At 68.6% G+C, this 55210-nt stretch carries 52 protein-coding genes (2 of these 52 running past the window's edge); 29 read left to right on the top strand and 23 right to left on the bottom strand.

Features of this window, described 5'->3' with window-relative positions:
• Positions 1-98, bottom strand: the beginning of a protein-coding gene (locus L3N39_RS00525; protein WP_237255264.1) for a TRAP transporter substrate-binding protein. It extends 1003 nt beyond the left edge of the window; 98 of the gene's 1101 nt are visible here — the first part of the coding sequence; it begins with the start codon at positions 96-98; the stop codon falls past the left edge of the window.
• Between the two features lie 58 nt (positions 99-156).
• Positions 157-2346, bottom strand: a complete 2190-nt coding sequence (gene uvrD, locus L3N39_RS00530; RefSeq protein WP_237255265.1) for a DNA helicase II — start codon at positions 2344-2346, stop codon at positions 157-159.
• Positions 2347-2537: 191 nt separating this feature from the next.
• Here uvrD and L3N39_RS00535 point away from each other — a divergent pair, with 191 nt between their 5' ends.
• Positions 2538-5384 carry an EAL domain-containing protein gene (locus L3N39_RS00535; RefSeq protein WP_237255266.1) on the top strand — a complete coding sequence of 949 codons (2847 nt, stop codon included), beginning with the start codon at positions 2538-2540 and terminating at the stop codon, positions 5382-5384.
• 1 nt (position 5385) lies between these two features.
• Here the strand turns inward: L3N39_RS00535 and L3N39_RS00540 are convergent, their stop codons facing one another.
• The 3 genes from L3N39_RS00540 to L3N39_RS00550 form a co-directional block, all read right to left on the bottom strand.
• Positions 5386-6783, bottom strand: coding sequence for an aminoacyl-tRNA deacylase and HDOD domain-containing protein (locus L3N39_RS00540; RefSeq protein ID WP_237255267.1), 1398 nt, complete (start codon positions 6781-6783; stop codon positions 5386-5388).
• A gap of 76 nt (positions 6784-6859) precedes the next feature.
• A complete protein-coding gene (recG, locus tag L3N39_RS00545; protein WP_237255268.1) occupies positions 6860-8932 on the bottom strand; it encodes an ATP-dependent DNA helicase RecG in 2073 nt (690 codons plus the stop codon).
• Positions 8933-8936: 4 nt separating this feature from the next.
• Positions 8937-9857 carry a hydrogen peroxide-inducible genes activator gene (locus tag L3N39_RS00550; protein WP_237255269.1) on the bottom strand — a complete coding sequence of 307 codons (921 nt, stop codon included), beginning with the start codon at positions 9855-9857 and terminating at the stop codon, positions 8937-8939.
• Positions 9858-10017: 160 nt separating this feature from the next.
• Here L3N39_RS00550 and L3N39_RS00555 point away from each other — a divergent pair, with 160 nt between their 5' ends.
• The 5 genes from L3N39_RS00555 to L3N39_RS00575 all read left to right on the top strand — a co-directional run bounded on the left by L3N39_RS00555 (position 10018) and on the right by L3N39_RS00575 (position 14274).
• Positions 10018-10878, top strand: a complete 861-nt coding sequence (locus L3N39_RS00555; RefSeq protein ID WP_237255270.1) for an NAD-dependent epimerase/dehydratase family protein — start codon at positions 10018-10020, stop codon at positions 10876-10878.
• Positions 10850-11674 (top strand): AraC family transcriptional regulator, encoded by an 825-nt coding sequence (locus tag L3N39_RS00560; RefSeq protein WP_237255271.1) that lies wholly within the window; start codon positions 10850-10852, stop codon positions 11672-11674. The genes L3N39_RS00555 and L3N39_RS00560 overlap by 29 nt, the downstream gene beginning before the upstream one ends.
• Positions 11675-11733: 59 nt before the next feature.
• Positions 11734-12357, top strand: coding sequence for a LysE family translocator (locus L3N39_RS00565; RefSeq protein WP_237255920.1), 624 nt, complete (start codon positions 11734-11736; stop codon positions 12355-12357).
• A gap of 165 nt (positions 12358-12522) precedes the next feature.
• Complete coding sequence (locus L3N39_RS00570; protein ID WP_237255272.1) at positions 12523-13695, top strand: zinc-dependent alcohol dehydrogenase; 1173 nt, start codon at positions 12523-12525, stop codon at positions 13693-13695.
• 60 nt (positions 13696-13755) lie between these two features.
• The gene (locus tag L3N39_RS00575; RefSeq protein ID WP_237255273.1) at positions 13756-14274 is read left to right on the top strand and encodes a transcriptional regulator; all 519 of its coding nucleotides are present in this window, start codon (positions 13756-13758) and stop codon (positions 14272-14274) included.
• A 152-nt stretch (positions 14275-14426) separates the two neighbouring features.
• Here the strand turns inward: L3N39_RS00575 and L3N39_RS00580 are convergent, their stop codons facing one another.
• From L3N39_RS00580 to L3N39_RS00590, 3 genes are all read right to left on the bottom strand, one after another.
• Positions 14427-15146, bottom strand: coding sequence for a DUF892 family protein (locus tag L3N39_RS00580; protein ID WP_237255274.1), 720 nt, complete (start codon positions 15144-15146; stop codon positions 14427-14429).
• A gap of 10 nt (positions 15147-15156) precedes the next feature.
• Entirely contained in the window at positions 15157-16326 is a 1170-nt protein-coding gene (locus tag L3N39_RS00585) for a hypothetical protein (RefSeq protein WP_237255275.1), read from the bottom strand.
• 187 nt (positions 16327-16513) lie between these two features.
• Positions 16514-17587 carry an aminopeptidase gene (locus L3N39_RS00590; RefSeq protein WP_237255276.1) on the bottom strand — a complete coding sequence of 358 codons (1074 nt, stop codon included), beginning with the start codon at positions 17585-17587 and terminating at the stop codon, positions 16514-16516.
• A gap of 140 nt (positions 17588-17727) precedes the next feature.
• Between L3N39_RS00590 and L3N39_RS00595 the strand changes: the two genes are divergently transcribed.
• The 3 genes from L3N39_RS00595 (at position 17728) to L3N39_RS00605 (ending at position 19684) form a co-directional block, all read left to right on the top strand.
• On the top strand, positions 17728-18144 hold the full coding sequence (locus L3N39_RS00595) for a PA0061/PA0062 family lipoprotein (RefSeq protein ID WP_237255277.1): 417 nt from the start codon (positions 17728-17730) through the stop codon (positions 18142-18144).
• A gap of 73 nt (positions 18145-18217) precedes the next feature.
• Positions 18218-18634, top strand: a complete 417-nt coding sequence (locus L3N39_RS00600; RefSeq protein WP_237255278.1) for a PA0061/PA0062 family lipoprotein — start codon at positions 18218-18220, stop codon at positions 18632-18634.
• A 54-nt stretch (positions 18635-18688) separates the two neighbouring features.
• The gene (locus L3N39_RS00605; RefSeq protein ID WP_237255279.1) at positions 18689-19684 is read left to right on the top strand and encodes an LLM class flavin-dependent oxidoreductase; all 996 of its coding nucleotides are present in this window, start codon (positions 18689-18691) and stop codon (positions 19682-19684) included.
• Positions 19685-19690: 6 nt separating this feature from the next.
• Here L3N39_RS00605 and L3N39_RS00610 read toward each other — a convergent pair whose 3' ends face one another.
• On the bottom strand, positions 19691-20227 hold the full coding sequence (locus tag L3N39_RS00610) for a gamma carbonic anhydrase family protein (RefSeq protein ID WP_237255280.1): 537 nt from the start codon (positions 20225-20227) through the stop codon (positions 19691-19693).
• Between the two features lie 54 nt (positions 20228-20281).
• Complete coding sequence (locus L3N39_RS00615; protein WP_237255281.1) at positions 20282-21100, bottom strand: AraC family transcriptional regulator; 819 nt, start codon at positions 21098-21100, stop codon at positions 20282-20284.
• A gap of 82 nt (positions 21101-21182) precedes the next feature.
• Here L3N39_RS00615 and L3N39_RS00620 point away from each other — a divergent pair, with 82 nt between their 5' ends.
• From L3N39_RS00620 to L3N39_RS00630, 3 genes are all read left to right on the top strand, one after another.
• Complete coding sequence (locus tag L3N39_RS00620; protein ID WP_237255282.1) at positions 21183-22172, top strand: bile acid:sodium symporter family protein; 990 nt, start codon at positions 21183-21185, stop codon at positions 22170-22172.
• Positions 22173-22236: 64 nt separating this feature from the next.
• The gene (gene prlC, locus L3N39_RS00625) at positions 22237-24288 is read left to right on the top strand and encodes an oligopeptidase A (RefSeq protein ID WP_237255283.1); all 2052 of its coding nucleotides are present in this window, start codon (positions 22237-22239) and stop codon (positions 24286-24288) included.
• Positions 24288-24563: a YheV family putative zinc ribbon protein gene (locus L3N39_RS00630; protein WP_102860113.1), complete on the top strand. Its 276-nt coding sequence runs from the start codon at positions 24288-24290 to the stop codon at positions 24561-24563. The genes prlC and L3N39_RS00630 overlap by 1 nt, the downstream gene beginning before the upstream one ends.
• Positions 24564-24957: 394 nt before the next feature.
• On the opposite strand, the gene L3N39_RS00635 is transcribed toward L3N39_RS00630, so the two are convergent.
• Positions 24958-26028 (bottom strand): acyltransferase family protein, encoded by a 1071-nt coding sequence (locus L3N39_RS00635; RefSeq protein WP_237255284.1) that lies wholly within the window; start codon positions 26026-26028, stop codon positions 24958-24960.
• Positions 26029-26344: 316 nt separating this feature from the next.
• Between L3N39_RS00635 and L3N39_RS00640 the strand changes: the two genes are divergently transcribed.
• The 6 genes from L3N39_RS00640 (at position 26345) to L3N39_RS00665 (ending at position 33033) form a co-directional block, all read left to right on the top strand.
• On the top strand, positions 26345-27409 hold the full coding sequence (locus L3N39_RS00640; RefSeq protein ID WP_237255285.1) for a PA0069 family radical SAM protein: 1065 nt from the start codon (positions 26345-26347) through the stop codon (positions 27407-27409).
• Positions 27410-28000: 591 nt separating this feature from the next.
• Positions 28001-28264: a hypothetical protein gene (locus L3N39_RS00645; RefSeq protein WP_237255286.1), complete on the top strand. Its 264-nt coding sequence runs from the start codon at positions 28001-28003 to the stop codon at positions 28262-28264.
• Between the two features lie 266 nt (positions 28265-28530).
• Complete coding sequence (gene coxB / locus L3N39_RS00650) at positions 28531-29664, top strand: cytochrome c oxidase subunit II (protein ID WP_237255287.1); 1134 nt, start codon at positions 28531-28533, stop codon at positions 29662-29664.
• 12 nt (positions 29665-29676) lie between these two features.
• The gene (ctaD, locus tag L3N39_RS00655; protein WP_237255288.1) at positions 29677-31314 is read left to right on the top strand and encodes a cytochrome c oxidase subunit I; all 1638 of its coding nucleotides are present in this window, start codon (positions 29677-29679) and stop codon (positions 31312-31314) included.
• Positions 31315-31567: 253 nt separating this feature from the next.
• Entirely contained in the window at positions 31568-32140 is a 573-nt protein-coding gene (locus L3N39_RS00660; RefSeq protein WP_237255289.1) for a cytochrome c oxidase assembly protein, read from the top strand.
• Complete coding sequence (locus L3N39_RS00665; RefSeq protein ID WP_237255290.1) at positions 32137-33033, top strand: cytochrome c oxidase subunit 3; 897 nt, start codon at positions 32137-32139, stop codon at positions 33031-33033. Before L3N39_RS00660 ends, L3N39_RS00665 begins: the two co-directional genes overlap by 4 nt.
• Here the strand turns inward: L3N39_RS00665 and L3N39_RS00670 are convergent, their stop codons facing one another.
• Positions 33034-33234, bottom strand: a complete 201-nt coding sequence (locus tag L3N39_RS00670) for a twin transmembrane helix small protein (protein ID WP_237255291.1) — start codon at positions 33232-33234, stop codon at positions 33034-33036. It lies immediately after the preceding gene.
• A gap of 70 nt (positions 33235-33304) precedes the next feature.
• On the opposite strand from L3N39_RS00670, the gene L3N39_RS00675 reads away from it, so the two are divergent.
• The 6 genes from L3N39_RS00675 (at position 33305) to L3N39_RS00700 (ending at position 38361) form a co-directional block, all read left to right on the top strand.
• Positions 33305-34012, top strand: a complete 708-nt coding sequence (locus L3N39_RS00675; protein WP_237255292.1) for an SURF1 family protein — start codon at positions 33305-33307, stop codon at positions 34010-34012.
• The gene (locus L3N39_RS00680; RefSeq protein WP_237255293.1) at positions 34009-34590 is read left to right on the top strand and encodes a hypothetical protein; all 582 of its coding nucleotides are present in this window, start codon (positions 34009-34011) and stop codon (positions 34588-34590) included. Before L3N39_RS00675 ends, L3N39_RS00680 begins: the two co-directional genes overlap by 4 nt.
• A 50-nt stretch (positions 34591-34640) precedes the next feature.
• Positions 34641-35708, top strand: a complete 1068-nt coding sequence (locus tag L3N39_RS00685; protein ID WP_237255294.1) for a COX15/CtaA family protein — start codon at positions 34641-34643, stop codon at positions 35706-35708.
• Between the two features lie 16 nt (positions 35709-35724).
• The gene (cyoE, locus tag L3N39_RS00690; protein WP_237255295.1) at positions 35725-36624 is read left to right on the top strand and encodes a heme o synthase; all 900 of its coding nucleotides are present in this window, start codon (positions 35725-35727) and stop codon (positions 36622-36624) included.
• 22 nt (positions 36625-36646) lie between these two features.
• Positions 36647-37282, top strand: coding sequence for an SCO family protein (locus L3N39_RS00695; protein WP_237255296.1), 636 nt, complete (start codon positions 36647-36649; stop codon positions 37280-37282).
• Between the two features lie 143 nt (positions 37283-37425).
• Positions 37426-38361 carry an AEC family transporter gene (locus L3N39_RS00700; protein ID WP_237255297.1) on the top strand — a complete coding sequence of 312 codons (936 nt, stop codon included), beginning with the start codon at positions 37426-37428 and terminating at the stop codon, positions 38359-38361.
• 209 nt (positions 38362-38570) lie between these two features.
• On the opposite strand, the gene L3N39_RS00705 is transcribed toward L3N39_RS00700, so the two are convergent.
• Both L3N39_RS00705 and L3N39_RS00710 read right to left on the bottom strand, forming a co-directional pair.
• Positions 38571-39566 carry a TRAP transporter substrate-binding protein gene (locus tag L3N39_RS00705; protein WP_237255298.1) on the bottom strand — a complete coding sequence of 332 codons (996 nt, stop codon included), beginning with the start codon at positions 39564-39566 and terminating at the stop codon, positions 38571-38573.
• Positions 39567-39713: 147 nt separating this feature from the next.
• Positions 39714-40613 (bottom strand): LysR family transcriptional regulator, encoded by a 900-nt coding sequence (locus tag L3N39_RS00710; protein WP_237255299.1) that lies wholly within the window; start codon positions 40611-40613, stop codon positions 39714-39716.
• A 176-nt stretch (positions 40614-40789) separates the two neighbouring features.
• On the opposite strand from L3N39_RS00710, the gene L3N39_RS00715 reads away from it, so the two are divergent.
• A complete protein-coding gene (locus tag L3N39_RS00715; protein WP_237255300.1) occupies positions 40790-41992 on the top strand; it encodes a CaiB/BaiF CoA transferase family protein in 1203 nt (400 codons plus the stop codon).
• A 175-nt stretch (positions 41993-42167) separates the two neighbouring features.
• Positions 42168-43103: a hydroxymethylglutaryl-CoA lyase gene (locus tag L3N39_RS00720; protein ID WP_237255301.1), complete on the top strand. Its 936-nt coding sequence runs from the start codon at positions 42168-42170 to the stop codon at positions 43101-43103.
• A gap of 108 nt (positions 43104-43211) precedes the next feature.
• On the opposite strand, the gene L3N39_RS00725 is transcribed toward L3N39_RS00720, so the two are convergent.
• Complete coding sequence (locus L3N39_RS00725) at positions 43212-44153, bottom strand: methyltransferase (protein ID WP_237255302.1); 942 nt, start codon at positions 44151-44153, stop codon at positions 43212-43214.
• Positions 44154-44170: 17 nt separating this feature from the next.
• Complete coding sequence (locus L3N39_RS00730) at positions 44171-45589, bottom strand: iron-containing redox enzyme family protein (RefSeq protein ID WP_237255303.1); 1419 nt, start codon at positions 45587-45589, stop codon at positions 44171-44173.
• 150 nt (positions 45590-45739) lie between these two features.
• On the opposite strand from L3N39_RS00730, the gene L3N39_RS00735 reads away from it, so the two are divergent.
• Together L3N39_RS00735 and L3N39_RS00740 are read left to right on the top strand one after the other, a co-directional pair.
• The gene (locus L3N39_RS00735; protein ID WP_237255304.1) at positions 45740-45982 is read left to right on the top strand and encodes a hypothetical protein; all 243 of its coding nucleotides are present in this window, start codon (positions 45740-45742) and stop codon (positions 45980-45982) included.
• 98 nt (positions 45983-46080) lie between these two features.
• Entirely contained in the window at positions 46081-46422 is a 342-nt protein-coding gene (locus L3N39_RS00740; RefSeq protein WP_237255305.1) for a PilZ domain-containing protein, read from the top strand.
• Between the two features lie 18 nt (positions 46423-46440).
• Here the strand turns inward: L3N39_RS00740 and L3N39_RS00745 are convergent, their stop codons facing one another.
• From L3N39_RS00745 to L3N39_RS00775, 7 genes are all read right to left on the bottom strand, one after another.
• Complete coding sequence (locus tag L3N39_RS00745) at positions 46441-48537, bottom strand: flagellar biosynthesis protein FlhA (RefSeq protein WP_237255306.1); 2097 nt, start codon at positions 48535-48537, stop codon at positions 46441-46443.
• Positions 48538-48539: 2 nt separating this feature from the next.
• Positions 48540-49673 carry a flagellar biosynthesis protein FlhB gene (gene flhB, locus L3N39_RS00750; RefSeq protein WP_237255307.1) on the bottom strand — a complete coding sequence of 378 codons (1134 nt, stop codon included), beginning with the start codon at positions 49671-49673 and terminating at the stop codon, positions 48540-48542.
• Positions 49666-50463, bottom strand: a complete 798-nt coding sequence (gene fliR / locus L3N39_RS00755) for a flagellar biosynthetic protein FliR (protein ID WP_237255308.1) — start codon at positions 50461-50463, stop codon at positions 49666-49668. Before fliR ends, flhB begins: the two co-directional genes overlap by 8 nt.
• Before the next feature lies 1 nt (position 50464).
• On the bottom strand, positions 50465-50737 hold the full coding sequence (locus L3N39_RS00760) for a flagellar biosynthetic protein FliQ (protein ID WP_061338269.1): 273 nt from the start codon (positions 50735-50737) through the stop codon (positions 50465-50467).
• 1084 nt (positions 50738-51821) lie between these two features.
• Entirely contained in the window at positions 51822-52571 is a 750-nt protein-coding gene (fliP, locus tag L3N39_RS00765) for a flagellar type III secretion system pore protein FliP (RefSeq protein ID WP_237255309.1), read from the bottom strand.
• A gap of 2 nt (positions 52572-52573) precedes the next feature.
• Complete coding sequence (fliN, locus tag L3N39_RS00770) at positions 52574-52939, bottom strand: flagellar motor switch protein FliN (protein ID WP_237255310.1); 366 nt, start codon at positions 52937-52939, stop codon at positions 52574-52576.
• Positions 52936-53775, bottom strand: a complete 840-nt coding sequence (locus L3N39_RS00775) for a FliM/FliN family flagellar motor switch protein (RefSeq protein ID WP_237255311.1) — start codon at positions 53773-53775, stop codon at positions 52936-52938. The genes fliN and L3N39_RS00775 overlap by 4 nt, the downstream gene beginning before the upstream one ends.
• A 446-nt stretch (positions 53776-54221) precedes the next feature.
• Between L3N39_RS00775 and L3N39_RS00780 the strand changes: the two genes are divergently transcribed.
• A protein-coding gene (locus L3N39_RS00780) for a sigma-54 interaction domain-containing protein (RefSeq protein WP_237255312.1) crosses the window boundary here: on the top strand, positions 54222-55210 show its 5' portion. It continues 400 nt past the right edge of the window; the window shows 989 of its 1389 coding nt (coding positions 1-989); the start codon lies at positions 54222-54224; its stop codon lies beyond the right edge, outside the window.

Here is a 55210-nt window from a genome sequence, read left to right on the forward strand (position 1 = left end):
TGACCGGCGGTTTCGGCTTTTTTGTCCTCGTTGCAGCCGGCAAGGCCGAGGGTGACGAGCAAGGCAGCGGCAGCACCGAACAGATGGCGGCGTTTCATGGGTCGGTTTCCTTGGTGACTTTCTTGTTGGTATGAGGCCTTGACGTTAGCGTCAACCTCAGAGCGCTTCAAGCTTGGCGTAGCTCAGCATCAGCCACTTGCTGCCCTCGCTCTCGAAGTTCACCTGCACCCGTGCCTGGGCACCGGAACCTTCGAAGTTGAGGATGGTGCCTTCGCCGAACAGTGCATGGCGCACGCGCTGGCCGAGGGCGAAAGGCGTTTCCGGCACGCCGGCGCCGGCAAACAGCGAGGTGCCGCTCATGCTGCGTCCGGAGAAGGAACGGCTGACGGTGTTGCTCAACCGCACTTCCTGGATCAGCCCCGGCGGGATCTCGCGGACGAAGCGCGAGACCTTGTTGTAGGTCTCGCTGCCATGCAGGCGGCGCGTCTCGGCGTAGGTGATCACCAGCTGCTGCATGGCGCGGGTGATGCCGACATAGGCCAGGCGGCGTTCCTCTTCCAGGCGGCCGGATTCCTCCAGGCTCATCTTGTGCGGGAACAGCCCCTCCTCCATGCCGACCAGGAACACCAGCGGGAACTCCAGGCCCTTGGCGCTGTGCAGCGTCATCAGCTGCACGCTGTCCTCGTGCTCGCCGGCCTGCTGCTCGCCGGCCTCCAGCGAGGCGTGGTCGAGGAAGGCAGCCAGCGGCGACTGCACGCTGTCGTCCTCCTCGTTGTAGCTGTCGAAGGCGCGCGCCGCGGAGACCAGTTCCTCGAGGTTCTCCACCCGCGCCTGGGCCTTGTCGCCCTTCTCCTCGCGGTGGTAGGCGAGCAGCCCGGAGTCCTCGATGACCCGTTGGGCCATGCTGTGCAGCGGCAGCTTCTCGACCTTCAGCGCCAGGCTGTCGACCAGCTCGACGAAGGCGTTCAGCGCGCTGGCGGCGCGCCCGGAAACCGCCTTGGTGCCGACCGCCTGGTGCAGCGCAGCCCACATCGACAGGCCCTGCTCGCGCGCCAGCTGACGCAGGCATTCGACGGTCTTCTCGCCGATGCCGCGCGCCGGCAGGTTGATCACCCGCTCCAGCGCCGCGTCGTTGTCCCGGGTCTGGATCAAGCGCAGGTAGGCCATGGCGTTCTTGATCTCGGCGCGCTCGAAGAAGCGCTGGCCGCCGTAGATACGGTACGGCACCTTTTCCCGGAGCAGGGCTTCCTCGAGCACCCGCGACTGCGCGTTGGAGCGGTAGAGGATGGCGATCTCGCTGCGGCTCATGCCGTCGCGGATGGCCTTCTCGATGTTCTCCACCACGTAGCGCGCTTCGTCGTGCTCGTTGAAGGCGGCGTACAGGCTGATCGGCTCGCCCTCGCAACCGGAGGTCCACAGCTCCTTGCCCATGCGCCCCTGGTTGTTGGCGATCAGCGCGTTGGCCGCCTTGAGGATGCAAGCGGTGGAGCGGTAGTTCTGCTCCAGGCGGATGATCTCGGCGTCCTGGAAGTCGTCGCCGAACTGCTGCAGGTTCTCGATCCGCGCACCGCGCCAGCCGTAGATCGACTGGTCGTCGTCGCCGACCACCATCAGGCTCTCGCCGCCCTTGGCCAGCAGGCGCAGCCAGGCGTACTGCACGGCGTTGGTGTCCTGGAACTCGTCGACGAGGATATGGCGGAAGCGCCGCTGGTAGTGCTCGAGCAGGCCGGGATGGTCGCGCCACAGGTCCAGCGCGCGCAGCAAGAGCTCGGAGAAGTCGATCACCCCGGCACGGGCGCAGGCCTCTTCGTAGGCTTCGTAGATCTTCAGCTGGGTGGCGAGGAACAGGTCGCCACCGGCCTGGATGTTCTGCGGGCGCAGGCCCTCGTCCTTCTGCGCGTTGATCCACCACTGCGCCTGGCGCGCCGGCCAGCGCTGCTCGTCGAGACCCAGTTCGCGGATCACCCGCTTGACCAGGCGTTGCTGGTCGTCGGAGTCGAGGATCTGGAAGTTCTGCGCCAGCTTGGCTTCCTGCCAGTGCGCACGCAGCAGGCGGTGGGCCAGGCCGTGGAAGGTGCCGACCCACATGCCCTGCGGGTTGACGTGCAGCAGCTGCTCGATGCGCTGGCGCATCTCGGCGGCGGCCTTGTTGGTGAAGGTCACCGCCAGGATCGAGTACAGCGAGGCGCGCTCGACCTGGTTCAGCCAGGCGATGCGGTGCACCAGTACGCGGGTCTTGCCCGAGCCGGCGCCGGCGAGGACCAGTTGACGGCCCAGCGGCGCGGCCACGGCCTGGCGCTGGGCATCGTTGAGGGAGTTGAGCAGGTGGGAGATATCGTCGTGCATCGCGGCATTCTATTGGAAATGCCTGCGCCGCGCTCGCCTGGCCGGCGCTCCGTCGCCGCGACCGTTGGTCGGTCTGGCTGCAGTGTCACCCCGCCGCGGCCGACCAATAGACCATGACGACAAGATGTCAACATGCCATTATCGGACCCATTGCTCATCCCGCTTCGGACTGCAGTACAAGAAGAACAACGATGACCGATTCCGCACGAGCCGCCTGCGAGACCGCCCCCTTGCACCTGCGCCCGGACCGCCCGCAGGCGTTGCCGGGCAACCCCCAGACCGAACGCACGCGCCTGCTCTACCGCGGCTCGCGCATTCCCAACCTGCTGCTGCTGGCCACCAGCCTGGCCTGCGTCGCCCTGCTCTGGACGCAGGCCGATGGCACGCGCCTGCTGACCTGGGCAGCCTGCATGGCGGCGCTCGCCCTGCTCGGCCTGCAGCAGTCGGTCGCCTTCGAGCGGGCCGGCGCCGAACGCCAGCGCGAGCGCGCCTGGCACCTGCGCTTCCTTGCCGGCAGCGCGGTCTCGGCGCTGGGCCTGGCCTACGCCATCGTCGCCCTGGTGCCGGCCGACGCCTTCCTGCAGCAGGCCACGCTGTACGGCCTGATCGGCTCGGTGGTGCTGTACAGCAGCGTCGCCTACGGGGTCAGCCTGCCGGCGTTCCTCAGCTTCGCCGTGCCCTGCCTGCTGCCGTCCGGGCTGGTGCTGCTGGCCGGCGACACGCCGCAGCAGCGTGGCTGGGGCGTGCTGGCGATGATCGTGCTGGCGACCCTCAGCCTGACCGCCTGGCAGATCAGCCGGTTGATCGGCAAGGGCCTGCAGCAGCGCCAGCACAAGCTCGCACTGATCGAGCGCCTGGGCAGCGCCGCCCAGCGCGCCGAGCAGCTCAACGCCGAGCTGGCGCGCGAGGTCGAGCAGCGCCGCAACGCCGAGCGCCAGCTGCGCCAGGCCTACGACGACCTCGAGCAGCGCGTCGAGGCACGTACCCGCGAGCTGGCCCGGGTCGCCGACGAGCTGCGCCAGAGCGAGGCGCGCCTGAACCTGGCGCTGGAGGCCAGCGAGCTCGGCCTGTGGGACTGGGACCTGGAACAGGGCCAGGTGCTGCATTCGCGCCTGGAGGTACGCTTCGGCCGCACCGACAACCGCGACGAGCCGCTGCCCGACGTGCACCCCGACGACCTGCCGCAGGTCCGCGCCACGCTGGTGGCGCACCTCAAGGGCGAGACTGAGCAGTACGTGGTCGATTACCGCGCGATCACCCACGACGGCCAGTGCCTGTGGATCGAGGACCGCGGCCGGGTCATCCAGCGCGGCGACAACGGCCGCGCCCTGCGCATGATCGGCACCCGCCGCGACATCAGCATCCTGCGCCGGCAGGCCGAGCAGCAGCGGCTGGCGGCGACGGTGTTCGACTCGGCGGCCGAGGGCGTGGTGGTCATGGACCCGGGCTATCGCATCCTCACCGTCAACGACGCCTGCTGCGAACTGTCCGGCTTTACCCGCGACGAGCTGCTCGGGCGCAGCGTCGCCCTGCTCGCCAGCTCGGTGGAGTCGCAACGCCAGTACAGCCTGATGCGCGAAGCCCTCGAGCGCGACGGCCACTGGCAGGGCGAGCTGACCGAGGCGCGCAAGAACGGCGAGACCTACCCGCTGTGGGTCCAGCTGCGCCGGGTAAACGGCGCCGGCGGCGAGGCCAGCCACGTGGTCGGTTTCCTCTCCGACCTGACCGTGCGCCGCCAGGCCGAGGAGCGCCTGCGCTACCTGACGCTCTACGACGACCTCACCGGCCTGGCCAACCGCCGCCTGCTCAAGGAACGGCTGCACGAGGCCTGCCAGCGCGCGCGCCAGACCGGCCGCCACCTGGCGGTGCTGTTCATCGACCTGGACCGCTTCAACATCCTCAACGACAGCCTTGGCCACGAGGCCGCCGACGCCCTGCTGCGCGAGATGTCGCGGCGCCTGGCGGCGAACTTCTCCAACGCCGACACCATCGCCCGGCTGTCCGGCGACGAGTTCGTCGTGCTGATCGAGAACTACGGCAGCCTGGCCAGCCTGGCGCACCTGGGCAGCCGCCTGCTGGCACGCATCCGCAAGCCGACCCAGCTCGGCGGGCAGGAGCTGGTGGTCAGCGCCTCGGTGGGCATCAGCCTGCTGCCGGAGAACGCCCGCGAGCCGGCCAGCCTGCTGCGCCAGGCGAACCTGGCGATGCAACAGGCCAAGCACCTGGGTGGCAACACCCTGCAGTTCTTCACCGAGCGCCAGCCGGACAGCAGCCTGGACCAGCTGCGCCTGGAGAACCAGCTGCGCAAGGCGCTGGTCGACGAGCAGCTGGAAGTCTTCTACCAGCCGCGGCTGAACCTGGGCAGCGACCGCATCGAGGCCGCCGAGGCCCTGGTGCGCTGGCGCCACCCCGAGCAGGGCCTGGTGCCGCCCGGGCAGTTCATCGCCCTGGCCGAGGAAACCGGGCTGATCATTCCGCTCGGCGAGTTCGTCCTGCGCGAGGCCTGCCGCCAGGCCAGCCGCTGGCGCCAGGACGGCGTGGCGGACATCCGCGTGTCGGTGAACCTGTCGGGCAAGCAGCTGCGCCAGGGCAACTTCATCAGCCTGGTACGCCAGGTGCTGGAGGAGACCGGCCTGCCGGCCGAGCGGCTGGAGCTGGAGCTGACCGAGAGCCAGCTGCTCGACGACGTCGACGGCACCATCGGCATCTGCCGCCAGCTGCGCGCGCTCGGCGTGAAGATGGCCATCGACGACTTCGGCACCGGCTATTCGTCGCTGAGCTACCTCAAGCGCTTCCCGGTGGACTACGTGAAGATCGACCGCTCGTTCGTCTCCGAGCTGGAGCACTCGGCCGAGGACGCGGCGATCGTCCGCGCGATCATCGCCATGGTCCACAGCCTGGAGCTCAAGGTGGTCGCCGAGGGCGTCGAGACCGCGGCGCAGCTGGCCTTCATCCGCGCCCAGCGCTGCGACGAACTGCAGGGCTACCTGCTCAGCCGGCCGCTGCCGGCAGCCGCGTTCGTCGACCTGCTCGACTAGCTCAGTGCGGGAACTGCTGCGCCAGCGCGCGCAGCGCGGCCTCGGCATTGAGCACTCGGGTCACCGCTTCCTCGGCCTTGTCGCGGTTCAGCTCCAGGCGATCGAACAGCCCCTGGGGGATCGCCTCCTGCGGGCCTTCGCCGATGCCGCGGTTGCGCAACAGCCGCACGGCCAGGCAGACCAGGTTGGCGTAGGCGTGGTCCTTGCCCTGGTAGTCCGCGTCGGCCTGGAAGCGCAGGCCGTTGGCCAACTCCACCGGCATGCCCCAGTGGCGCATCAGCCAGGCGCCGATCTGCTCGCGGGTGATGCCCAGCAGGTGGTGCTCGACCAGCGAGTGGTGCAGGTGCGGATTGACCTCCAGGTGCCGGCAGATCAGCGAGAAGTGCGGCGGGAAGACGTGCGCCAGCACCAGGTAGCCGAAGTTGTGCAGCAGCCCGGACAGGTAGCTCAAACCGGGCTCGGGGCGCCGCTCGCGGGGGATCAGCCGGGTCAGGCCCTCGATCACCGCGGCGGTGTAGATCGCCTGGTGCCAGTAGGGCGTGGCCTGCTGCGGCTGGTCCTTGGGCAGGCTCAGGGTCTTGCCCAGGGCCAGGCCGAGCGCCAGGTTGATCACCAGGTCGAAGCCGAGCACGCGGACGATGGCATCCTCCACCGAGCGGATCTTGCCGGGCGCCGCGTAGTAGGGCGACGCCGCCCAGCTGATCACCTGCGCCGCCAGCGCCGGGTCGGTCTCCACCACGCCGGTGATGTCGTCCACCGTGGCCTCGGGCATCACCCGCAGCTTGATGATCTTCTGCGCGGTGTGCGGCAGCGGCGGGATCTCGATGGTCTGCTCCAGGCGCTGCTGGATGCGCCGCGCGGTAAAGCTCTGCACCGCCTGGGTGATTTCGGCGCGGTCGTCGGCGGGACGGTCGAGGTTGGGGCGGATCTGCTGCAGCGCGATGCTGAAGCTGCCGGCGCTGCAACGCTCGGCCAGGCGCCTGAAGGCCTCGCCGTCGAGCTCCAGCCAGAGCCCCGGCTGGCCCGACTCGAGCAGCAGCCGCGGTTGCTCCAGCAGGCCGTGCTCGTACAGGCAGGGCGCGCTGACCAGCGGCGGCAGGCCCGGCAAGGTGCCGGCGGTGAGCCGCGCGAGCAGCCGCTCCAGATGTTCCGGACGGACCGCCACCAGATGCCGGCCGGTGAGTTCGGCCAGCCGCGCGAGGTCGAGCAGGTGGTCCTGGGGGAACAGCACCAGCATCAGGCCGACGGCGTCCTCCAGCAGCACCGTCTCGACCTGCTGCGCGGCCGGCACGCCGGCGCGCTCGGTACGCAGGCGGTAGGCCAGGCCCAGGTCATCGAGGAACTTGCGGATCGGCAGGGGGAGCTCGGCGGGGGACTCGTTGGAAACAGCGGTATTCATAAGGGCTTCCGGCGCGAAGATGCTGCGAGTATAGCCAAGCAGCCCCCCTGGAACGGCATCCCGACGGGTGGTTTTGTCATACCTGGCCGTATTCCTGGCCATGCCGCAGCCAGCGCTCGAGCAGCGGGCTGACGTGCTGCGGCCAGCGTGCCAGCAGCGTCTGTGCGGCGTCGCGTACCGCCGGCAGGAGGTCGGCGTCGCGCATCAGGTCGGCGACCTTGAACTGCAGCAGGCCGGTCTGCCGCGTGCCGAGCATCTCGCCGGGGCCGCGCAGCTCCAGGTCCTTTTCGGCAATGATGAAGCCATCGGTGGTCTCGCGCATGATCGCCAGGCGCTCGCGGCCCATCTGCGACAGCGGAGCGTGGTAGAGCAGCACGCAGTGGCTCGCCGCGCTGCCACGCCCGACCCGTCCGCGCAGCTGGTGCAGCTGGGCCAGGCCGAGGCGCTCGGGATTCTCGATGATCATCAGGCTGGCGTTGGGCACGTCGACGCCGACCTCGATCACCGTGGTAGCGACCAGTAGCTGCAGTTCGCCGGCCTTGAACCGCTCCATCACCGCGGCCTTCTCGGCCGGCTTCATGCGGCCGTGGATCAAGCCGACGGCAAGCTCGCCGAGCGCGGCCGAGAGTTCCTCGAAGGTGGTTTGCGCGGCCTGGCAGGTGAGCTCCTCGGACTCCTCGATCAACGTGCAGACCCAGTAGGCCTGACGGCCCTCGCGGCAGGCGGCGCGCACCCGCTCGATGACTTCCAGCCGGCGGCTGTCGGCGATCACCAGGGTATTGACCGGGGTCCGCCCGGGCGGCAGCTCGTCGAGGATCGAGGTGTCCAGATCGGCATAGGCGCTCATCGCCAGGGTGCGCGGAATAGGCGTGGCGGTCATGATCAGCTGATGCGGGCAGAGCCGGCCGTCGATGCCCTTCTGGCGCAGGGCCAGGCGCTGCTGCACGCCGAAGCGGTGCTGCTCGTCGATGATCACCAGGGCCAGGCGCTTGAACACCACCTCGTCCTGGAATAGCGCATGGGTGCCGACCACCATTGGGCAGCCGCCGGCGATCTGCTCGAGCGCCGTGGCGCGGGCCTTGCCCTTGAGCTTGCCGGCCAGCCAGGCGACCTCGATGCCGAGCGGTTCGAGCCAGCGGCTGAAGTTGAGAAAGTGCTGCTCGGCGAGGATTTCGGTCGGCGCCATCAACGCCACCTGATAGCCGGCTTCCAGCGCCTGCAATGCAGCCAGCGCGGCGACCACCGTCTTGCCCGCGCCGACGTCGCCCTGCACCAGGCGCAGCATCGGTTCGTGCTGGGCCAGGTCATAGGCGATCTCGGCGCCGACGCGCTGCTGCGCGCCGGTGGGGGCGAAACCAAGGTTGGCGAGAAAGCGCTGCGGCAAGGCTTTCGCCGGTGGCAGCGCCGGTGCCTGCTGGGCACGCACCCGTTCGCGCAGGCGTTGCAGCGACAGCTGGTGGGTCAGCAGTTCCTCGAAGGCCAGGCGGTGCTGCGCCCAGTGACGGCCCTCGGCGAGTTCCTCGAGGTCGGCATCCGGCGGCGGCCGGTGCAGGTAGCGAATCGCCTCGTCGAGCGCGCCGAGGCGGTATTCATGCGCCAGCTCGGCCGGCAGCCAGTCCGGCAGGCTGTGCGGGCCGAGGCGCGCCAGCGCCTGCCCGGTGAGCTGGCGCAGGCGCTGCTGGGTCAGGCCTTCGGTGGTCGGGTAGATCGGCGTCAGGGTCTGCTCGACCGGCGCCGGATCGCTCGTCAGCGCGCGGTACTCGGGGTGGTAGATCTCCAGCCCCGAGGCGCCGGGACGCGCCTCGCCGTAGCAGCGCAGCGGGGTGCCGCGCTTCATGGCGTCCTTCTGCGCGTTGCTGAAGTGATAGAAGCGCAGGCTCAGCGTGCCGCTGCCATCCTGCAGGCGCACCAGCAGGCTGCGCCGGCGGCCCATGACGATATCGGCGCCGGACACCACGCCTTCGATCACCGCGTCCTGCCCCGGGCGCAGCGCGCCGATCGGCACCACGCGGGTGCGGTCCTGGTAGCGCAGCGGCAGGTGGAACAGCAGGTCCTGCAGGGTTTCCAGGCCGACCCGCGCGAGTTTCTCGGCCAGCGCCGCGCCGACGCCCTTGAGCGCGGTGACCGGCACCGCTGCCAGTTCGCTCATCGGCTCAGGCGTTGATCACGGGCGGCTTGGCTACCGAACACAGGCGGATGGAGTCGGCCAGCACCTCGATCGCCTTGGGCCGCGGGAAGCTCGCGCGCCAGGCGATCGCCACGGTGCGGAACGGCACCGGCGGGGTCAGCGGACGGGTCTCCAGCACGCCCGGCGCGTAGTGATGGCTCTCCACCGCCGACAGCGGCAGGATCGACACCCCGAGACCGGAGGCGACCATGTGGCGGATGGTTTCCAGCGAGCTGGACTCGACCGTGGTGTGGCTGGCCGCCTCGCCCTTGCGCGTGGTCGGGCAGGCTTCGAGCACTTGGTCGCGGAAGCAGTGGCCCTCGCCGAGCAGCAGCAGGCTCTTGTCGTTGAGCATCTCGGCGTCGATGGTCTTCTTCGCCGTCCACGGGTGGTCGGCCGGCATCAGCACGTAGAACGGCTCGTCGTAGAGCGGCTTGGTCAGCACGTCGGCTTCCTGGAACGGCAGCGCGATGATGATCGCGTCGAGCTCGCCGGTACGCAGCTTGTCGCGCAGGATGTGGGTGAAGTTCTCTTCGATGTACAGCGGCATGTCCGGCGCCACGCGGTGCAGCTGCGGGATCAGGTGCGGGAACATGTAGGGGCCGACGGTGTAGATGGCGCCGACCTTGAGCGGCGCGGCCAGCTGGTTCTTGCCGACCTGGGCCAGCTCGCGAATGCTCTGCGCCTGCTCGAGCACCTTCTGCGCCTGGGTGACGATGCCCTCGCCCACCGGGGTCAGGCGCACGGCACTCTTGGTGCGCTCGAAGATCAGCACGCCGAGCTCGTCCTCGAGCTTCTTCACGCCCACCGAAAGGGTCGGCTGGCTGACGTGGCAACGCTCGGCGGCGCGGCCGAAGTGCTGTTCCTGGGCAAGGGTGACGATATAGCGCAGTTCGGTGAGGGTCATAGGCAGCGTCCATCAGGTTGCCAGCAAGCATAGCCTTTGCTTTGCATCGAACCAACTGGCACGCCCGCTGCAAGTTGGCGAGCACTACGTCGCACCGCCACGGGCGGCGTACACTGCAATGCCGGGCTCGCCGGCGCACACGACAGGGAGCGTAGAGATCATGGGTAAGCGTTGCTCCGTTTTGATCGCCGGCTGCGGCGACCTGGGATGCCGGCTGGGCATGCGCCTGAGCGCGGCGGGCTGGCGGGTCTACGGCCTGCGGCGCACGGCGGCGGACCTGCCGGTGCCGATCCTGCCGGTCAAGGGCGACCTGAACAGCCCGGACTGCCCGCGCACCTGGCCCAACGGTGAGCTGGACTACCTGGTCTACGCCGCCTCGGCCAACCAGCACGACGAGGCCGGCTACCGCCAGGCCTACATCGACGGCCTGCGCAACGTGCTGGCCTGGCTGGCCGAGCGCGGCCAGCGCCCGCGACGCCTGCTGTTCGTCTCCAGCACCGGGGTCTACGGGCAGAATGCCGGCGAGTGGGTCGACGAACAATCGCCCACCGAACCGGCCGGCTACACCGGCCAGGTGATGCTCGAGGCCGAGCACCTGGCGCTGGGCAGCGGCCTGCCGGCCACCGTGGTGCGCCTGGCCGGCCTCTACGATCCAGCGCGGCCCTGGCTGCAGAACCAGATCCGCGCGGGCCTCAAGGTCGACCGCGAACCGCCGCAGTACAGCAACCGCCTGCACCGCGACGATGCAGCCGGGTTGCTGGCGCACCTGCTGCTGGCCGATGCCGATGGCCAGGCACTGGAAGACTGCTACCTGGGCTGCGACGACGAGCCGGCGCCCCTGCACGAGGTGGTCGACTGGCTGCGCGAGCGCATGGGCGTCAGCCATTGGGCCGACCAGCGCATGACCCGTCGCGCCGGCAGCAAGCGCTGCAGCAACGCGCGGGCACGGGCGCTGGGCTGGCAGCCGAAGTACCCCAGCTACCGCCAGGGCTATGCCTCGGTCGGGCCGCGGCGTGACTGACGGCAACCGCCTGCTGGCCCGCGCCTGGCTGCCGGGCGTCGAGCTGTTCCATGCCGATTTCTCCGGCCAGGCGTTCGGCCGCCACAGCCACGACGCCTTCGCCATCGGCGCCATCGTGCGTGGCGTTGGTGGCTATCGCTGCCGCGGCGAACGGCATGCGTTGCCGGCCGGCACGCTGTCGCTGATGAACCCGCAGGAACCACACACCGGTCACGCCGAGTCGCCGCGGCTGGTCTATCGCATGCTCTACGTCGAGGAGGCGCGCCTGCCGGCACTGCTCGGGCGCAAACGGCTGCCGCCTGGCTTTCGCCAGCTCAACCCGGCCGACGACGGCCGCGTCGCCGCCGGGCTGGCCGCGCTGGCCGAGGACTTCGAGAACGATGACGCCCTGGGGCTGGAGTCGCGCCTGCTCGCCGTGCTGGAACTGGTGCTCACCCGCCACGGCGGCCTGCCCGAGCTGCCTGCCGCACGCCGGGACAACGGTGCGGTCGCCGCGCTGCGCGACTTCCTGGACGCCCACTACCGCGAGCCGGTCAGCCTGCAGGCCCTGGCCGCCGAGTTGCAGCGCCACCCGCGCCACCTGATCGAGGCGTTTCGCCGGCAGTACGGCGTGCCGCCGCACACCTGGCAGCTGCAGCGCCGGGTGCGCGAGGCCAAGCGTCGCCTGCTCGATGGCGAGGCGCTGGCCGAGGTGGCGCTGGCGCTCGGCTTCTACGACCAGGCCCACTTCAGCGGCACCTTCCGCCGCTTCACCGGCGTCTCGCCGGGGCGCTTCCGCCGGGCCGCGCGCGCCTGACTTTCCTCCAATACCCACGCGCCGGCACCGAACAGACTGATCGCTCCTGACCGGAGGTGATCATGTCCCTGTTCCTGCTGGTTGCCGGCACCCACTTCGCGGCCCTGCTCTCGCCGGGGCCGGATTTCTTCCTGCTGATCCGCACGGCGCTGCGCCACGGTCGCCGCCAGGCCGACGGCTGCGCCTGCGGCATCGCCCTGGCCAACCTCGCCTCGATGCTGCTGGTGCTGTTCGCCCTGGCCGCCCTGCCCGATGGCGGCGGCACCGTCAGCCGCCTGCTGCAGCTGGTCGGCGGCGGCTACTTCCTCTGGCTCGGCACCACGGCGCTGCTGGCACGCCGCGAACTGAGCCTGCCGGAGGCCGGCACCTCGGCGCAGGGTCGCTGGCGGGCCGGCCTCGTCCAGGGTCTGCTGGCCAGCAGTCTCAATCCCAAGCTGCCGCTGTTCTATGCCGGGCTGTTCGGCGTGCTGCGCGAAGCCGCCACGCCGGCCTGGGGCCTGCTGCTGGCGATGCTGTGGATGGCCGCGGTGGTCTTGCTCTGGGACCTGGCCCTGGTGCGCCTGCTGCACCGGCCACGCTGGCGTGCCTGGCTGCGCCAACGGGTGCGGGCGCTCGACCGGCTCTGCGGCGCGCTGCTGGGCCTGCTCGGCAGCGCCCTGCTGGCCGGCGCGCTGGGGGGCTGAGCCCCGTCGGTCAGGGCGCGGGCAACTTCTGCCCGCGGCCGGCGCACTAAAAATCTGACAGGCAAGCGCCGCACGGCACGCAGAGGAAGAACAGCGCCAGCAACGAACGCGGCGACAGGGAGCGACACCCGGCGGCAGTTCCACAACCCGACCAGGAGAACCCCCATGAGAGCGCTGCGCTGGCACGGCAAGCACGACATCCGCTGCGACGACCATCTCCCCGACCCGACCATCGAAGACGGCCGTGACGCCATCATCAAGGTCAGCTCCTGCGCCATCTGCGGCTCCGACCTGCACCTCTACGACGGCTTCATGCCCGGCATGCAGCACGGCGACATCATGGGCCACGAGTTCATGGGCGAGGTGATGGAGGTCGGCAAGGACAACAACAAGCTCAAGGTCGGCGACCGCGTGGTGGTGCCCTTCACCATCGTCTGCGGCGAGTGCGAGCAATGCCGGCGCGGCAACTTCTCGGTATGCGAGCGCAGCAACCGCAACAAGGACGTCGCCGACAAGGTGTTCGGCCACGCCACCGCCGGGCTGTTCGGCTACACCCACCTGACCGGCGGCTACCCGGGCGGGCAGGCCGAGTACGTGCGCGTGCCCTATGCCGACGTCGGCCCGGTGGTGATCCCCGACGGCCTGAGCGACGAGCAGGTGCTGTTTCTCGGCGACATCCTGCCCACCGGCTGGCAGGCCGCGGCGCAGTGCGATATCCAGCCCACCGACACGGTGGCGGTGTGGGGCGCCGGCCCGGTCGGCCAGTTCGCCATCCGCAGCGCGATCATGATGGGCGCCGAGCAGGTGGTGTGCATCGACAACGTCCCCGAGCGGCTGTCCATGGCCCGAGCCGGCGGCGCCATCACCATCAACTTCGACGAGGAGAGCGTCATCGAGCGGCTGGCCGAACTGACCCGCGGCAAGGGCCCGGAGAAGTGCATTGACTCGGTGGGCATGGAGGCGCACGCGGCGCGCTCGATCGACTCGATGTACGACCGCGCCAAGCAGGCTCTGATGCTCGAGACCGACCGCCCGCACGTGCTGCGCGAGATGATCTACGTCTGCCGCCCGGCCGGCATCCTCTCCATTCCGGGCGTCTACGGCGGGCTGATCGACAAGGTGCCGTTCGGCGCGGCGATGAACAAGGGGTTGACCTTCCGCATGGGCCAGACCCACGTCAACCGCTGGACCGACGACCTGCTCCGGCGCATCCAGGAAGGGCAGATCGATCCGAGCTTTGTCATCACCCACACGGTCAGCCTCGAGCAGGGCCCGGAGATGTACAAGACCTTCCGCGACAAGCACGACGGCTGCATCAAGGTCGTGCTCAAACCCTGACGGTCGCCAGTCCCTGCTGCGGGGATTGGCCGGGCCTTCCTATCGAGCGAGGAGTCCTTCATGAGCATTCCACGACAAGTCACCCGGCCCAACCACTCGGCACGCACGCTGGCGCGCGGCCTGGGCTGGCTCAGCCTCGGCCTGGGCGTCGTCCAGCTGCTGGCGCCGCGGCAGGTCACGCGCTTCATCGGCATGCCGGGCAGCGAGACGATGGTGCGCGCCTGCGGCCTGCGCGAGATCGCCACCGGGGTCGGCATCCTGCTGAGCGATGACCCGCGGCCGTGGATCTACGGCCGCATCGGCGGCGATGCGCTGGACCTGGCCGGGCTCGGCTGGAGCATCGAGCGCGGCGACCAGCCGGCCGGCGCGGCGCTGGCGGCCGGCGCCGTGGCCGGTCTCACGGCGCTCGACGTGAGCTGCGCCCGGGGCCTGGACGCCGAGCGGGTGCCGAGCATCGAGTGGGACTACAGCGATCGCAGCGGTTTTCCCGAGCCGCCGACGGCGATGCGCGGCAAGGCCGAAGCGGAGCTGACCTCGGCCCGCGCCGAGCCGAACGGTTTCCCGCCAGTGCTGCACTAGACGCGAGGGGATGCGTGCATTGGGCGCCTGCGGGCGCCCTTTTTTGCATGGGCGCTCGCACGATCCCGAGCCCGCTGGATGTAGCGCTCCGTGGCATGCCGGCTACCGCAAAAAAAGGCGCCCGCAGGCGCCTCGCAGACGGCTCACTGGGCTCACCTGGTCTGCATCACCAGATCGCGGCGCATCAGCGTCTTGATCTTCACCAGGTGGTCGTCTTCCTGCGTCTTGGCCTTGACGAAGCTGTCGGCGATGTTCGGATGACCGGCCGCCTGCGCCAGTTCGATCAGCAGCTCCCAGGCGGCGTTGTCGGCCAGTTCCGCGGTGAGCAGCGCGTTCATGCACTGCGCCAGGTTGGTCCGCGGGTCGGTCAGCACCTGCATGATGCCCATCGCCATGACCCCGGCCACGTCGGCGCAGGGGGTCTGTGCGGTGGGGTCGGCGCCGAGGCTTTCGATGGCCTGGCGCACCAGCAGCATGTGCTCGAACTCCTCGTCGCGCAGGTGCTGGAGCATGCCGACCAGCTCGCTGCCGGCATCCAGGCTGCGTGCCTTGGCGATCATCGCCTCGTAGAGGCGCACGCCGTTGCGTTCGAAGGCCAGGCGCTCGCCGAGCTTGTCGAGGAACACTTCCGGGCTCTTGCCCTTCATCATGTCGAAGCCGGTCTTGAGCATGCCCTTGGCCGAACCGGGCACCGGCACCGAGCCGATGCGCCCGGCCTCGGCGCTGCGTTCGGTGCGCTCGACCAGCATGCCGCGCTCGTCGCCCGGCACGTCCGGATGAATCTCGTTGACCGCCTCGAGCAGGCGCTTGGTGTCCTTCGGCGACATCTGCACGCCGGTGAAGTTGGAACCCACTTTAGCTGCCGTAGCCATGATCGTCTCCTCAGGAAGCCTTGCGCATCAGTTCGCCACCCGGCGCCCACTGGTAGCCCGCCGAGACGATGTCCGAGGCGAGCCCTTGCGAGGCGAGGTGGTTGCGGTAATCCAGCGAGGACTGCGGCTCCTTGGCCTTGTCCACGTAGGCGGGGCCGGCGGTACGCAAGTTGACCTCGGCGGCCAGCACCTGGCGCACGAAATCGCGCTGGCTCTTGAACTCGACCATCTTCGGCAGCGGGCCGGCGAGGACCTCGGCCGGGTCGCGGCCTTCGAGCTTCTTGAACCATTCGCAGGCGACATTGAGGTGGCCCAGCTCGTAGTCGAGGAAGCGCTCCCAGATCGCCTTGATCCGCGGGTTGGTCTCCTGCTCGGCGCAGCTGGCGTACAGGTAGACCTCCATCGCTTCGTGCACCAGCCACTTCTCCATATGGCTTTCGCTGGGGTCGGAGAGCGCGCCGTACTGGGTCACGTGCTGCTCCTCCACCGAGGCGATCTCGGCATACAGCTGGCGCGCCAGCGGGTCGGCGAACAGCGGGCCGATGTTCATGTAGTAGTCGTGGGTCTGGTATTCCGCGCCGGTGATCAGCGCCGCGTGGATCTTGGTGATGAGCGCGGCGGAGTTCTTCTCGTAGTTGTCGCGGATGTCGTTTTCCGGATGGCGATGGTGCTCCGATGTTTTCCGCCCGGGCACGATGTCGGTATAGCCCTGCAGGATGTTGTTGGCATCCTTGCCCTCGAGGCGATCGAGCATCGCCGAGTAGCGGTACAGGTGATCGAAGTCTTCCAGCAGGCCGAAGCGATAGGTCTGCCCCTGGTAGGGGTCGGGCTCGTTCTGCGCCACCGCGGCGGTCACCTCGATGGCCACCTGTTCGTAGGCGACGGTGGTTTCCAGCGGCGAGTGGTCGGCGCCGATCAGCCAGTTGACCATGGTCGCCTGGTGCTGCTCGACGCGGCGGATCTCGGCCAGCGGCAGGCGCAGCTCCCTGTTGAAGCGCGCGATGCCGTGCTTGAGGCGCAGGGCGTCGGTCTCCACGCCGTTCATGAGGATGATGCGCACGCGGGTGAAGGCGTCGTCATCGAGCTTGCTGATCGGCTGCCCGGCCATTTCCTTCCATGTGAACGTCTGCTTCTCCAGGGGCGTGCCTTTGTTGTCGAGAATTCCGGAAATGGTCTCCATGGAGCCTCCGTTGTCGGATTCGGTCGTCAGGCTTGGTGAGCGCGCCGCGCGAATCGGCGGCCTGCAGCAGGTGACTGGCCGGGCGCGCGGACAATTCCCCGGCGGCCGACGAACGTTCGTACCGTCCGGCAGGCCGTTTCTGCTTTTTTTCCCGGAAGATCGCCGCCAAGCGGCAGAAAATGGCGGCTCAGCGCTGCGCCTGGGAGGCGGCCAGGCGCGCCAGGCGCCGGTTGCGCGCGTCGGCCGGCAGCCGGGCCAGCTCGGCGGCCGCCTGGTGGAAGGCCGCCCAGTCGCCGCCGCTTTGCCGGTACAACGCGGCGAAGGCCGGCACCCAGCCGTCGTAGAGGCCGAACGGCACCAGGCTGGCGTTGTTCAGCGGCTGGGCGAAGAAGCGGTCGAAACGCCGGTCGCCGCCCCAGCGCCGGTCGCGCAAGGCGCGGTAGTCGCGACGCAGGCGGCTGAACTCGGCCTGTTTCAGGGCGGCGCGATCGGCCGCCGGCAGCTCGCGGGCATAACCTTCGCGCAGGCGCTCGCGGGCCGCCAGCAGCAGCTGCACCAGCTCGCGATGGCGCGCCTGGCGCTCGGCGTCATGCCCGGCCAGGCCGCGCTGGCGCTGCCACTGACGCAGCCCCTCGCGCTCGACGAAGCTCGCGTAGGACTCGCTGAACTGGCTGTCACCGGCCAGGTAGAGCCGCTGGTGGGCCAGTTCATGGAAGATCAGCCCGGCCAGTTGCTCGTCGTCGCGGCGGAGCATGGCGCTGAGCAGCGGATCGTCGAACCAGCCGAGGGTCGAGTAGGCGTCGACCCCGGCGACCTGCACATCCTTGCCTTCCAGGCGCAGCCGGGCCGCCGCGGCGCGCGCGTCGGCCTCGCGGTAGTAGCCGCGATAGGCCACGCAGCCGGCAATGGGGAAGCAGTGCTGCAGCGCTTCGACCGAATGGGGCTCGGTGGCGAACACATTCCACACCACGAACGGCCGGCCGATGTCGGCGTAGCTGCGGTAGCTGCCGTTGTCCGGCAGCTTCAGCGTGGCGCTGGCAAAGCCGCGGGCCTGCTGGGCCTGCGCCAGGCGCTGGCGCAGCTCGGGGCTGCGCGCCTCGTCGGCGAGCACCCGCGCCACCGGCTCGCGCTGGCGCAGCAGCTGGAGATGGCCCTGCGCCAGCTGCGTGTAGTAGCTGCAGCCGCCCAGACAGACGGCAAGCAGAACGGGAACCCAGGCCCGGCGGCAGGTGTCGATGAGGGCGGCGTTGGGTTTCTTCATCGGGCGATCCGTCGATGGCAGGAGCGCGCAGCGCCAGCGGGTGCGCCGAGGCACCCTACAAAGACGGCACCGGGAAATCCACCACGGCGCCGACCGATCCCTGCAATCCGGGCGGCTGCTCGTCCGGGCGGAGCCCTTCGATGCGTATCGTCCCTGCCTTCCTTGCCCTGTCGCTGCTCGGCGGCTGCTCGCTGATGCCCAGCCACGACCCCAGCCAGGCCTGGATCGAACTGGACCCGGCGGCCGACATGCAGGCGCTGGCGGTCGACGGCCGCGAACTGGAGGACGGCCGCTACTTCCAGGTCAGCCCCGGCAGCCACACGCTGGACGTGCGCTACCGCTTCGAGGTCAGCGGTGCCGACGTCGGCCGCGGCAGCCCCCCGCTGGAACGCGACTGCCGGGTGCGCGTGCAGTACGACCGCTTCGCCGCCGGCAGTCGCTATCGCCTGGCCGGCGGCGCCTACGGCTTTCGCCCGACGGTCAAGCTGCAGGATGTGCACCGCTACGAGCTGAGCCGCGCCGCGGAACAAGGCTGCGGCAACCTCGCCGAGCGTTGAAAAAGCGCCGTCGCTGGCCCAGGCTTGGATGACCCCGGCGCACCGCGCCGTGCCCGTCCCGAAGGTCATCGCCATGCGCCTGCCGCTCGCTGCTCTCGTCATCCCGCTCGCCCTCGCCGGCTGTGCCGGCCCGCTGCCTGCGCCCGACCCGGGCATGGCCTGGGTCGACCTTCAGGGCCAGGTCACCGACATCTTCATGTCCGACCGCCTGGATCGCAAACGCACCCCCGACGGTCGCTATTTCCAGGTGCCGCCGGGCAGCCATGAACTCGAGGCGCGCTACGAATTCGAAGTCTCAGGCGGTGGCGGCTGGGGCCTGGACAGCGACACCCAGACCATCCGCTGCACGCTGTGGGTGCGCTACGAGCACTTCGAGGCCGGCCAGCGCTACCTGCTGCAGGCCCGCTCGCTGGGCTTCACCCCGCAGGGCTGGCTGCGCGACGAGCAGCGCAACATCCTCGCCGAGGCCGAGTTCAGGCACTGCTACTGAGCATCCGCCACGCAATCCACCGGTGACGCCACGGCGCCGCCCCGAGAGGTAACGATGTCCCGCATCAAAGAGACTGCCTTTTCCGCCCTCGACCTGGCCCCGGTGCGCGACGACGGCACGCCGGCCCGGGCGCTGCACAACGCCCTGGCGCTGGCCCGCCACGTCGAGCAGCTGGGCTTTACCCGCTTCTGGGTCGCCGAGCACCACAACATGGACGGCATCGCCAGCTCGGCGACCGCCGTGCTGCTCGGCTACCTGGCCGCCAACACCACGCGCATCCGCCTCGGTGCCGGCGGCGTGATGCTGCCCAACCATGCGCCGCTGGTGATCGCCGAGCAGTTCGGCACGCTGGATGCGCTCTACCCCGGACGCATCGACCTGGGCCTCGGCCGCGCACCGGGGGCCGACCAGTTCACCGCCCGCGCGCTGCGTCGCGACCGCCTCGGCGGCCCGGACGACTTCCCCGCCGACGTCGAGGAGCTGCAGGCGCTGCTCGGCCCGCGCCAGCCGAACCAGCGGGTGATCGCCATGCCCGGCGTCGACAGCCGGCTGCCGATCTGGCTGCTCGGCTCGAGCCTGTTCAGCGCCCAGCTGGCCGCGGCCAAGGGCCTGCCCTATGCGTTCGCCTCGCATTTCGCGCCGCGCTTCATGCACCAGGCGATCCGCCTGTACCGCGACAACTTCCAGCCCTCGGCGGTGCTCGACAAGCCCTACGTGATGCTCGGCGTGCCGCTGATCGCCGCCGACAGCGACGAGCGCGCCGAGTACCTGGCCACCAGCGTCTACCAGCGCGTGCTCGCGCTGATCCGCGGGCAGAGCCTGGTGCTGCGCCCGCCGGTGGAAAGCATGCAGGGCCTGTGGCTGGCGCACGAGCAGCAGGCGGTGGGCGATTTCCTCGGCCTGGCACTGATCGGCGGGCCGGAGAAGGTCCGCGCGCGGCTGGAGGTGCTGCTCGAGCAGACCGGCGCCGACGAGCTGATCTTCACCTGCGACCTCTACGAGACCGCCGACCGCCATCGCGCCTTCGAGATTCTCGCCGGCCTGCGCTGAGCGGGCTCAGGCCTGCTCGGCCAGGTGCTGATCCTTGAGCCTGACGTAGTTGCCGGCGGTGTAGGCGAAGAAGCTGCGCTCCTTGTCGGTCAGCGGGCGCGCCTGCTTCGCCGGGCTGCCGACGTAGAGGTAGCCGCTCTCCAGGCGCTTGCCCGGCGGCACCAGGCTGCCGGCGCCGATGATCACCTCGTCCTCGACCACGGCGCCGTCCATCACGATCGCGCCCATGCCGACCAGGATCCGATTGCCCAGCGTGCAGCCGTGCAGGGTGACCTTGTGCCCGACGGTGACCTCGTCGCCGATGGTCAGCGGGAAGCCCGCCGGGTTGTACGGCCCGGCGTGGGTGATGTGCAGCACGCTGCCGTCCTGGATGCTCGAGCGCGCGCCGATGCGGATGCGGTGCATGTCGCCGCGGATCACCGTCAGCGGCCAGACCGAGCTGTCGTCGCCGATCTCGACATCGCCGAGCACCACCGCGCTGGCGTCGACGAACACCCGCGCGCCGAGCTGCGGGGTGTGCTGCTGGAAACTGCGAAGGGACATGGGCGGGCTCCGTGGAAAAGGGCCGCACAGCTTCGATGTTCGCCGCCCGGGGCGTCAACCGCGCGGCGCCTCGCCGTGCCGCGCGAGGCGGAAGAATTCCCCCGGGGTGGCGCCGAACTGCTCGCCGAACGCGGCGATGAAGGCCGACAGCGAATCGTAGCCGGCGGCCAGCGCCACATCGGTGACCCGCTCGCCGCGCTCCAGTGCCGGCAACGCGCCGAGCAGGCGCAGGCGCTGGCGCCAGGCGCGGAAGGTCAGCCCGGTCTCGCGCACGAACAGCCGGCTGAGCGTGCGCTCGGACAACCCCAGTCGCGCGCTCCAGTCGCCCAGCCCGCGGCGCGAATCGGGGTGGCGCTGCAGGTTCTGGCACAGCCGGCGCAGGCGCGCATCGGCCGGCAGCGGCAGCACCAGCGGCACCTCCGGCGCGGCACCGAGCTGGTCGAGCAGCACCTGCACCAGGCGGCCGTCGGCGCCGGCCTCGTCATAGCGCTCGGGCAGGCCGCCGAAGGCGCGGATCAGCTCGCGCAGCAGCGGGCTGACCTGCAGCACCCGGCAGCGCGCCGGCGCATCGCCCACCGCGCTGACGTCGATGTAGAGGCTGCGGATGCAGGTGTTCGGCGCGCAGAACACCTGGTGCTCGAGGCCGGCCGGCACCCAAACCGCGCGCAGCGGCGGGGCGATGAAACGACCCTGGGCAGTGCGCACTTCGAGCACCCCGGCGATGGCATGCGAGAGCTGGATCCACGGGTGGCTGTGGCGATAGCCGAGCGCGGTGTTGGGCGGCGCGTCGAGCTGGCCGTAGACCGGGCGCGGCAACTGCTCGAGCAGCTTGAGACGGGCCTCGGCGGCCCCTGTTTGTCCGATAGGCGACATTTGTTGGCGGTTTGACGTTAGCTGACCAATGCCCGGCACGCTAACGTCGCCGGCTCATGTTCCGCAAGCGCCAGGTTCCGCCATGTCCGCTCTTCGCCTGTTGTTCGACCGCTTCACCCTGACACTGCTGGCGGTGGTCGCCGCCGCCAGCCTGCTGCCGGCCCACGGCGAGGGCGCCCGCCTGTTCGGCATGCTCACCGACGTCGCCATCGGCCTGCTGTTCTTCATGCATGGTGCCAAGCTGTCGCGCGAGGCGATCTTCTCCGGTGCCGGCCACTGGCGCCTGCACCTGACGGTGTTCGCCTGCACCTTCGTGCTGTTCCCGCTGCTCGGCCTGGCGCTCAAGCCGCTGCTCACCCCGCTGATCGGCAACGAGCTGTACCTGGGCGTGCTCTACCTCTGCGCGCTGCCGGCCACGGTACAGTCGGCCATTGCCTTCACCTCGCTGGCGCGCGGCAACATCCCGGCGGCGATCTGCAGCGCCGCGGCCTCCAGCCTGCTCGGCATCTTCCTCACGCCGCTGCTGGTGATGCTGCTGATGGGCGTGGAAGGCGAGAGCGGCTCGACCCTCGATGCGATCGGCAAGATCGTCATGCAGTTGTTGGTGCCGTTCGTCGCCGGGCACCTGGCGCGGCCCTTGATCGGCGCCTGGGTGGCGCGCAACAAGGGCTGGCTGAAGAACGTCGACCAGGGCTCGATCCTGCTGGTGGTCTACACCGCGTTCAGCGATGCGGTGGTCAGCGGCCTGTGGAACGTCATCCCGCCACTGCGCTTGGTCAGCCTGGCGCTGGTCTGCTGCGCCCTGCTGGCGCTGGTGCTGTGGCTGACCCACTTCTTCGGCCGGCGCCTGGGCTTCAACCTCGAGGACCGCATCACCATCGTCTTCGCCGGCTCGAAGAAAAGCCTGGCCACCGGCGTGCCCATGGCCCAGGTGCTGTTCAGCGGCGCAGCGATCGGCCCGCTGATCCTGCCGCTGATGATCTTCCACCAGATCCAGCTGATGGTCTGCGCGGTGCTGGCCCAGCGCTGGGCCGCACGCGACGACGGCGCCGCGGCGGCACCGGCACCCTGATCCCGCGGCGCGGTCTGTTGTGCTGTTACCATGCACCGCGTGATTCATTGCAAGAGGCCCGCCCGTGAGCGCCAACAATCCCCTGCTTCAGGATTTCGACCTGCCGCCGTACTCCGAGATTCGCCCCGAGCACGTGGAGCCGGCCATCGACAGCATCCTCGGTGACAACCGGGTGGCCATCGAGGAGCTGCTCAGCCGCCCGGCCGAGCAACTCGACTGGCAGACCCTGGTGGTCAGCCTGGACGAGATGAACGCCCGCCTCGGCCGCGCCTGGAGCCCGGTCAGCCACCTCAATGCGGTGTGCAACAGCCCCGAACTGCGCAGCGCCTACGAGGCCTGCCTGCCGAAGCTGTCGGCCTACTACACCGAACTGGGCCAGAACCGCGCCCTCTTCGAAGCCTACAAGGCGCTGGCCGAAGGGCCCGCCGCGGCCGGCTTCGAGGTCGCGCAGAAGACCATCCTCGAGCATTCGCTGCGTGACTTCCGCCTGTCGGGCATCGACCTGCCGCCGGTCGAGCAGCAGCGCTTCGGCGCGATCCAGATGAAGCTCGCCGAGCTTGGCAGCCGCTTCTCCAACCAGCTGCTCGACGCCACCCAGGCCTGGACCAAGCACCTCACCGACGAGGCCGCGCTGGCCGGCCTGCCCGACTCGGCCAAGGGCCAGATGCAGCAGGCCGCCGAGGCCAAGGGCCTGGACGGCTGGCTGATCACCCTCGAATTCCCCAGCTACTACGCGGTGATGACCTACGCCGACGACCGCGCCCTGCGCCAGGAGGTCTACACCGCCTACTCGACGCGTGCCTCGGACCAGGGGCCGAACGCCGGCCAGTTCGACAACGGCCCGGTGATGGAAGAGCTCCTCGACCTGCGCCAGGAGCTGGCCAGGCTGCTCGGCTACGCCAGCTACGCCGAGCTGTCGCTGGCGACGAAGATGGCCGAATCGCCCGAGCAGGTGCTCGGTTTCCTGCGCGACCTGGCGGTACGCAGCAAGCCGTTCGCCGAGAAGGACCTGGCCGAGCTGCGCGCCTTCGCCGCCGAGCAGGGCCTGGACGACCTCAAGAGCTGGGACACCGGCTACTACGCCGAGAAGCTGCGCCAGAGCCGCTACAGCCTGAACCAGGAAGAGCTGCGCGCGTACTTCCCGATCGACAAGGTGCTCGCCGGCCTGTTCGCCGTGGTCCAGCGCCTGTACGGCATCGAGATCGTCGAGCTGGAAGACTTCGACGCCTGGCATCCGGAGGTGCGCCTGTTCGAGATCCGCGAGCACGGCGAGCACGTCGGCCGCTTCTTCTTCGACCTCTATGCCCGGGCCAACAAGCGTGGCGGCGCGTGGATGGACGGCGCGCGCGACAAGCGCCGCGATGCCGCCGGCCGGCTGGTCGCCCCGGTGGCCAACCTGGTATGCAACTTCACCCCGCCGGTGGGCGAACGCCCGGCGCTGCTGACCCACGACGAGGTCACCACGCTGTTCCACGAGTTCGGCCACGGCCTGCACCACCTGCTGACCCGCGTCGAGCACGCCGGCGCCTCGGGCATCAACGGCGTGGCCTGGGATGCGGTCGAGCTGCCCAGCCAGTTCATGGAGAACTGGTGCTGGGAGCCCGAGGGCCTGGCGCTGATCTCCGGGCACTACCAGACCGGTGAGCCGCTGCCGCAGGAAAAGCTCGAGCGCATGCTCGCGGCGAAGAACTTCCAGTCCGGGATGATGATGGTGCGCCAGCTGGAGTTCTCGCTGTTCGACTTCGAACTGCACGCCACCCACGGCGACGGCCGCAGCGTGCTCGAGGTGCTCGAGGCGATCCGCGACGAGGTCTCGGTGCTGCGCCCGCCCAGGGAAAACCGCTTCCCCAACAGCTTCGCGCACATCTTCGCCGGCGGTTACGCGGCCGGTTACTACAGCTACAAGTGGGCCGAGGTCCTTTCGTCGGACGCCTTCTCGCGCTTCGAGGAGGAGGGGGTGTTCAATGCCGAGACCGGACGGGCCTTCCGCGAGGCGATCCTCGCCCGTGGCGGCTCCCAGGAGCCGATGGTACTGTTCGTCGATTTCCGAGGCCGCGAGCCGTCCATCGACGCCCTGCTGCGCCACCTCGGCCTGAGCCAGGAGGAGGCCGCATGATGAACCAGGCAACCGAACAACCGACCAAGCGCTTCATCGCCGGGGCCGTGTGCCCGGCGTGCAGCGAACCGGACAGCGTGAAGATGTGGGACGTCGACGGCGTGCCGCACCGCGAATGCGTGGTCTGCGGCTACGCCGATACGCTCAATGCCCAGGGGCAGTCGGTGCCGATGGAGCTGGGTACGCGGGTCAACAAGGTCCAGCCCAAGCCGGCCAACCCGCAGGTGCAGTCGGTGCAGTTCTTTCCCAATCCGAAGTTGAAGAAGCCGGAGTGATACGCGACGGCCGAACCGAAAAGCCCGCCATTTGGCGGGCTTTTCGTTTTCTGCGGGATGAACGAACGGGGCGCCACCACTTCGTTCTGGCTGGCGGCCTTGAGATGAGGGCGATTGGCGCGTTGCCTGATGGCATGGTTTCGCCCCGTAAGAGGCAAGAAGAACCGTAGGGTGGAAAACCGCGCAGCGTTTTCCACCTTGAGGTTTCGGCATGTGTCTCGATATGACGCCGCGCTTTCACAGGCCCGGCCTGCAGATTCGGCCGCGGGAGCCGAAAGCCACGGCATCAGGCCGCTCGGTATGTGCCCCGATCCGTGGAAGCAGCCCTAAGCGGGCCAGCAACGCTCAGCCATCGACAGCAGAAGGCCCGGTGAGCCGTCCTCGCATCACCCAATCAACCCTCGACCTTCGGCGCAGCCCGCCCCGGCTGGGCCGGCGAGGCGAACAGGCGCTTCATCTTCATCGCCGGCGCCTCGATCAGGTGCCAGGACAGCGCCGCGAGGATCAGCGTCGGCACGAAGGCGATCAGCGTCAGCCCGAGAACGCCGATCTGCGGCCCGAACAGGTAGACCGTCAGCTGCTGGAACGGGAAGGCGTAGATATACAGCCCGTAGGACACGTCGCCGTACTTGCCGAAGCGCGAGACCCAGGGCAGCGGCGCGTAGGCCAGGTAGATCACCAGATACGGCAGCGCGACGAAGTACACCAGCGGGCCGATATCGGTGCGGAAGGTCGCCACCAGCGCGGCGAACAGCGCCGCCGCGATCCAGCCGCGCCAGGGGATGTCGTCGCGGTAGAGGAAGATCGCCGCGCCGCTGTAGTACAGCAGGCCGAGCTTGAAGATGTTCTTGATGAAGTACGAGTCCAGGCCGAGCCGGCCGACCAGCCAGAAATGCCCGACCGCGAGCACGGCGATCGGCAGGAAGATCAGCCGGCGCTTGAGGAAGCCGGTCAGCCCCAGGATCATCACCCCGATGTACATCAGCACTTCCAGCGGCAGCGTCCACAGCGAGCCGTTGACCACATCGGGATAGACGTTCTCGGTGAACACCCCGGGCAGTTCGTAGCGCGTCACCAGCAGGATGTTCTGCAGGTAGGTCCAGGTGCCGTCGGCGGCCAGGTACTGCGCCACGCTCGCCTGCGACACCAGCGGGCCGATGATGAACGCCGAGAACAGCACCGCGACGATCAGCGCCGGGAAGATGCGCAGCGCACGCTTGACCAGGAAGCTCTTCGGGCTGCTGCTGGCCAGCCACGACGAGGTGATCAGGTAGCCGCTCATGACGAAGAAGATGCCGACGGCGATGGAGCCGCCCTTCTCGTAGCCGGTCAGCAGCGTCAGCGGCTCGTCGCCGCGGCGCCCCACCAGCGGGTAGCTGTGGGCGAAGAGCACCAGCGCGGCAGCGAAGAAACGCAGGAAATCGAAGTTGTTTTCCCGCGTGTGGAAGGAACGGGTGGTTTGCATGGGGCGGCTCCTGATTCCGGGCGGCAGCGTTCGCAAGGGGGAAGCACAGGCAACGAGCGCTGGACGTTACTGCCGGGCCGGAGCGGCATCGGCTCCAGTCATCCCTGTTTTCGACCAGCACGGGCTTCACCGGGCCGGCGAACTGGCAAATGCACCCGCTCGACCGTCCCCGACAGCCCCTTTGTCCTATGCAACCGGCAAAAGGTTCGCCAGGCCGACGAACGGCAGTTGCCTGGACTGGCCGTCCGCCGGTTTGCGCTGGCCAGGGCCGGGGCAACTCATTACTGTATATCCAAACAGTATCGAGACACCCAGCATGACCCTTCCCATCACCCGCATCCGTGGTCGCGGTACCGCGATCAACCCGGACAACCGTTTCGCCCCGACCCGCAGCGAGGCGTTCGACGATGGCTGGGAGCAGGACGTGCCGCCAACCCGCGCCACCGAGGTGCGCCAGGAGATCGCCAAGTCGGTGCTGACGCGCAACCAGTCGCCGGACGTCGGCTTCGATCGCTCGGTCAACCCCTACCGCGGCTGCGAACATGGCTGCATCTACTGCTTCGCCCGGCCCAGCCACGCCTACTGGGACCTCTCGCCGGGCATCGACTTCGAGACCCGGCTGATCGCCAAGACCAACCTCGCCGAGCGCCTGGAGGCGGAGCTTTCCAAGCCCGGCTACGTGCCGCAGCCGATCGCCCTGGGGGTGAACACCGACGCCTACCAGCCGCTGGAGCGCGAGCAGCGGCTGACGCGCCAGGCGCTGGAGGTGCTGCTGCGCTTCAGGCATCCGGTGCACATCATCACCAAGGGCTCGCTGGTGCTGCGCGACCTCGACCTGCTGGTGCCGCTGGCCGAGCAGCGGCTGGTGAGCGTCTCGGTCAGCCTGACCACCCTGGACGATGAGCTCAAGCGCACCCTGGAGCCACGGGCGGCCTCGCCCTCGGCGCGCCTGCGGGTGCTGTGCACGCTGCACCAGGCCGGCGTGCCGGTCAGCGTGATGTGCGCGCCGATGATCCCGATGATCAACGACATGGAGCTCGAGCGCCTGCTCGAGGCCGCGCGCGAGGCCGGCGCGCGCTCGGCCGGCTACGTGCTGCTGCGCCTGCCGCACGAGGTCGCGCCGCTGTTCGAGCAGTGGCTCGGCGAGCACTTCCCGCAGCGCGCCGAGCACGTCCTGAGCCTGGTGCGCCAGTCGCGCGGCGGCAAGGCCTACGACAGCCGCTTCGGCAGCCGCATGCGCGGCGAAGGCCAGTTCGCCGAGCTGCTCGCCCAGCGCTTCCGCCTGGCCTGCAGGCGCCTGGGCTTCGAGCGCCGCGAACAGAACCAGGGCCTCGACTGCAGCCGCTTCGCCCCGCCGGGGCGGCAGATGAATCTATTGTGAGAGGGCCGGGGGCCGTGCGAGGGCCAACCGGACGCGTGGAAAACGCTGCGCGGTTTTCCACCCTACGCACGGTACCGTAGGGTGGATAACGCTCCGCTTATCCACCGAAGGCGCTGGCGGATCGAGCCTGTTACTTCGGCTTGCGCACGGAGGCTTCCCCTCGATGACGCCCGCCGAGACCACCGGCCGGCGTGCTGGCGCCGACAGACGCGTGGAAAACGCTGCGCGGTTTTCCACCCTACGCACGGTACCGTAGGGTGGATAACGCTCCGCTTATCCACCGAAGGCGCTGGCGGATCGAGCCTGTTACTTCGGCCTGCGCACGCAGGCTTCCCCTCGAAGGTGCCCGCCGAGAGCGCCGGTCCGCGAGCTGGCGCCGGCAGACGCGTGGAAAACGCTGCGCGGTTTTCCACCCTATGCGCGGGTAACCGCGGGGTGGGCGTTTCGCTTAACCCCCGACAGGGGCGCCGCTGCGCGCTTGTCCACCGGCGGATGCCCTGCGACAACTGTGCAACGGCCCGCTCGCGCCGACGAGGAACTATCTGCGGCTGCGACCGCACCAATCCCTGTATCCCCCGAACCGGAGGCGATGTGGACTGGATCGACCTGCTGCAGTGGCCGGCGATGGTGGTGACGGTGGCGGCTGCCTGGCTGATCGGCTCGTTGCGACCGGGGCGGCGCTTCGTCGGCTTCTGCTGCTTCCTGCTGAGCAACCTGCTCTGGGTGATCTGGGGCTGGCATGCCCAGGCCTGGGCGCTGATTGTCCTGCAGCTGTGCCTGGCGGCGATGAACATTCGCGGCGTGAAGAAGAACGATGACCCGCAGAAGGCCGAGGTAGAGCGGTCCGGCGTCTGAATTGCCTACACCGGATCGCTGTCTATACTCCGAGTCAGGCGTACCTGATTGAGCAAATCCGACCGTGCGTGCAAACGCCGACCGGGTTCGCAGGCGGATCGTGCAAGGGCTGTTTCCTCGCCGGTCTCGAAGTGCAGCGACCTGGTTGGTGACGGTTCCGGCGCAACACCCACCGGCTTCGCGGGCAAGACGCCCCGAGACATGCCGGCAGGCGAGCGCAGGCACCGAGCGGTTGGCCCAGAACAAGAATCATAAGGGGACCCGCAATGTCTCGACATCCACGCGCTTGGATGGGGCTTGGGCTGCTGGCGTTTTTCGGCCAGGCCCAGGCGGCCTGGGACGTGAACATGCGCTCCGGCGTCACCGAGGTGAGCCGCTCGGTGTTCGACCTGCACATGACCATCTTCTGGATCTGCGTGATCATCGGCGTGCTGGTGTTCGGCGTGATGATCTGGTCGATGATCGCCCACCGCCGCTCGCGCCGACGCGAGTCGGCCAATTTCCACGAGAACACCCGCGTCGAAGTGCTGTGGACGCTGATCCCGCTGCTGATCCTGATCGGCATGGCGGTACCGGCCACGCGCACGCTGCTGCACATCTACGACGCCAGCGAGTCGGACGTCGACGTGCAGATCACCGGCTACCAGTGGAAGTGGCACTACAAGTACCTGGGTGAGGACGTGGAGTTCTTCAGCAACCTCACCACCCCGCGCGAGCAGATCAACAACCAGTCGCCCAAGGGCGAGCACTACCTGCTGGAAGTCGACCAGCCGCTGGTGATCCCGGCCGGCGCCAAGGTGCGCTTCCTGATCACCGCCGCCGACGTGATCCACTCCTGGTGGGTACCGGACCTGGCGGTGAAGAAGGACGCCATCCCCGGCTTCATCAACGAATCCTGGACCCGCGTCGAGGAGCCCGGCCTCTACCGCGGCCAGTGCACCGAGCTGTGCGGCAAGGACCACGGCTTCATGCCGGTGGTGGTCGAGGTCAAGTCGCAGGAAGACTTCGCCGCCTGGCTCGGCGAGAAGAAGGCCGAGGCCGCCAAGCTGGCCGAGCTGACTGGCAAGGACTGGACCCTCGAAGAGCTGGTCGAGCGCGGCGAGAAGGTCTACCAGGCCAACTGCGCCAGCTGCCACCAGCCCACCGGCGAAGGCCTGCCGCCGATGTTCCCGGCGCTCAAGGGCTCGGCCATCGCCACCGGCGAGGTCGACGGGCACATCGGCATCGTCGTCAACGGCAAGCCGGGCACCGCCATGGCCGCCTTCGGCAAGCAGCTGTCGGAGGTCGACCTGGCCGCCGTCATCACCTACGAGCGCAACGCCTGGGGCAACGACAAGGGCGACATGGTCACGCCGAAAGACGTGCTCGACTTCAAACAGGCCGAAGAAGCCACCCAGTAAGAGGACAGGCTGATGAGTGCAGTGATCGACGATCATGGCCATGCCGGCCACGACCACCACCACGGGCCGGCCAAGGGGCTCTCGCGCTGGCTGCTGACCACCAACCACAAGGACATCGGCTCGATGTACCTGTGGTTCAGCTTCTGCGCCTTCCTGCTCGGCGGCTCGATGGCCATGGTCATCCGCGCCGAGCTGTTCCAGCCGGGCCTGCAGATCGTGCAGCCGGAATTCTTCAACCAGATGACCACCATGCACGGCCTGATCATGGTCTTCGGCGCGGTGATGCCGGCCTTCGTCGGCCTGGCCAACTGGATGATCCCGCTGATGATCGGCGCGCCGGACATGGCCCTGCCGCGGATGAACAACTTCAGCTTCTGGCTCTTGCCGGCGGCGTTCGGCCTCTTGGTGAGCACGCTGTTCATGGAGGGCGGCGGGCCGAACTTCGGCTGGACCTTCTACGCGCCGCTGTCGACCACCTATGCGCCCGAATCGGTGACCTTCTTCATCTTCGCCATCCACCTGATGGGCATCAGCTCGATCATGGGCGCGATCAACGTGATCGCCACCATCCTCAACCTGCGCGCGCCGGGCATGACGCTGATGAAGATGCCGCTGTTCGTCTGGACCTGGCTGATCACCGCCTTCCTCCTGATCGCGGTGATGCCGGTGCTGGCCGGCGTGGTGACCATGATGCTGATGGACATCCACTTCGGCACCAGCTTCTTCAGCGCCGCCGGCGGTGGCGACCCGGTGCTGTTCCAGCACGTGTTCTGGTTCTTCGGCCACCCCGAGGTGTACATCATGATCCTGCCGGCCTTCGGCGCGGTCAGCTCGATCATCCCGGCGTTCAGCCGCAAGCCGCTGTTCGGCTACACCTCGATGGTCTACGCCACCGGGGCGATCGCCTTCCTCTCGTTCATCGTCTGGTCGCACCACATGTTCACCGTCGGCATCCCGGTGACCGGCGAGCTGTTCTTCATGTACGCGACCATGCTGATCGCCGTGCCCACCGGGGTGAAGGTGTTCAACTGGGTGAGCACCATGTGGCGCGGCTCGCTGACCTTCGAGGCGCCGATGCTGTTCGCCGTGGCCTTCGTCATCCTCTTCACCATCGGCGGCTTCTCCGGGCTGATGCTGGCCATCGCCCCGGCCGACTTCCAGTACCACGACACCTACTTCGTGGTGGCGCACTTCCACTACGTGCTGGTGCCGGGGGCGATCTTCGGCATCTTCGCCTCGGCCTACTTCTGGCTGCCGAAGTGGACCGGGCACATGTACGACGAGACCCTGGCCCGGCTGCATTTCTGGCTGAGCTTCGTCGGCATGAACCTGGCGTTCTTCCCCATGCACTTCGTCGGCCTGGCCGGCATGCCGCGGCGCATCCCCGACTACAACATGATGTTCGCCAACTTCAACATGGTCTCGAGCATCGGCGCCTTCCTGTTCGGCGCGACGCAGCTGTTGTTCCTGTTCATCGTCATCAAGTGCATCCGCGGCGGCGCACCGGCGCCGGCCAAGCCCTGGGACGGCGCCGAGGGCCTGGAATGGAGCGTGCCCTCGCCGGCGCCCTACCACACCTTCCAGGTGCCGCCGGACATGAGCGAGGTGCACGAGCACCGCAAGGGCACCGGCGGGGAGCTGACGCCGTGAACAGGCAGCAGGGTCTCGCCTGCGGGCGCGGCCGGGCTCGCCAGGCCGACCATGGGCGGTTCGCGGTCAAGACCGCTCCCACGGCCGGCGCCCTGCACGGACCCTGTGGCAGCCGCCTCGGCCGTGAACGAAGCCGGCCCGGTGCAAGCCCCTTCGCGGCCAAGGCCGCTCCTACGGCCGGCGCCCTGCACGGACTGTGTGGGAGCGGTCTTGACCGCGAAAAGCCTCGCCACCGTCAACCGGGGAGGCGCGCATGAATGAGTCCCTGCCCACCCGGCGCCTGGTCCGCCGCCTCCTGTTCGTCGTGGTCGCCATGTTCGGCTTCGGCTTCGCCCTGGTGCCGATCTACGACGTGATGTGCCAGGCGTTCGGCATCAACGGCAAGACCGCCGGCGCCTACAGCGGCGCGCAGACCGCCGACGAGGCGCGCCAGGTGCGCGTGCAGTTCCTCGCCACCAACGCCGCCGGGATGATCTGGGAATTCCAGCCGCTGGCCGACCAGCTCGAGGTCAACCCCGGAGCCAGCCGCGAGATGCGCTTCGTCGCCTACAACCCGACCGACAAGCCGATGATCGCCCAGGCGATCCCCAGCGTGTCACCGGCGCGGGCGGCCGCGTACTTCCACAAGACCGAATGCTTCTGCTTCACCCAGCAGGTACTGCAGCCCGGCGAGCGCATCGAGATGCCGGTGCGCTTCATCGTCGACCGCGACCTGCCGGCCGACGTCCGCCACCTGACCCTGGCCTACACGCTGTTCGACATCACCTCCCGCCAGCCTCCGGTCGCCGTCCATGACGCGGCCCTTGCCAAGGAGCGTCTGCAATGAGCCACCAGACCACGCACCAGCCGTACTACGTCCCGGCCCAGAGCAAGTGGCCGATCATCGCCACCCTGGCCCTGCTGGTGACCTTCTTCGGGCTCGGCACCTGGTTCAACGACCTCAAGGCCGAGCGCGCCGAATCCAGCGGGCCGCTGATCTTCTTCGTCGGCGCCCTGCTGATCGCCTACATGATGTTCGGCTGGTTCGGCGCGGTGGTGAAGGAAAGCCGCGCCGGGCTCTACAGCGCCCAGATGGACCGCTCGTTCCGCTGGGGCATGAGCTGGTTCATCTTCTCGGAGGTGATGTTCTTCCTCGCCTTCTTCGGCGCGCTGTTCTACATCCGCTACTGGACCGGCCCGTGGCTGGCCGGCGAAGGCGACAAGGGCATCAGCAACATGCTCTGGCCGGGCTTCGAGTTCAGCTGGCCGCTGCTGAACAACCCCGACCCGAAGCTCTACCCGGCGCCGGAGGGCACCATCAGCCCCTGGGGGCTGCCGCTGGTCAACACCATCCTGCTGGTCAGCTCCAGCTTCACCCTGACCTGGGCCCACCATGCGCTGCGCAAGGGCGAGCGCGGCAAGCTGCGGCTCGGCCTGGGCGTCACCATCCTGCTCGGCGCCGCCTTCCTCGTCCTGCAGGCCGAGGAATACGTGCACGCCTACAACGAGCTGGGCCTGACCCTCGGCTCGGGCATCTACGGCGCGACCTTCTTCATGCTGACCGGCTTCCATGGCGCCCACGTGACCATGGGTGCGCTGATCCTGACGGTGATGTTCGTGCGCATCCTGCGCGGGCATTTCAGCCCCGAGCAGCACTTCGGTTTCGAGGCGGCGGCCTGGTACTGGCACTTCGTCGATGTGGTGTGGATCGGGCTCTTCGTCTTCGTCTACGTGCTCTGACTAGCCGAAGCCCGGGTGCAACTGGCCGGACCAGAAGCCCCAGGCGATCAGCACCACGGTCAGCGCGCTGAGCGCGACCCGCACGGCGAGCGAGGCGAGCACCCGCGAGGAGCGCCCCTCGTCGCGCACCAGGAAGAACAGGCCACTGAACAGACTGACCAGCGTGGCCACTAACGACAGAACGATGGCCGTCTTGAGCATGAGCCGATCCACGACAGGGGTAATGGGGGTGGAGTATAGCCAGCCGAATCGACACCCGGCGTCGCCGGCCATGAGCCGCTTCCGCCCCGGGTGGCTGCCGAGCCTGCTGGTGCTCGTGCTGCTGCCGACCCTGGCCTGGCTGGGGGTCTGGCAGCTCGAGCGCGGCGAGCACAAGCGCGAGCTGCTCGAGCGCCAGGCCGCGCGCCAGGCGGCCGCGCCAATCACGGTCGAGCAGCTCGAGGGCCTCGCCGATGCCGGCTACCGGCGCGTCTGGCTGCAGGGCCGCTTCGACGCCGCGCACAGCTTCCTGCTCGACAACCGCACCCGCGACGGCCAGGTCGGCGTGGAGCTGCTGCAGCCCTTCTTCGACGAGCCGAGCGGCCGCTGGGTGCTGCTCAACCGCGGCTGGCTCCCCTGGCCGGACCGCCGCGTGCCGCCGCAATTCGATACCCCGACGCAGAGCCTGAAGCTGGCCGCCTGGGTGTACGCACCGCCGGGCCGGCCGTTCGTGCTCAACCGCTGGATGTCCGACGGCTGGCCACGGCTGATCAACCAGGCCGACCCGGACGAGCTGTGGGCACTGCTCGGGCGCCGCGGCATCACCCGCGAGCTGCGCCTGGAACCCGGCCCCACCGCCTACCGCGCCGACTGGCCGGTCACCACCCTGAGCCCGCAGCAGCACCTGGGCTACGCCGTGCAATGGTTCGCCCTGGCCGCCGCGCTGCTGGTCCTGTTCGTCTATTTCGGCCTGCACCAGGCCAGGAGGAACGCCCAATGAACCGCCTCGCCACCCTGCATCCGCCGACGCCGCAGCGCTTTCGCGGGCGCCTGCAGCTGCTGCTTATCCTCGCCGTCGTGCTGCTGCCGATGCTGCTCGCCTCGGCGATGTACCGCTTCGGCTTCTGGGTCCCGGACAGCCGCAGCTATGACGGCACCCTGGTAGCCGACGGCCGCGACCGCGTGACCCTCGGCATCAGCGCCGCGCCGAGCCAGCGCTGGGAGCTGCTGGTCACCGCGCCGGGCGGCTGCCTGACCGATTGCCGGCGGCTGGTCTACCTGGCGCGGCAGATCAACATCGGCCTGAACCGCGACGCCGCGCGCGCCGGCCATGCGCTGGCCAGCGCCGCGCCGCTCGAGGCGGCCTACGAGCAGCGCCTGCACAGCGAGTATCCGCAGCTGGGCCGCTACTCGCTGGACCCGGCGACCTACCGTAGCCAGCGCGACCTGCCGGCCGGCGCCCAGCTGTGGATCATCGACCCGCACGGCAACCTGGTGCTGCGCTATGACGCCGATGCCGACGGCAAGGCGATTCTCGAAGACCTGCGCCACCTGCTGAAGGTGTCGCAGATTGGCTAGGGGCGACCGACAGGCCGCCGCCCCGCAAACCGAGTGAAACGAGGACGCCCATGCCCCCGACGCCGCGCCCCGGATACCGCCTCGCGCTGATCGCCACCGCCCTGGCCGTGGCGGTGGTGCTGCTCGGCGCCTACACCCGGCTGACCCACGCCGGCCTCGGCTGCCCCGACTGGCCCGGCTGCTACGGTTTTCTCGCCGTGCCGATGAGCGAGTCGCAGCAGGCGCTGGCCGCCGCGCGCTTCCCCGAGGCGCCGCTGGAGGTGCACAAGGGCTGGAACGAGATGGTCCACCGCTACTTCGCCGGCAGCCTGGGCCTGCTGATCCTCGCCCTGGCGCTGCAGGCGCTGCGCCACCGCGGGCAGCCGGGCCAGCCGTTGAAGCTGCCGCTCGTGCTGCTCGCCGTGGTCATCGCCCAGGCGCTGTTCGGCATGTGGACGGTGACCCTGCAACTCTGGCCGCAGGTGGTCACCGCGCACCTGCTGGGCGGCTTCACCACCCTCGCCCTGTTGCTGCTGCTCAGCCTGCGCATGGCCGGACGCTGGCCGGCGCTGCCCGGCGTGCCCGCACGGCTGCGGCTGTTCGCCGGCGCCGCGCTGGCGCTGGTGGTGCTGCAGATCGCCCTCGGCGGCTGGGTCAGCAGCAACTACGCGGCGGTGGCCTGCACCGACTTTCCCACCTGCCACGGCCAGTGGTGGCCGCCGATGGACTTTGCCCGCGCCTTCGACCTGACCCACCACGAGATCGGCCCCAACTACCTCGGCGGGCTGTTCTACGGCGAGGCGCGCACCGCGATCCACGTCGGCCACCGGCTCGGCGCGCTGACCGTCGCCCTGCTGCTGCCGGCGCTGGCCTGGCAACTGCGCCGGCACGGCTTCGGCCGCCTCGCCGCGCTGCTGCTCGGCGCGCTGGCGCTGCAGCTCGGCCTGGGCATCGGCAACGTGCTGCTGCACCTGCCGCTGGCGGTCGCGGTCGCCCACAACGGCGGCGGCGCGCTGCTGCTGCTGGTGCTGGTGACGATCAACTACCGCCTGCGCGCACTGCCGGCAAGCGTGGCGGCCAATGCCGCCCGCCCCCCGCTCCCACCCCGCCAGGGCGGCATCGAACTGCCCGGCGTCTGACCAGAAGGAGAACACCATGGCCATCCTGACCGGTACAAGGCGCAGCCAGGCCGGCTGGCGCGACTACCTGGAACTGACCAAGCCACGCGTGGTGCTGCTGATGCTGATCACCTCGCTGGTCGGCATGTTCCTCGCGACCCGCGCCGGCGTGCCCTGGACGGTGCTGCTGTTCGGCAACCTCGGCATCGGCCTGTGCGCCGGTGCGGCGGCGGCGGTCAACCACGTGGTCGACCGGCGGATCGACTCGGTCATGGCCCGCACCCACAAGCGGCCGCTGGCCGAAGGCCGCGTCTCGCCGGTCGCGGCGCTGGGCTTTGCGCTGCTGCTGGGAGTCGCCGGGCTGGCGCTGCTGCTGGCCTTCACCAACGCCCTGGCCGCCTGGCTGACGCTGGCCTCGCTGGTCGGCTATGCGGTGATCTACACCGGCTTTCTCAAGCGCGCCACGCCGCAGAACATCGTCATCGGCGGGCTGGCCGGCGCCGCGCCGCCGCTGCTCGGCTGGGTCGCGGTGACCGGTCAGGTCAGCGCCGAGCCGCTGCTGCTGGTGCTGATCATCTTCGCCTGGACGCCGCCGCACTTCTGGGCGCTGGCCATCCACCGCAAGGCCGAGTACGCCAAGGTCAACATCCCCATGCTGCCGGTGACCCACGGCGAGCACTACACCAAGGTGCACATCCTGCTCTACACCCTGGTGCTGCTGGCGGTCAGCTGCATGCCCTACGCCATCCACATGAGCGGCCCGCTGTACCTGGCGGCCGCCGCCGTGCTCGGCGCGCGCTTCCTCTACTGGGCGATCGCGCTGTACCGCGACAGCCGGCCCCATGCGGCGATCCGCACCTTCAAGTTCAGCATCTGGTACCTGTTCGCCCTGTTCATCGCGCTGCTGGTGGACCACTATCTGCTGCTCAACGTCTAGCCGCCCCTGCTAAGGAAACCCGATGACCCGCATCCAGAGAACCGTCTTCATCCTCGTCGCGCTGATCGCGCTGGTCGTCGGGCTGACGGTCTCCAAGGTGCTCAACACCCCGCGCCAGGCCGATCCGGCGGCGCTGCTCGATGCCGGCATCGTGCTGCTGCCGCGCCCGCGCGAGCTGCCGGCGCTGAGCCTGATCGACCAGGACGGCCAGGCCATGGCCACCGACCGCCTCGACGGGCGCTGGAGCCTGCTGTTCTTCGGCTACACCTTCTGCCCGGACATCTGCCCGGCGACCCTCGCCGAGCTGCGCCAGCTGCGCGGCAAGCTGCCCGAGGCGACCCGCGATGCGCTGCGCGTGGTGCTGGTCAGCGTCGACCCGGCGCGCGATACCCCGGCGCAGCTCAAGCAGTACCTGGACTACTTCAACGCCGGCTTCGTCGGCCTGACCGGCGAGCTGGACGACATCCAGACCCTGGCCAATGGCGTCGGCATCCCCTTCATCCCCGGCGACACCAGCCGCGACAACTACACCGTCGACCACAGCGGCAACCTGGTCCTGCTTGGCCCGGACGGCCGCCAGCGCGGCTTCATCCGCGCGCCGCTGAAGGTCGAGCGCCTCGCCGAGCGCCTGCCCGAGCTGATCGGCCGCGACGGCTGAGGGCAGCCCGCGCTGGCCTGCCGGCCGGACTTTGCTAAGGTAGCGGGCCCGCCGGCCGGCCCTCTCGCCAGCATCGGCGCCATCCTGTCGAACCCTTCCCCGCCTGGCTGGCCGCGTGCCGGCGGGCCAGCTGATGAGTGCCCATGTCCTCGGTCGTCAACGTCGTCCTGCCCGTCTTCGCCATGATCCTGCTCGGCTATGTCTGCCAGCGCACCGGGCGCCTGGGACCGACCGCCGCCTCGGAGCTGAACCGCTTCGTGGTCTGGCTCGGCCTGCCGGCGCTGCTGTTCAGGATCACCGCCACCTCGCACTGGGCCGAGGTCTGGCAGCCGGGCTTCGTCGCCGCCTTCGGCATCGGCTGCCTCGGCGTGTTCGCCGTCACCCTGCTCTACCGCCGCCTGCAGCGCCAGCCTCTGGTGGACGCCAGTCTCGACGCCCTCGGCGCGTCCTACGCCAACACCGGCTATATCGGCTTCCCGCTGTGCCTGCTGGTGCTCGGCGACGCGGCGCTGCAGCCGGCGCTGGTGGCGACCCTGATCGTCGTCTGCGTGCTCTTCGCCATCGCCCTGGCCTGCGTGGAGACCGGCCTGCACGCCGGCCAGGGGTTGGGCGCGACGCTGCGCAAGGTCAGCTGGGCGCTGGCGCGCAATCCGCTGGTGGTGGCGCCGCTGCTGGGCATCGCCTGGGCCGCCGGCGGGCTTGAACTGCCGACCGGCCTGCGCACCCTGCTGGATCTGCTCGGCGCCGCGGCGGCGCCCTGCGCGCTGGTCTCGCTGGGGCTGTTCCTGGCCAATACCCAGCCGACGGCGACGAAGGTTTCCGGCGTCTGGCCACTGGTGGCGCTCAAGCTGGCGGTGCAGCCGCTGCTGACCTGGTACCTGGCCGCCGAGGTGTTCGAACTGGAGCCGGTATGGGTGCAGTCGGCGCTGCTGCTCAGCGCACTGCCCACCGGCACCGGCCCCTACATGCTCGCCGAGCTGTATGGCCGCGAGGGCGGGCGGGTCTCGCGGGTGGTGCTGTATTCGACGCTGGGTTCGCTGGTCACCCTGTCGCTCTGCCTGGTGCTGCTGTCGGCCTGAGCCATCGGCCGCGTGGAAGCGCCTCGGGCCTTGCCTGTCCGCGCCGCAGGCACGGATCGTAGGGTGGATGGCCAGAGCCATCCCCCCGGCGCGGCGGCAGCCCCTAGGAGGTGGCCGGCCGGCCCGCGTAGGGCCATGAAGGTCACCAGACGGCAAAAGCCCGGCACGGGGCCGGGCTGAAGGGCAGGCGGGTCGAGCCCAGCTGCGGCCTACTGCCGGTTGGCTGCCTGGGCCGCCTCGATGAGGTCGGCGCCGATCTCGCCCTCGAATTTCTTCCAGGCCGGCTGCACCGCCTCGCGCCAGCGGGCACGCTGCTCGTCGGTCAGCACCAGGATCTCGCTCTTGCCCGAGTCGATGACGCCCTGCTTGGCCTTCTCGTTCAGCGCTTCGGCCTGGCGATTCACCTCTGCGGTGACCTCATCGATGATCGCTTCCAGCTCGCCGCGCACATCCGCGGGCAGGCTGTTCCAGAACCTGGTGTTGGTGATCAGCAGGTAGTTGCCGATGCCGTGGCCGGACTCGGTGATGTACTTCTGCACCTCGTGGTACTTCTGGCTGTAGATGTTCGACCAGGGGTTGTCCTGGGCATTGACCACGCCGGTCTGCAGGCCCTGGTAGATCTCGGCGAAGGCCATCTTGCGCGGCACCGCGCGCAGCGCGGTGTACTGGGCGGCCTGCAGGTCCGACGGCTGCACGCGGAACTTCAGCCCGCGGGCGTCGGCCGGTTCGCGCAGCGGCTTGTTGGCAGTGAAGTGGCGCATGCCGTTGAGCCAGTAGGCCAGGCCGGTGATGCCCTTGTCCTCCATGGACTTGAGCATGGCGCGGCCCTTGTCCGACTGCTGGAAGCGCTGCGCCGCGGCCATGTCGTCGAACAGGAACATCAGGTCGAACAGCTGCAGCTGCTTGGTGTACTGCTCGAGCTTCGACGGTGCCGGCGCCAGCAGCTGCACCTCGTTCATCAGCAGCGCCTCCATCTCCTTGCCGTCGCCGTACAGCGAGGAGTTGGCGAACACCTGCACCTCCACCTGGCCGGCCAGGCGCTCTTCGACGAGCTTCTTGAACATCAATGCGCCCTGGCCCTTCGGCGTGCTGTCGGCGGTGATGTGGGAGAACTTGATCAGGATCGGCTCGGCCTGGGCGCCGAGCACGGTGAACAGCGCCGAAGCGGCGAGCAGGCGGGTGATGCCACGGGTGAGTCGTGCCATGGAGAGCTCCGTTTTGTAGTTGTGTGAGCCATATCGCTGGCCCGACTCTACCCCGCGGCCGGTGAAGTGCTGAATTGCTATTTGGCCAAGCGCGGCTTCGTGCCTCACGAAGGCATCAGCGCAAAACACCCGTCCCGATGCGCCTCTTCAGGCATTGCCTTCGCGAGCGGTGAGGTGCTCGAGCATTTGCCGGGCGGTCACCGACAGGCTCTCCAGATTGCGCACGCCCAGCTTCAGCTCGCGCCGCGCCCAGGCATCGCTCAGCGGCACGATGGCCACGTCCAGCGCCGGCAGGTAGTTGCGTACCACCTGTTCGGGCAGCACGCCGATGCCCATGCCGGTATGGATCATCCGGCAGATCGCCTCGAAGCTGCGCACCTGGATGCGCAGGCGCAACGGCGTGCCCATCTGCTGTGCCGATTGCTGCAGCAGCGCGTGCAGCGAGGCGTCCTGCTGCAGGCCGATGAAGTCGAATCCGGCGGCGTCGCGCAGGGCGATTGCTGCACGCTCGGCCAGCACATGCTCGCGTGGCGTAACCAGCACCAGCCGATCCTCGCGGTAGGGAAACACCTGCAGATCCTCGGCCGGCAGGTGCCCGGCGAAGATGCCGATATCGGTCAGCCCTTCGCGCAGCGCGCGCAGGGTATCGCTGCTGACGCGCTCCTCCAGGTCGATCTTCACTTCCGGATGTTGCCGGGCGAAGGCGCTCAGGTCCTCGGGGAGAAACTCGATCACCGCCGAGGTGTTGGCGTGGATGCGCACATGGCCTTTCACGCCCTGGCTGAATTCGCTGAGGTCGGCGTCCAGCTGTTGCAGGTTGTCCAGCAGGTTGCGCGCATGGTGCAGCAGCGCGTGGCCGGCCGGCGTCAGCTCGACGCCCTTGGGCTGGCGATAGAGCAGGCTGACGCCGAGCTGCCCTTCCAGATCGCTGACGCGCTTGCTCACTGCGGCCAGCGCCAGGTGCTCGCGCTCGGCCGCGCGGGTCAGGCTGCGAGTCTCGGCGATGGCGACGAACAGCCGAAGGGTGACGAAATCGATGCGGCGCATGGGCAAGCTTCCGTATTCGCGGGTGACGAAGCATGCACCTATTCCCGCCGCTATTCCACGGCCCCACCTCTCCCGGCTTCGTGGAGCGCGAAGCCATGCTTGGCCAATGACCAATTGTCCGCTGCCGATGGGTCGGTCATGCTCGGCACCATGAATCAACCGGCACGGGTGTCGTGATGAGCGAACAGACAGACAAGAACCTGCCGCTGCAGGGCCTCAAGGTGATCGAGATGGGCCAGCTGATCGCCGGCCCTTTCGCCAGCAAGCTGCTCGGCGAATTCGGCGCCGACGTGATCAAGATCGAGCCGCCCAGGGTCGGCGACCCGTTGCGCAAGTGGCGCAAGCTCAAGGACGGCACCTCGCTCTGGTGGCATGTGCAGTCGCGCAACAAGCGCTCGGTGACGCTCGATCTCAAGGCCGCGGAAGGCCAGCAGATCGTCCGCCAGCTGGTGGCCGAAGCCGACATCCTGGTGGAGAACTTCCGCCCCGGCACACTGGAAGAATGGGGCCTGGGCTGGGATGAGCTGTCCAGGCTGAACCCTCGGCTGATCATGCTGCGCATTTCCGGCTACGGCCAGACCGGCCCCTATCGCGACCTGCCGGGCTTCGGCGTGATCGGCGAAGCCATGGGCGGCCTGCGTCACCTCTCCGGCTATCCGGGCCAGCCGCCGGTGCGGGTCGGCGTCAGCATCGGCGATTCGCTGTCGTCGCTGTATGGGGTGATCGGCGTGTTGCTCGCCCTGCAGGAGCGCAACCGTAGCGGCCAGGGCCAGGAAATCGACGTGGCGCTGTACGAGTCGGTGTTCGCCATGATGGAAAGCCTCGTGCCCGAATATGACGCCTTCGGCTACGTACGCGAGCCGGCTGGCAGCGCCCTGCCCGGCATCACGCCGTCCAATTCCTATCTGTGCAACGACGGCGCCTACGTGCTGATCGCCGGCAATGGCGACAGCATCTACAAGCGCCTGATGACCCTGATGGGCCGCCAGGACCTTGCCGATGATCCGCGCTTCGCCCACAACGACGGCCGCGCCCAGCACGCCGAGCTGATCGATGCCGCCATCGGCGAATGGACCCTCCGGCACAGCCGCGACGAGGTGATCGAAGCACTCAAGGGCGCCCGCGTGCCGGCCGGCTATCCCTACACCGCCGCCGATATCGTCAAGGACCCGCACTACCTGGCGCGGCAGATGATCGAGCAGGTGCAGACCTTCGCCGGCCCGCTCAAGGTACCGGGCGTGCTGCCCAAGCTGTCGCGCACGCCCGGACGCATCGGCGAAGGCGGCCCGCAACTGGGCGAGCACACCGACGACGTGCTGGCCGGCCTCGGCCTCACCGATGAACAACGCCAGGGTCTGCGCGAACGCGGGATCATCTGAACGTCGGGGGATGACGCTTCTTTCATCCACATCTGCGCAACGGTGGATGGGTGGAGCGTCATCCAGCCTACGCCCATACGTAGGGTGGACAACGCGAAGCTTGTCCACCTCCGAGGCAGCCGAAAAGGTGGATGGATGAAGCGTCATCCCCCCTACGAACCCCCAGGACTCACTGATGAAAAAGCGCCTGTATATCCAGGAAGTCGCCACCCGCGACGGCTTCCAGATCGAAGCGGACTTCGTGCCGACCGAAGCCAAGATCGCCCTGATCGACCGCCTCTCGCAGACCGGGCTGGCGAAGATCGAGGTCACCTCCTTTACCTCGCCCAAGGCCATCCCCAACCTGCGCGACGCCGAGGAGGTGATGCGCGGCATCCGCCGTGTCCCGGGCGTCGAGTACACCGTGCTGGTGCCCAACGTGAAGGGCTGCGAGCGTGCGCTGGCCTGCGCGGTGGACGAGATCAACCTGGTGATGTCGGCCAGCGACACCCACGGCCTGGCCAACCTGCGCATGAGGCCCGAACAGTCGCTGGTGCAGTTCCGCGAGATCATCGAGGTCACCCGCGGCAGTGGCGTGTTCATCAACGCCTCGCTGTCGACCACCTTCGGCTGCCCCTTCGAGGGCGAGGTGCCGGAAGGGCGCGTCCATGAGCTGGTGCAGCGCCTGCTGGAGATCGGCGTGCAGGGCATCACCCTCTGCGACACCACCGGCATGGCCGACCCGGCGCAGGTCGAGCGGATCTGCCGCGAGGTGCTGCACAGCTGGCCGCAGGCGGTGTTCACCGCGCATTTCCACAACACCCGCGGCATGGGCCTGGCCAACGCGCTGGCGGCGCTGAACGCCGGCATCGACCGCTTCGACGCCTCCCTCGGCGGCCTCGGCGGTTGCCCTTACGCGCCCGGTGCCAGCGGCAATATCTGCAGCGAGGACCTGGTGCACATGTTCCAGCGCATGGGCCTGGACACCGGCGTCGATCTCGACGGGCTGCTGCAGTGCGCCGCCGGGCTGCCGCCGCTGGTCGGCCACGAGGTGCCGGGCGCGGTGCTCAAGGCCGGCAAGGCCGACCGCCGTTATCCGAAGCCGAAGTGGCTGCAGGAAGCGGGGGCCTGAGCTGACCAGGCCGCGGGTGGCTGGTCGCCGCCAGCCACCCGGCGTAATGACGGGCCATGCAAGGAGGCCAGCCCGGCCGGGTGGAAAAGCGCTGCGCGCGTTTCCACCCTAGGGTCGACTGACTTCCAGCACCACGGCGGCGATGCGGTCGCAGGTGGTGTAGGCGCCCTCCAGCAGTTCCTCGCCGAACACGTCCGGGTCCATTTCGCGGTAGCGCCAGCTGCAGCCGAGGCCGGCCAGGCGCTCGCCTACCGCGGCGAGGAAGGGGTCGGCGTTGTCCTGCATCGCCACGCCGGTGTACAGCAGCAGGGTGCCGCCCGGCGCCAGGCGCGCCAGCGCCGCGTCGAGGATGGCCAGCGACAGCCCCGCACCGAGCGGGCCGCCGCCGTGACGATAGGTGCGCTCCTGCGGGTCGACCAGGTAGGGCGGGTTGGCCAGGATCAGGTCGAACTCACCCTCGGTCGCGCCGAGCAGGTCACTGTGCAGCGTGCGCAGGTTGCCGGCCTCGGCCAGCGCCGCGTTGAGCCGGGTCAGGCGCAGCGCCGCGGGGTTGATGTCCAGCGCCAGCACCTCGGCCTGCGGCCGCGCCAGGGCGACCAGCACGGCGCCGGCGCCGGAGCCGCAGCCGATGTCCACCGCACGACGGATCTCGCCCAGGTGGTTGTCCAGGTGGCAGCGGATGGCATTGGCGAAGCGGTAGGTGTCCGGGCCGAAGAACACCGCGTCGGCGGCCTCGGTGGGGAACGCCGAATGGGCGAACAGCTGGCCGTCCAGCCGCGAGAAGCGCAGCCGGCTGCGCCAGCCCGAGCCGCTGGGCTCGAGCAGGTCGGCCTGGTCCATCAGGCTGAACAGCGCCGGCGGCAGCAGGTCGGCGGCGAACGGCCGGTTCCAGCCGAACACCCCGGCCAGGTCCTCGGCCATGCGGTTTTCCGGGCGCTCGTTGACCCGCGCGTGGGTCAGCGGCGTCGGGGTGATGAAGTGGTAGCCGCGCGCGTCCAGCGAACGGGCCAGGGCAAGCAGCGCGCGATCCTGCGCGGTTTCGGTGGTCATGTCGTATCCCTGCGAAGTCAGTTGAACAGCCTGCTGAACAGGCGCGTGGCCAGGAGCCCCGCCGCGCCGTGGTGACGGTTCGGCGCCAGCAGCGGCAGCAGGTGGCGCAGGCGCGCCTCGCGGCCGGGCAACTGCGCCAGCTGGCGTTCGAGCAGCTCGGCCTCGGCGTCGAAGTCGCCGCCGGCCGTGGTCGGCGCGCCGCCGCCCGGGGCCGGCTGAGCGCGTAGCAGCGCCTGGCGCCGGGCCAGCCGCTGGCCGGGGTCGTGGGTCGCCGCGACCAGCGAGTCGCCGGCGATCCAGTCGTGCAGCAATTGCTGCTCGTGATGGCTGAACACGCCGAACATCGGCGCCTGTTCGCCGGCGATCAGCTGCCAGAAGCGGCTGTCCTGCGGGTCCTGGTGACGCCGGATCCAGCCGCGCCGCTCGAGCGTGGCGAGGAAGTCGCCGACCGCCCCGGGCTCGGCCAGCCACTGGTTGACCGTGCGCCCGTCGAAGCGGCAATAGTCCGAATGCACGAACTGGCCGACCGCGGCTTTCTTCTCCAGCACGCGGCGCACCTCCTGCTCGATATCGAAGCCGCCGATCACCGACAGCGTGCTGGCGCCCAGCTCGTTGAGGCGGTAGCCGTTGCGCACCCGGCGCATGAACGCGGCGCGGTCGCCAACCTGCGGCAGCGCCGCGCGCAGCCCTTCGAGCGCCTTGCGCGCATGGCCGTTGTCGGCGTTGTCGACGGTCACGTGCAGGGTGAAGTAGTAGGGGTCGATGTCCAGCTCGGTCAGTTCGTAGCTGGTGATCAACAGGTGCAGCGGCAGTTGCTCGTAGCCCAGGTTGAAGCCGATCACCTCGGGCAGGAAGCGTTCGGCATTGCAGCCCAGCGCCAGCTGGATCGCGCCCTGGACGAAGTGCTCGTCGTCGAGGCTCTGCCAGTCGTCGCAGCCCTGGCCCGCCAGCAGCTTGCGATAGAGCACCACGTGGTTCTTGTCCGGCTGGCCCTCGCCGAGCTCCTCCAGGTAGGTCTGGATCAGCAGGGTGAAGCGCGGGTCATCCCAGCGCTGCAGCAGCCCGTAGAGCCAGGCGCCGTCGACCAGCTTGGTCGGCGCCACGCCGCGCAGGAAGTGCAGCGCATGGGCCTTGCCGGCGAAATAGCGCCGCGGTGCGCCGGCACGTCGCTCGTCGAGGTAGCGCCGGTACTGGCGGCCGACCTCGGCGGTGCGGCGGGCGAGCCAGGCATCCAGCGCCGACAGCTCGTCGGGAAGATCGCAGGGCAGCGCGGCGGCTTGCTCGATCCGCGCCTCGAGGTAGTGCGCGGCGGCGATCCGCGCGGCATCGCCGGCATCCGTCTCGAGCAGCGCGAAATAGAGCGTGCGCGAGGCATGGGCGGGGCCAGGCAGCGGCTGGCCGGTGGCACTGGGCAGGCAGTAGGACGTCAGTTGCATGGGGGATCGACCGGGCTCTTGTCCCGGTTTTGGCCCGGTGCTGGCGGTTTGGTTCAGGCCGCCCGCCGGACGGCGTGCAACTTCGCCGGGCGCCACCCGCCTAAGCACCAGAGCCGGCAATCGCGCCGGACGCACAACGAGGAAAGCCAGATGATGGTCAGCGAACGTGCGGTGTTCGTCAGCGAACGTGGGCGGGAGAGCATCGAGTCGGTGCGGCACCGGCCGGCGCCCCGTGAACAGGTCCCGGAGGCCGGCATCAGCAACGGCGAACTCTCCGGCGGCACCGAGCAGGACGCCCCCGGCGGCGCCTACGACGTGCCCTCGGACATGGTCGAGGAGATCGGCGAACGCAAGGCCCGCGAGGAGCGCAGCCCGCGCACCCCGGAGCGCTGAGCCGGCGCGATTTAAGCGGGCGGCTGCGACGGTCGCCTTGTGCCGGGAAACGCCGCGCGCATGTCGCTGCGCGGCCACCCCAGACGGAGCACAGGGACATGCGCCAGCACAGCCGTATCAGCTTTCGCCCGGACTCGCGCATCCAGGTCACCGAGCGCCACAGCCAGGCACCACTGGGCGACATCGCCGACATTTCCCTCGGCGGCCTGCGCCTGATTGCCGAGGCCGCGCTGGAGGTCGGCGCACACTACGAGGTGGTGCTGCACGTGCCGCAGCACAACGGCCGGCTACGCCCGGTGGAGGTCGCGCTGACCTGCCAGTGGGCGCGCCGCGGCGCGCGCCGCGACACCTTCGAGATGGGCTTCGCCCTCGACCAGCCGTCGGATGCCTTCACCGAGCTGGTCGCCGCCCAGGCGCCGCGCCGTGCGCGGCCGCGCTGAGCATCAAACCGCCGGGCGCTAACCGAGCGTGCCGAGGATGTTGACCCCGACCCGGTCGGGGATCTCGTTCTGCGACAGCACGTGCAGCCCCGGGCTGAACACCCGTGCATAGCGCGCCAGCAACGGGCGCAGCTGCGGCATCACGGTAAGGATCGGCGGCTGGCCTTCCTTGCGCAGCTTTTCCTTCACCACCGGCATGCTGTTCTGCAGCTGGTTGAGCAGGCTCGGCTCGACCGGGATGTTGTCCAGGCTCACCGGGCCGGCCTGCTGGGCGATCGCCAGGGCATTGAGCAGGGTGTTCTCCAGCGCGTTCTCCAGCACGAACACGCCCAGCTCGCGGCGGTCGCCGGCGACCATCGCGACGATGCTGCGGCGCAGCGCGAAGCGCACGTCGGCGGCCAGCAGCACCGGGTCCTTGGTGCTCTCGCTGCATTCGAGCAGGGTGCTGGCGATGGTCTCCACGTCGCGCAGCGGCACCTCTTCCTGCAGCAGCTGGCGGTACACGCGCAGCTGCTGGGTGTGGCTCAGCGCGCCCTTGAGGCTCTCGGCCAGCCGCGGCGCCTGCAGCGCCAGGCGCTGCATCAGGTGCTCGACGTCGTCGTGCTTGAACAGGTCCGGCAGGTGCTCGCGGACCACCTTGTTCAGATGGGTGGCGATGACGCTGGCGCAGTCGATCACCTGGTAGCCGAGGTTCAGCGCGCGCGACTTGTCGCCCGGCTGGATCCACACCACCTGCATGCGATAGGCCGGGTCGGTGCCGAGGATGCCGTCGATCTCGCCGTACAGCTCCGGCGAGGGGATCGCCATCAGCCGGTCGGCGTGCAGCTCGGCACCGTCGATCTTCTCGCCGTTGATGTAGATGTCGTACTGCGAGGCCTTCAGGCGCAGGCTGTCGCGGATCTGCACCTCCGGCAGGAGAAAGCCGAGCTGCTCGGAGAGCGTCTGCCGCACACCGCGTACCCGCGCCGCCAGCGGTGCTCCGGAGGCCTCGTTGACCAGCCCGACCAGCTTGTAGCCGAGCGACACCGAGAGCCGCTCGACCAGCGGGATGTCTTCCCAGGCCAGCGCCTGGGCGCGTTCCTTGTCCAGCGCCTGGCCGAGCGCCTGCACCTCGGCGAGGTCGGTGGCTTCGGTCGGTGGCGCCTGCCGCGCGATGCGCCAGCCGACGAAGGCCACCAGCGCGGCGAAGCCGAGGAAGGCCAGGTGCGGCATGCCCGGTACCAGGCCGATGATGAACAGCACGGCGGCCACGGTGTAGAGCGTCGAGGGGTTGGCCAGCAGCTGGCGGCGCACCTGGCTGGTGATGTCGCTCGACTCGTTGATGCGGGTGACGATGATCGCCGCCGCGGTGGCCAGCAGCAGCGCCGGGATCTGCGCCACCAGGCCGTCGCCGATGGTCAGCAGGGCGTACTGGCGGAACGCCGAGCCGGCGTCCAGGCCGTGCACGAAGACGCCGATGGCAAAGCCGCCGAACAGGTTGATGAAGAGGATCAGGATGCCGGCGATGGCATCGCCGCGGACGAACTTCGAGGCGCCGTCCATCGCCCCGTAGAAGTCGGCCTCCCGGGCCACCTCCTGGCGCCGCGCCTTGGCCTGCTCCTGGGTCACCAGACCGGCGTTGAGGTCGGCGTCGATCGCCATCTGCTTGCCCGGCAGGGCATCGAGGGTGAAGCGCGCGGTGACTTCCGAGATGCGCTCGCCGCCCTTGGTGATGACGATGAAGTTGATGATCATCAGGATCACGAACACCACCAGGCCGACGATGAAGTTGCCGCCGATCACCACCTCGCCGAAGGACTCGATCACCTTGCCCGCCGCGCCGCTGCCGCTGTGGCCCTCGAGCAGCACCACGCGGGTCGAGGCGACGTTCAGGCACAGCCGCATCAGCGTGGTGATGAGGATCACCGTGGGAAACAGCGAGAAATCCAGCGGGCTCTTCGACGACAGGCTGACCAGCAGCACCAGCACCGCCATGGCGATGTTGAAGGTGAACAGGATGTCCAGCAGCTGCGGCGGCAGCGGCAGGATGATCATCGCCAGGATCGACAGGATCAGCACCGGGATGCCGATGCGGCCGCTGCGCAGGGTGGACGAGAGTTGCTGCATCAGGTTCATGGTCAGGCTCGGTTGAACAGTTCTTCGGGAATGTCGAGGTGGCGCGCCAGCTCCGGGCGTGCGCGGCGGCGGCCTTCGCGCCAGGCCTTGAGCTGGAGGATGTAGGTCAGCACATGGGCGACCGCGGTGTAGAGCGGCGCCGGGATCTGCTGGTTGACCTGGGTGCTGAAGTACACGGCACGCGCCAGCGGCGGCAGCTCGACCACCTCCAGCCCGTGGCCCTGGGCCAGCTTGCGGATGTACAGGGCCATCTCGTCGATGCCGCGGGCGATGACGAAGGGCGCCTCGGCCTTCTTGCGGTCATAGCGCAGCGCCACGGCGTAGTGCGTCGGGTTGACGATCACCACGTCGGCATCCTTGATCACCTTGGCCACCTGGCGCTGGGCGAGCTGGCGCTGCAACTGGCGGATGCGCGCCTTCACCTCGGGGCGGCCTTCCTGGTTCTTGTGCTCTTCCTTGCGCTCCTGCTTGGTCATGCGCATTTTCTTGAGAAAGAAGAAGCGCTGCAGCGGGATATCGGTCAGCGCGAACAGCAGGAACACCAGCAAAAGGGCGATGGCCAGGTCGAAGGTCAGCGAGAAGGCGCCACCGATGGCCGTGCTGATGTCGCTGCGCTGCAGGGCGATCAGCCGCGGCGCGGCGAAATGCAGCTGCCACAGCGCGACGCCGAGCAGCGTGGCGATCTTCAGCAGCGACTTGGCCAGTTCGCTCCAGTTCTGCGCCCCGACCATGCGCTTGAGACCGGCCAGCGGGTTGAGCTTGCCGAAGTTGGGGCTGAAGTTCTTTGCCGCGAACACCCAACCGCCGGGCACCAGGCCGAAGGCCACCACCAGCAGCGGCGTGACCAGCAGCGGCAGCAGCACCCAGACGATCAGCAACAGGTTGTGCTGGAGCAGCAATGCCAGGTCACCTGCCTGCAGCGGGCCGCGGGAATTGTCCAGGCTCAGGCGAAAGCTCTGCTCGATGCCCTCCATGAACAGGCCGACGGCGAACTTCAGCGCGAGCAGCGTGGCCAGCAGCGACACCGTGGTGGCGACATCCTTGGAACGGGCGACCTGGCCCTGCTCGCGGCTCTTGCGCAGCTTCTGCTCGGAGGCCTCCTCGGTCTTGTCCTGGGTGCTGTTCTGCTCAGACATGCCCGCCGCTCCGTAGCAGCACGCCGAGCTTGTCGAGCAGCTCGCGGGTCAGGTGCAGGTAGGCCTCGGCGAGGTTCGGCAGAGTCAGGTAGATCAGCGTCAGGCCGGCCAGGATGGCCATCGGAAAGCCGAGCGAGAACAGGTTCATCGCCGGCGAGATGCGGTTGAGCAGGCCGAAGCAGAACTGCACCAGGGTCATGCAGAACACCAGCGGCAGGGCGATCAGCAAAGCTGCCGAGAGCACCCAGCCGAGCGACCAGGCGATCGTCTGCAGGCCCTGCCAGTGCACGCCGCTGCCGACCGGCCAGTAGACGAAGCTCTGGTAGAGGATGCTCACCGTGACCAGATGGCCGTCGATGGCGAAGAACAGCAGCGCCAGCAGGATGAAGTACAGCTGGTAGATGATCGACGAGGACGACACGCCGTTCATCGGGTCGTTGAGCACCGCCATCGACAGGCCGAGCTGGGTCGAGACCACGTCGCCGATCAGGGCGAACACGGTGAAGACCAGGAGCAGCGCCAGCCCCAGCAGCAGGCCCATGGCGACCTGCTCGAAGGCCACCAGCAGGCCCGCCATCGACAGCGGGTCGAGCCGCGGCGGCGCCGGCAGCGCCGCGCCGAGCGCTAGGGTCAACGCCAGCGCCAGCAGCACGCGCACGCGCGCCGAGATCGCCTTGTGGCTGAACAGCGGCGCCAGGCCGAACACCGCCATGATCCGGCAGAACGGCCACCAGTACGCCTGCAGGCCCTGCAGCGCCTGGCCGAGATTGATCAGCGGCTCGCCGGCCATCTCAACCCACCAGCCGTCCGGCCTGGCGGAAGGTCTCGACGAACAGGTCGCTGAGCGTGCCGAGGATCCAATGCCCGGCGAAGATCAGCATGCCGAGGGTGATCAGCAGGCGCGGCAGGAAGCTCAGCATCTGTTCGTTGATCTGCGTGGCAGCCTGGAAGATGCTGATCAGCAGGCCACCGAGCAGGCTCGGCACGACCAGCACGCAGACCACCAGCACGATCACGTGGATGGCGTTGGAGACGAGGTGGACGGCGGTGTCGGGGGTTAGCATCGGGGCACCTTGGCGGTGGGCGTTTGGTTCGCACTCGCTTGCGTAGGGTGGAAAACCGCGGAGCGTTTTCCACCACCGGTGGCGCGTAGGTTTATGTCCGACGCGGCGCTTTCCTTCGCACGGGCTACCGGTTGCGCCTTGCACGGCGTTTCACTTTTTTGTGCCTGGACAGGCAGAAACGTAGGGTGGAAAACCGCAAAGCGTTTTCCACCAATGGAGGCGCGCACGTTTGTGTCTGGCGTTGCGCTTTCCCCGGCGGGGGCTACCGGTTGCGCCTTGCACGGCGTTTCACTTTTCTTTGCACGCGGATCGCCGCCCGGCGCAAAGAAAAGTAAGCAAAAGAAAGCGCGCCCCTTCATCCGGGTCCGGGAGCTTCGCTTCCGGACTTCCCTCCTTCCGCCAACACTCCGGGGGCCGGCGTACAAGGGCCATCCCTGGCCCTTTATCGCGGGGACGCCTAGTCCTCTCGCGGCATCCATGCCGCTCGTCCCCCTGCGCGCTGGCTCCACTCGGCCGTCTGCAAGGGGAAGGGTGATGTCGCCTGTGGGGGCGTGCATGGAAGAGCAAAGCGAAGCCGGTTTTCGATCCTTCAGGCGACTCGGACCGGAATCCCCTTCTGGAGGCCGAACGCAGGCGTTGCACAGGGGGACGCGAGGCATGGACGCCGAGCGAGGAACGAAGGGGCAGGGACGACCCTTCGTGACGTGCCCCCGGAGCAATGCCGGAGTGAGGGGAGTCTGGTCGCACAGCGACCAGACCCGGATGCAGGGGTGGCCTTCTTTTTGGTTACTTTTTCTTGGCCAGACAAGAAAAAGTGACGCGCCGTGAGAGGCGCAACCGGTAGCTCGGGCCGAGGAAAGCGCCGCGTCATGCACCGAAACACGTGCCGAAACCAAACAAGGTGGAAAACGCTGCGCGGTTTTCCACCCTACGGCCTCTCCGGTGATGAACGAAAGCGTGGCGCCGAACACCGGTGTCCGGGCCGACAAAGGCAGAGCATCGCGGCCAAGGCCGCTCCCACAGAAGCTCCCTGCCTTCTCGCTCTGCACACTCCGCCGCACGGCCAATGCTTTCATCCCGTCACCTAGAACGGCTGAATACTGGTGGTCAGCGTGCCCATCAACAGCGCCCAGCCATCGACCAGTACGAACACCATCAGCTTGAACGGCAGCGAAATCATCATCGGCGAGAGCATCATCATGCCCATCGCCATCAGCACGCTGGCCACCACCAGGTCGATCACCAGGAACGGCAGGAAGATCATGAAGCCCAGCTGGAACGCGGTCTTCAGCTCGCTCAGCACGAACGCCGGCAGCAGCAGCGAGAAGTCCAGCTCGGCGAGGTCTTCGGGCAGTTCCTCGCCGGCCAGCGACACCATGGTCTGCAGCGAGGTCTTGTTGGTCTGCGCCAGCATGAAGCCCGAGAGCGTGCCCTTGGCCGAGTCCAGCGCCTGTTCGAGGGTGATTTCGTCGTTCTGGAACGGCGTGTAGGCCTGGGTATGGATTTCCTGCCAGACCGGGCGCATCACCAGCAGGGTGACGATCAGCGCGATGCCGATCAGCACCTGGTTCGGCGGACTTTGCTGCAGGCCGATGGCCTGGCGCAGGATGGCCAGCACGATGATGAAGCGGGTAAAGCAGGTCATCATCATCAGCATCGCCGGGAGGAAGCCCAGCAGCGTCATGAGGATGAGGATCTGCACCTTCACCGAGAAGTTCTGGCCGGCCTCGGTGTCGTTCAGGCTGAACAGGGTGATCTCGCCGCCGGCGGCCTGCGCGGCGACGGGCAGCAGGCCCAGGCAGAGTGCGCCGAGGGCGCGGAGCAACCGGCGCATGATCAGCAGGCGAGGGCCTGGAGGCCGGCGCCGGACAGTTCGATGATGCGCAGGCCGTAGTTGCCGTTCATCACCACCACCTCGGCCTTGGCGAAAGGCGTGCCGTTGACCTTCACGTCCAGCGGCTCGCCCGCCAGCTTGTCGAGCACGATCACGCTGCTGGTGTCGACATCCATCAGCTCCTTGAGCGAGATCTCCGCCGAGGCCACTTCCAGGGTGACGTTCACCGGGATCTTGCCGAAGAAGCTCATGTCCGGACGCGCCGGCGTGGCGGGCAGCTCGGGCGCAGGCGCCGCGTCGGCGTCCAGGCTGAGGTCGCCCTCGTTCAGCAGGTTCTCGAATTCGTTGTCCGACAGTTGACCGTTCATTGGGCGTTCACGCTTTCCAGGGAAGTGAGGAACAGGGCGCCGTCTTCCTCGAAGACCGCGCCGCGATAGAGCTTCTGGCCGTTGATGCGCACCTCGTAGCGATCCAGCGGGCGCATCAGCAGGATGTCGCCGGGGCCCAGCGCAAGGACCTGCGCCAGCGGCATCTGCATGGCCGCGACGATGCAGTCCAGGCGGACCGGCAGGTGCCTGACGTGATCGAGCGGGTTGCCCACGGCACGCGGCGTACCCGGCCCGGCGAGACGGTCGGTGAGCTCGTCCACCAGTTGCGCGTCGAGGAACAGGTAGAGCGAGGCGCGGCGGCCGGTCAGGTGGCTGAGGTACTGGTACTGGGCGACGTATTCCCAGACGGTTTCTTCGTAGTCGTTCTGGTAGTGCTCGAACTTGCCGAAACTTTCCCCGGACATCAGGCCGCGGAAGAAGATGTCGGCCACGTCGATACCGAGCCGATCACGCATGCGCTTTTCCGAACTGCTGATTGGCGGCGTGTCCTGGTTGGCGTTCAGGGTACCGCCGTAATAACACTCCAGCGCTTCGCCCAACAATGTTCGGTCGATGGCAAAACCCAGCTTGCCGAGCTGGCAGCGATAGATGCAGTCTGGCGCCAGCTCGCTGACTTCTTCGACATTGAGGTCAGCCAGTTCGAGGCTGATTCGGTAGTTGCTCAGGAAGTAATCGGCGATCAGTCGCGGATTCTTGTGCGTGGTTTCCTTGATCAACTGCGGCACACGGTGGTGATACCGCCCAAGCTTGTGCGGCTTCAAGACGGTCAGGCTCTGAGGCGGCACGCCATGGTGGACTTTTGATTGGCCAGTCATGTTGCGAACTTCTAATTCCCGATTCCGTTGAGGCGAGCTGCGCCGAGCGGCGCACGCGAGTGACGAGCAGTTTTCAAGGCCCGGGCGGCGGAAAGCGGGAAAGCCCCGGTCGCACGCTCCAGACGCTGGCGAGTCTAGGCGTGACGCGGCCCGGGGATTAAATCAAGAGATCTCAAATGACCTTTTTTGAGGGCGCAGTGACCCGGCTGAGCACAATTCAGCACAACTGATTGCCCATCGCACGGGAGCTCTGGTTAACGTGCGCGCATCGCTCTGCAAGTGTCAGGCGGCGACCAGCGCTTGTTCGCTCCGCTATGACCGCAAGGGCGACAGAAGTTTCGCTTAGATTAAATATCTTTTTCACTTGAGTGACTTTCCGGTTGCGAGCCCAGGCTTCGCGTCCGACCAACTCCGGGGTGGCTTTCTTGAACAGTGGTAGCCAGGCAATGAACTATTCCTACGACGAGCGCTACGAGCAATCGGCCGCACGAAAGAAGGTGATGGTGATCGGCAAGAGTGCCGAGAGCGGCTGCCGCTTTCTTCACCAGCAACTGTTGGGCGAAGGCTGCGAAGTCCAGGGCCGGGAAACATTCGAAGAACTTGCAAGTTGCAGTCTCGACGAGATCGAACTGGTATTTGTCTGCATTGGCGGACTCTCCGCCAGTTCGCTGTATGCGCGGGTCGATGCGCTGGTGCGGCGTGCACGCAATATCGGCGTGATCCCGGTGGTCGAATATGCCGACCAGGAAAAGGCCGCGACGCTGCTCGAACTCGGTTGCGTCGACTACCTGCTGTCGCCGTTCAGCGAAACCCAGCTCGGTGCCCTGCTGCAGCGCCAGGCCTGCGCCGCCGCCGCGCAGGAAAGCTTCGTCTCCCGCTCGCAGGCCGGCCGGCGCCTGCTGGCCATGGCCCAGCGCGTCTCGCCGAGCCGCGCGCCGGTGCTGATCACCGGCGAGACCGGCACCGGCAAGGAACTGATGGCGCGCTACATCCATGATTTCTCGGCCAGCCCCGAGGCGCCCTTCGTCGCGGTGAACTGCGCGGCGATCCCCGAGCAGATGCTCGAATCCATCCTCTTCGGCCACGAGAAGGGCGCCTTCACCGGCGCGGTCAACACCCAGCCCGGCAAGTTCGAGCTGGCCAACGGCGGCACCCTGCTGCTCGACGAGATCGGCGAGCTGCCGCTGGGCCTGCAGGCCAAGCTGCTGCGCGTGCTGCAGGAGCAGCGCGTCGAGCGCCTCGGCGGGCGCCGCGAGATCGCCCTCGACGTACGCGTGATCGCCGCGACCAACCGCGACCTGCAGCAGGAAGTCGCCGAGGGGCGCTTCCGCGCCGACCTGATGTTCCGCCTCGACGTGCTGCCGCTGCATATCGGCCCGCTGCGCGAGCGCAAGGAAGACGTGCTGCCGCTGGCGCGGCGCTTCATCCGCAAGTA

Origin of the sequence: Pseudomonas oligotrophica (assembly GCF_021726475.1) — a bacterium.
In the GTDB taxonomy this organism is placed as follows: domain Bacteria; phylum Pseudomonadota; class Gammaproteobacteria; order Pseudomonadales; family Pseudomonadaceae; genus Stutzerimonas; species Stutzerimonas oligotrophica.

Bases quoted from the DNA above. Each gene is read 5' to 3' on its own strand.
- L3N39_RS00675 (WP_237255292.1), top strand. From the start codon at position 33,305: ATGAGCCGCTTCCGCCCCGGGTGGCTGCCGAGCCTGCTGGTGCTCGTG.
- L3N39_RS00740 (WP_237255305.1), top strand. From the start codon at position 46,081: ATGCGCCAGCACAGCCGTATCAGCTTTCGCCCGGACTCGCGCATCCAG.
- flhB (WP_237255307.1), bottom strand. From the start codon at position 49,673: ATGTCTGAGCAGAACAGCACCCAGGACAAGACCGAGGAGGCCTCCGAG.
- L3N39_RS00760 (WP_061338269.1), bottom strand. From the start codon at position 50,737: ATGCTAACCCCCGACACCGCCGTCCACCTCGTCTCCAACGCCATCCAC.
- L3N39_RS00580 (WP_237255274.1), bottom strand. From the start codon at position 15,146: ATGGCTACGGCAGCTAAAGTGGGTTCCAACTTCACCGGCGTGCAGATG.
- L3N39_RS00570 (WP_237255272.1), top strand. From the start codon at position 12,523: ATGAGAGCGCTGCGCTGGCACGGCAAGCACGACATCCGCTGCGACGAC.
- L3N39_RS00775 (WP_237255311.1), bottom strand. From the start codon at position 53,775: ATGACTGGCCAATCAAAAGTCCACCATGGCGTGCCGCCTCAGAGCCTG.
- fliP (WP_237255309.1), bottom strand. From the start codon at position 52,571: ATGCGCCGGTTGCTCCGCGCCCTCGGCGCACTCTGCCTGGGCCTGCTG.
- L3N39_RS00635 (WP_237255284.1), bottom strand. From the start codon at position 26,028: ATGCAAACCACCCGTTCCTTCCACACGCGGGAAAACAACTTCGATTTC.
- recG (WP_237255268.1), bottom strand. From the start codon at position 8,932: ATGAGCGAACTGGCAGCGGTGCCGGTCACCGCGCTCAAGGGCGTCGGC.
- L3N39_RS00725 (WP_237255302.1), bottom strand. From the start codon at position 44,153: ATGACCACCGAAACCGCGCAGGATCGCGCGCTGCTTGCCCTGGCCCGT.
- L3N39_RS00695 (WP_237255296.1), top strand. From the start codon at position 36,647: ATGACCCGCATCCAGAGAACCGTCTTCATCCTCGTCGCGCTGATCGCG.
- L3N39_RS00735 (WP_237255304.1), top strand. From the start codon at position 45,740: ATGATGGTCAGCGAACGTGCGGTGTTCGTCAGCGAACGTGGGCGGGAG.
- fliN (WP_237255310.1), bottom strand. From the start codon at position 52,939: ATGAACGGTCAACTGTCGGACAACGAATTCGAGAACCTGCTGAACGAG.
- L3N39_RS00600 (WP_237255278.1), top strand. From the start codon at position 18,218: ATGCGCCTGCCGCTCGCTGCTCTCGTCATCCCGCTCGCCCTCGCCGGC.
- L3N39_RS00595 (WP_237255277.1), top strand. From the start codon at position 17,728: ATGCGTATCGTCCCTGCCTTCCTTGCCCTGTCGCTGCTCGGCGGCTGC.
- L3N39_RS00720 (WP_237255301.1), top strand. From the start codon at position 42,168: ATGAAAAAGCGCCTGTATATCCAGGAAGTCGCCACCCGCGACGGCTTC.
- cyoE (WP_237255295.1), top strand. From the start codon at position 35,725: ATGGCCATCCTGACCGGTACAAGGCGCAGCCAGGCCGGCTGGCGCGAC.
- L3N39_RS00555 (WP_237255270.1), top strand. From the start codon at position 10,018: ATGGGTAAGCGTTGCTCCGTTTTGATCGCCGGCTGCGGCGACCTGGGA.
- L3N39_RS00710 (WP_237255299.1), bottom strand. From the start codon at position 40,613: ATGCGCCGCATCGATTTCGTCACCCTTCGGCTGTTCGTCGCCATCGCC.
- L3N39_RS00535 (WP_237255266.1), top strand. From the start codon at position 2,538: ATGACCGATTCCGCACGAGCCGCCTGCGAGACCGCCCCCTTGCACCTG.
- L3N39_RS00605 (WP_237255279.1), top strand. From the start codon at position 18,689: ATGTCCCGCATCAAAGAGACTGCCTTTTCCGCCCTCGACCTGGCCCCG.
- L3N39_RS00540 (WP_237255267.1), bottom strand. From the start codon at position 6,783: ATGAATACCGCTGTTTCCAACGAGTCCCCCGCCGAGCTCCCCCTGCCG.
- L3N39_RS00700 (WP_237255297.1), top strand. From the start codon at position 37,426: ATGTCCTCGGTCGTCAACGTCGTCCTGCCCGTCTTCGCCATGATCCTG.
- L3N39_RS00745 (WP_237255306.1), bottom strand. From the start codon at position 48,537: ATGAACCTGATGCAGCAACTCTCGTCCACCCTGCGCAGCGGCCGCATC.
- L3N39_RS00660 (WP_237255289.1), top strand. From the start codon at position 31,568: ATGAATGAGTCCCTGCCCACCCGGCGCCTGGTCCGCCGCCTCCTGTTC.
- L3N39_RS00665 (WP_237255290.1), top strand. From the start codon at position 32,137: ATGAGCCACCAGACCACGCACCAGCCGTACTACGTCCCGGCCCAGAGC.
- L3N39_RS00640 (WP_237255285.1), top strand. From the start codon at position 26,345: ATGACCCTTCCCATCACCCGCATCCGTGGTCGCGGTACCGCGATCAAC.
- L3N39_RS00705 (WP_237255298.1), bottom strand. From the start codon at position 39,566: ATGGCACGACTCACCCGTGGCATCACCCGCCTGCTCGCCGCTTCGGCG.
- uvrD (WP_237255265.1), bottom strand. From the start codon at position 2,346: ATGCACGACGATATCTCCCACCTGCTCAACTCCCTCAACGATGCCCAG.
- L3N39_RS00575 (WP_237255273.1), top strand. From the start codon at position 13,756: ATGAGCATTCCACGACAAGTCACCCGGCCCAACCACTCGGCACGCACG.
- L3N39_RS00685 (WP_237255294.1), top strand. From the start codon at position 34,641: ATGCCCCCGACGCCGCGCCCCGGATACCGCCTCGCGCTGATCGCCACC.
- L3N39_RS00585 (WP_237255275.1), bottom strand. From the start codon at position 16,326: ATGGAGACCATTTCCGGAATTCTCGACAACAAAGGCACGCCCCTGGAG.
- L3N39_RS00630 (WP_102860113.1), top strand. From the start codon at position 24,288: ATGAACCAGGCAACCGAACAACCGACCAAGCGCTTCATCGCCGGGGCC.
- fliR (WP_237255308.1), bottom strand. From the start codon at position 50,463: ATGGCCGGCGAGCCGCTGATCAATCTCGGCCAGGCGCTGCAGGGCCTG.
- coxB (WP_237255287.1), top strand. From the start codon at position 28,531: ATGTCTCGACATCCACGCGCTTGGATGGGGCTTGGGCTGCTGGCGTTT.
- L3N39_RS00615 (WP_237255281.1), bottom strand. From the start codon at position 21,100: ATGTCGCCTATCGGACAAACAGGGGCCGCCGAGGCCCGTCTCAAGCTG.
- L3N39_RS00715 (WP_237255300.1), top strand. From the start codon at position 40,790: ATGAGCGAACAGACAGACAAGAACCTGCCGCTGCAGGGCCTCAAGGTG.
- L3N39_RS00590 (WP_237255276.1), bottom strand. From the start codon at position 17,587: ATGAAGAAACCCAACGCCGCCCTCATCGACACCTGCCGCCGGGCCTGG.
- ctaD (WP_237255288.1), top strand. From the start codon at position 29,677: ATGAGTGCAGTGATCGACGATCATGGCCATGCCGGCCACGACCACCAC.
- L3N39_RS00550 (WP_237255269.1), bottom strand. From the start codon at position 9,857: ATGACCCTCACCGAACTGCGCTATATCGTCACCCTTGCCCAGGAACAG.
- L3N39_RS00620 (WP_237255282.1), top strand. From the start codon at position 21,183: ATGTCCGCTCTTCGCCTGTTGTTCGACCGCTTCACCCTGACACTGCTG.
- L3N39_RS00730 (WP_237255303.1), bottom strand. From the start codon at position 45,589: ATGCAACTGACGTCCTACTGCCTGCCCAGTGCCACCGGCCAGCCGCTG.
- L3N39_RS00670 (WP_237255291.1), bottom strand. From the start codon at position 33,234: ATGCTCAAGACGGCCATCGTTCTGTCGTTAGTGGCCACGCTGGTCAGT.
- L3N39_RS00560 (WP_237255271.1), top strand. From the start codon at position 10,850: ATGCCTCGGTCGGGCCGCGGCGTGACTGACGGCAACCGCCTGCTGGCC.
- L3N39_RS00610 (WP_237255280.1), bottom strand. From the start codon at position 20,227: ATGTCCCTTCGCAGTTTCCAGCAGCACACCCCGCAGCTCGGCGCGCGG.
- L3N39_RS00680 (WP_237255293.1), top strand. From the start codon at position 34,009: ATGAACCGCCTCGCCACCCTGCATCCGCCGACGCCGCAGCGCTTTCGC.